Source organism: Mycobacterium sp. 852013-50091_SCH5140682, from assembly GCF_001665685.1.
Taxonomy (GTDB): Bacteria; Actinomycetota; Actinomycetes; order Mycobacteriales; family Mycobacteriaceae; genus Mycobacterium.
Genome location: NZ_LZTB01000118.1, coordinates 112,973 through 167,912 on the forward strand (window position 1 = coordinate 112,973; position 54,940 = coordinate 167,912).

Annotated in this window: 60 protein-coding genes and 2 pseudogenes (2 of these 62 cut by a window edge); 34 read left to right on the forward strand and 28 right to left on the reverse strand. The window is 65.1% G+C overall.

Annotation, left to right across the window (positions count from 1 at the left end; translation table 11 throughout):
* From A5784_RS30165 to A5784_RS30180, 4 genes are all read left to right on the forward strand, one after another.
* On the forward strand, window positions 1-1,172 hold the end of the coding sequence (locus tag A5784_RS30165; RefSeq protein WP_064948520.1) for a hypothetical protein. Its footprint begins 1,174 nt before the window's first position; the window shows 1,172 of its 2,346 coding nt (coding positions 1,175-2,346); its start codon lies beyond the left edge, outside the window; the stop codon is at window positions 1,170-1,172.
* Window positions 1,169-1,906 (forward strand): hypothetical protein, encoded by a 738-nt coding sequence (locus A5784_RS30170; RefSeq protein ID WP_064948521.1) that lies wholly within the window; start codon window positions 1,169-1,171, stop codon window positions 1,904-1,906. The genes A5784_RS30165 and A5784_RS30170 overlap by 4 nt, the downstream gene beginning before the upstream one ends.
* A 216-nt stretch (window positions 1,907-2,122) precedes the next feature.
* The gene (locus tag A5784_RS30175; protein ID WP_064948522.1) at window positions 2,123-3,808 is read left to right on the forward strand and encodes a GMC family oxidoreductase; all 1,686 of its coding nucleotides are present in this window, start codon (window positions 2,123-2,125) and stop codon (window positions 3,806-3,808) included.
* 3 nt (window positions 3,809-3,811) lie between these two features.
* A complete protein-coding gene (locus A5784_RS30180) occupies window positions 3,812-4,330 on the forward strand; it encodes a GNAT family N-acetyltransferase (protein ID WP_064948523.1) in 519 nt (172 codons plus the stop codon).
* Between the two features lie 36 nt (window positions 4,331-4,366).
* On the opposite strand, the gene A5784_RS40005 is transcribed toward A5784_RS30180, so the two are convergent.
* On the reverse strand, window positions 4,367-4,516 hold the full coding sequence (locus tag A5784_RS40005; protein ID WP_502687550.1) for a hypothetical protein: 150 nt from the start codon (window positions 4,514-4,516) through the stop codon (window positions 4,367-4,369).
* Window positions 4,501-4,629: pseudogene (locus A5784_RS40010) on the reverse strand (hypothetical protein); the annotation flags it as partial. The pseudogene A5784_RS40010 and the gene A5784_RS40005, both read right to left, overlap by 16 nt.
* Before the next feature lie 161 nt (window positions 4,630-4,790).
* Here A5784_RS40010 and A5784_RS30185 point away from each other — a divergent pair.
* The 5 genes from A5784_RS30185 to A5784_RS30205 all read left to right on the forward strand — a co-directional run bounded on the left by A5784_RS30185 (window position 4,791) and on the right by A5784_RS30205 (window position 8,972).
* Window positions 4,791-5,357 (forward strand): hemerythrin domain-containing protein, encoded by a 567-nt coding sequence (locus A5784_RS30185; RefSeq protein ID WP_064948524.1) that lies wholly within the window; start codon window positions 4,791-4,793, stop codon window positions 5,355-5,357.
* 91 nt (window positions 5,358-5,448) lie between these two features.
* A complete protein-coding gene (locus tag A5784_RS30190) occupies window positions 5,449-6,819 on the forward strand; it encodes an NAD(P)/FAD-dependent oxidoreductase (RefSeq protein WP_064948525.1) in 1,371 nt (456 codons plus the stop codon).
* A gap of 146 nt (window positions 6,820-6,965) precedes the next feature.
* Window positions 6,966-7,421: a hypothetical protein gene (locus A5784_RS30195; protein WP_064948526.1), complete on the forward strand. Its 456-nt coding sequence runs from the start codon at window positions 6,966-6,968 to the stop codon at window positions 7,419-7,421.
* 188 nt (window positions 7,422-7,609) lie between these two features.
* On the forward strand, window positions 7,610-7,879 hold the full coding sequence (locus A5784_RS30200) for a metallopeptidase family protein (protein WP_232006303.1): 270 nt from the start codon (window positions 7,610-7,612) through the stop codon (window positions 7,877-7,879).
* A gap of 184 nt (window positions 7,880-8,063) precedes the next feature.
* Window positions 8,064-8,972 carry an acyl-ACP desaturase gene (locus tag A5784_RS30205; RefSeq protein WP_064948527.1) on the forward strand — a complete coding sequence of 303 codons (909 nt, stop codon included), beginning with the start codon at window positions 8,064-8,066 and terminating at the stop codon, window positions 8,970-8,972.
* On the opposite strand, the gene A5784_RS30210 is transcribed toward A5784_RS30205, so the two are convergent.
* The 8 genes from A5784_RS30210 to A5784_RS30245 all read right to left on the reverse strand — a co-directional run bounded on the left by A5784_RS30210 (window position 8,969) and on the right by A5784_RS30245 (window position 18,082).
* Entirely contained in the window at window positions 8,969-10,069 is a 1,101-nt protein-coding gene (locus tag A5784_RS30210) for an enolase C-terminal domain-like protein (RefSeq protein ID WP_064948528.1), read from the reverse strand. The two genes, A5784_RS30205 and A5784_RS30210, sit on opposite strands and share 4 nt — an antisense overlap.
* A gap of 27 nt (window positions 10,070-10,096) precedes the next feature.
* The gene (locus A5784_RS30215; RefSeq protein ID WP_232006305.1) at window positions 10,097-11,647 is read right to left on the reverse strand and encodes a GMC family oxidoreductase; all 1,551 of its coding nucleotides are present in this window, start codon (window positions 11,645-11,647) and stop codon (window positions 10,097-10,099) included.
* Window positions 11,648-11,732: 85 nt separating this feature from the next.
* Window positions 11,733-12,443 (reverse strand): gluconate 2-dehydrogenase subunit 3 family protein, encoded by a 711-nt coding sequence (locus A5784_RS30220; RefSeq protein ID WP_064948530.1) that lies wholly within the window; start codon window positions 12,441-12,443, stop codon window positions 11,733-11,735.
* On the reverse strand, window positions 12,443-12,892 hold the full coding sequence (locus A5784_RS30225; protein WP_064948531.1) for a hypothetical protein: 450 nt from the start codon (window positions 12,890-12,892) through the stop codon (window positions 12,443-12,445). Before A5784_RS30225 ends, A5784_RS30220 begins: the two co-directional genes overlap by 1 nt.
* Complete coding sequence (locus tag A5784_RS30230; RefSeq protein ID WP_064948532.1) at window positions 12,889-14,688, reverse strand: thiamine pyrophosphate-requiring protein; 1,800 nt, start codon at window positions 14,686-14,688, stop codon at window positions 12,889-12,891. Before A5784_RS30230 ends, A5784_RS30225 begins: the two co-directional genes overlap by 4 nt.
* 51 nt (window positions 14,689-14,739) lie before the next feature.
* Window positions 14,740-15,759 carry an SDR family oxidoreductase gene (locus tag A5784_RS30235; RefSeq protein WP_064948533.1) on the reverse strand — a complete coding sequence of 340 codons (1,020 nt, stop codon included), beginning with the start codon at window positions 15,757-15,759 and terminating at the stop codon, window positions 14,740-14,742.
* On the reverse strand, window positions 15,756-17,549 hold the full coding sequence (locus A5784_RS30240) for a glycoside hydrolase family 15 protein (protein WP_064948534.1): 1,794 nt from the start codon (window positions 17,547-17,549) through the stop codon (window positions 15,756-15,758). Before A5784_RS30240 ends, A5784_RS30235 begins: the two co-directional genes overlap by 4 nt.
* The gene (locus A5784_RS30245; protein WP_064948535.1) at window positions 17,546-18,082 is read right to left on the reverse strand and encodes a hypothetical protein; all 537 of its coding nucleotides are present in this window, start codon (window positions 18,080-18,082) and stop codon (window positions 17,546-17,548) included. Before A5784_RS30245 ends, A5784_RS30240 begins: the two co-directional genes overlap by 4 nt.
* 154 nt (window positions 18,083-18,236) lie before the next feature.
* Between A5784_RS30245 and A5784_RS30250 the strand changes: the two genes are divergently transcribed.
* A complete protein-coding gene (locus A5784_RS30250; RefSeq protein WP_064948536.1) occupies window positions 18,237-18,734 on the forward strand; it encodes a MarR family winged helix-turn-helix transcriptional regulator in 498 nt (165 codons plus the stop codon).
* A 68-nt stretch (window positions 18,735-18,802) separates the two neighbouring features.
* On the forward strand, window positions 18,803-18,994 hold the full coding sequence (locus A5784_RS37925; protein WP_082945172.1) for a CsbD family protein: 192 nt from the start codon (window positions 18,803-18,805) through the stop codon (window positions 18,992-18,994).
* A 153-nt stretch (window positions 18,995-19,147) separates the two neighbouring features.
* On the opposite strand, the gene A5784_RS30255 is transcribed toward A5784_RS37925, so the two are convergent.
* Complete coding sequence (locus A5784_RS30255) at window positions 19,148-19,756, reverse strand: LGFP repeat-containing protein (protein WP_064948537.1); 609 nt, start codon at window positions 19,754-19,756, stop codon at window positions 19,148-19,150.
* Between the two features lie 340 nt (window positions 19,757-20,096).
* The gene (locus A5784_RS30260; protein ID WP_197514927.1) at window positions 20,097-20,894 is read right to left on the reverse strand and encodes a transporter substrate-binding domain-containing protein; all 798 of its coding nucleotides are present in this window, start codon (window positions 20,892-20,894) and stop codon (window positions 20,097-20,099) included.
* Between the two features lie 233 nt (window positions 20,895-21,127).
* Here A5784_RS30260 and A5784_RS30265 point away from each other — a divergent pair, with 233 nt between their 5' ends.
* Together A5784_RS30265 and A5784_RS30270 are read left to right on the forward strand one after the other, a co-directional pair.
* Window positions 21,128-21,316 carry a hypothetical protein gene (locus tag A5784_RS30265; RefSeq protein ID WP_064948539.1) on the forward strand — a complete coding sequence of 63 codons (189 nt, stop codon included), beginning with the start codon at window positions 21,128-21,130 and terminating at the stop codon, window positions 21,314-21,316.
* 28 nt (window positions 21,317-21,344) lie between these two features.
* The gene (locus A5784_RS30270; protein ID WP_064948540.1) at window positions 21,345-22,691 is read left to right on the forward strand and encodes a phenylacetate--CoA ligase family protein; all 1,347 of its coding nucleotides are present in this window, start codon (window positions 21,345-21,347) and stop codon (window positions 22,689-22,691) included.
* Window positions 22,692-22,705: 14 nt separating this feature from the next.
* Here A5784_RS30270 and A5784_RS30275 read toward each other — a convergent pair whose 3' ends face one another.
* Together A5784_RS30275 and A5784_RS30280 are read right to left on the reverse strand one after the other, a co-directional pair.
* On the reverse strand, window positions 22,706-23,362 hold the full coding sequence (locus A5784_RS30275; protein ID WP_064948541.1) for an AmiS/UreI family transporter: 657 nt from the start codon (window positions 23,360-23,362) through the stop codon (window positions 22,706-22,708).
* A 213-nt stretch (window positions 23,363-23,575) separates the two neighbouring features.
* A complete protein-coding gene (locus A5784_RS30280; protein ID WP_064948542.1) occupies window positions 23,576-24,571 on the reverse strand; it encodes a helix-turn-helix transcriptional regulator in 996 nt (331 codons plus the stop codon).
* Window positions 24,572-24,956: 385 nt separating this feature from the next.
* Between A5784_RS30280 and A5784_RS30285 the strand changes: the two genes are divergently transcribed.
* From A5784_RS30285 to A5784_RS30310, 6 genes are read left to right on the forward strand one after another with little or no spacing between them, the layout of a single operon-like run.
* Complete coding sequence (locus A5784_RS30285; protein ID WP_064948543.1) at window positions 24,957-25,658, forward strand: urease subunit beta; 702 nt, start codon at window positions 24,957-24,959, stop codon at window positions 25,656-25,658.
* Window position 25,659: 1 nt separating this feature from the next.
* Window positions 25,660-27,381, forward strand: a complete 1,722-nt coding sequence (gene ureC, locus A5784_RS30290; protein ID WP_064948544.1) for an urease subunit alpha — start codon at window positions 25,660-25,662, stop codon at window positions 27,379-27,381.
* Between the two features lie 13 nt (window positions 27,382-27,394).
* Entirely contained in the window at window positions 27,395-28,015 is a 621-nt protein-coding gene (gene ureG / locus A5784_RS30295; RefSeq protein WP_064948545.1) for an urease accessory protein UreG, read from the forward strand.
* Window positions 28,012-28,797 carry an urease accessory protein UreD gene (locus tag A5784_RS30300; RefSeq protein ID WP_064948546.1) on the forward strand — a complete coding sequence of 262 codons (786 nt, stop codon included), beginning with the start codon at window positions 28,012-28,014 and terminating at the stop codon, window positions 28,795-28,797. Before ureG ends, A5784_RS30300 begins: the two co-directional genes overlap by 4 nt.
* A gap of 11 nt (window positions 28,798-28,808) precedes the next feature.
* Window positions 28,809-29,291 carry an urease accessory protein UreE gene (locus A5784_RS30305; protein ID WP_064948547.1) on the forward strand — a complete coding sequence of 161 codons (483 nt, stop codon included), beginning with the start codon at window positions 28,809-28,811 and terminating at the stop codon, window positions 29,289-29,291.
* Window positions 29,272-29,970: an urease accessory protein UreF gene (locus A5784_RS30310; protein ID WP_064948548.1), complete on the forward strand. Its 699-nt coding sequence runs from the start codon at window positions 29,272-29,274 to the stop codon at window positions 29,968-29,970. Before A5784_RS30305 ends, A5784_RS30310 begins: the two co-directional genes overlap by 20 nt.
* Window positions 29,971-29,984: 14 nt before the next feature.
* Here A5784_RS30310 and A5784_RS30315 read toward each other — a convergent pair whose 3' ends face one another.
* Window positions 29,985-30,413 (reverse strand): cellulose-binding domain-containing protein, encoded by a 429-nt coding sequence (locus tag A5784_RS30315; RefSeq protein WP_232006306.1) that lies wholly within the window; start codon window positions 30,411-30,413, stop codon window positions 29,985-29,987.
* 283 nt (window positions 30,414-30,696) lie between these two features.
* Between A5784_RS30315 and A5784_RS38595 the strand changes: the two genes are divergently transcribed.
* The gene (locus tag A5784_RS38595; RefSeq protein ID WP_156750861.1) at window positions 30,697-30,855 is read left to right on the forward strand and encodes a hypothetical protein; all 159 of its coding nucleotides are present in this window, start codon (window positions 30,697-30,699) and stop codon (window positions 30,853-30,855) included.
* Between the two features lie 51 nt (window positions 30,856-30,906).
* On the opposite strand, the gene A5784_RS30320 is transcribed toward A5784_RS38595, so the two are convergent.
* Window positions 30,907-31,881 carry a hypothetical protein gene (locus A5784_RS30320; RefSeq protein WP_064948550.1) on the reverse strand — a complete coding sequence of 325 codons (975 nt, stop codon included), beginning with the start codon at window positions 31,879-31,881 and terminating at the stop codon, window positions 30,907-30,909.
* A gap of 49 nt (window positions 31,882-31,930) precedes the next feature.
* On the opposite strand from A5784_RS30320, the gene A5784_RS30325 reads away from it, so the two are divergent.
* Window positions 31,931-32,332, forward strand: coding sequence for a type II toxin-antitoxin system VapC family toxin (locus A5784_RS30325; protein ID WP_064948551.1), 402 nt, complete (start codon window positions 31,931-31,933; stop codon window positions 32,330-32,332).
* Window positions 32,333-32,397: 65 nt separating this feature from the next.
* On the opposite strand, the gene A5784_RS30330 is transcribed toward A5784_RS30325, so the two are convergent.
* Window positions 32,398-33,594, reverse strand: a complete 1,197-nt coding sequence (locus A5784_RS30330) for a DUF480 domain-containing protein (protein ID WP_064948552.1) — start codon at window positions 33,592-33,594, stop codon at window positions 32,398-32,400.
* Between the two features lie 239 nt (window positions 33,595-33,833).
* On the opposite strand from A5784_RS30330, the gene A5784_RS30335 reads away from it, so the two are divergent.
* Window positions 33,834-34,289: a DUF1942 domain-containing protein gene (locus A5784_RS30335; RefSeq protein ID WP_064948610.1), complete on the forward strand. Its 456-nt coding sequence runs from the start codon at window positions 33,834-33,836 to the stop codon at window positions 34,287-34,289.
* Window positions 34,290-34,309: 20 nt separating this feature from the next.
* Here the strand turns inward: A5784_RS30335 and A5784_RS30340 are convergent, their stop codons facing one another.
* The 4 genes from A5784_RS30340 to A5784_RS30355 form a co-directional block, all read right to left on the reverse strand.
* Entirely contained in the window at window positions 34,310-35,203 is an 894-nt protein-coding gene (locus A5784_RS30340) for a phenylalanine 4-monooxygenase (protein ID WP_064948553.1), read from the reverse strand.
* 197 nt (window positions 35,204-35,400) lie between these two features.
* On the reverse strand, window positions 35,401-36,768 hold the full coding sequence (locus tag A5784_RS30345) for a hypothetical protein (protein WP_156750868.1): 1,368 nt from the start codon (window positions 36,766-36,768) through the stop codon (window positions 35,401-35,403).
* Window positions 36,769-37,168: 400 nt separating this feature from the next.
* Entirely contained in the window at window positions 37,169-37,639 is a 471-nt protein-coding gene (locus tag A5784_RS30350; RefSeq protein WP_064948555.1) for a QcrA and Rieske domain-containing protein, read from the reverse strand.
* Between the two features lie 133 nt (window positions 37,640-37,772).
* Window positions 37,773-38,717 (reverse strand): helix-turn-helix transcriptional regulator, encoded by a 945-nt coding sequence (locus A5784_RS30355; protein ID WP_064948556.1) that lies wholly within the window; start codon window positions 38,715-38,717, stop codon window positions 37,773-37,775.
* Between the two features lie 102 nt (window positions 38,718-38,819).
* On the opposite strand from A5784_RS30355, the gene A5784_RS30360 reads away from it, so the two are divergent.
* The 5 genes and pseudogenes from A5784_RS30360 (at window position 38,820) to A5784_RS30380 (ending at window position 43,966) form a co-directional block, all read left to right on the forward strand.
* Window positions 38,820-40,214: an MFS transporter gene (locus tag A5784_RS30360; protein ID WP_232006304.1), complete on the forward strand. Its 1,395-nt coding sequence runs from the start codon at window positions 38,820-38,822 to the stop codon at window positions 40,212-40,214.
* 33 nt (window positions 40,215-40,247) lie between these two features.
* Window positions 40,248-40,583, forward strand: a complete 336-nt coding sequence (locus A5784_RS30365) for a carboxymuconolactone decarboxylase family protein (RefSeq protein ID WP_064948557.1) — start codon at window positions 40,248-40,250, stop codon at window positions 40,581-40,583.
* Between the two features lie 194 nt (window positions 40,584-40,777).
* Complete coding sequence (locus tag A5784_RS30370; protein ID WP_064948558.1) at window positions 40,778-41,539, forward strand: alpha/beta hydrolase family protein; 762 nt, start codon at window positions 40,778-40,780, stop codon at window positions 41,537-41,539.
* Between the two features lie 179 nt (window positions 41,540-41,718).
* Window positions 41,719-43,116, forward strand: a pseudogene (locus tag A5784_RS30375) (serine hydrolase domain-containing protein); the annotation flags it as partial.
* A gap of 109 nt (window positions 43,117-43,225) precedes the next feature.
* Window positions 43,226-43,966, forward strand: coding sequence for a cutinase family protein (locus A5784_RS30380; protein WP_082945173.1), 741 nt, complete (start codon window positions 43,226-43,228; stop codon window positions 43,964-43,966).
* A gap of 27 nt (window positions 43,967-43,993) precedes the next feature.
* Here the strand turns inward: A5784_RS30380 and A5784_RS30385 are convergent, their stop codons facing one another.
* The 3 genes from A5784_RS30385 to A5784_RS30395 all read right to left on the reverse strand — a co-directional run bounded on the left by A5784_RS30385 (window position 43,994) and on the right by A5784_RS30395 (window position 45,595).
* Window positions 43,994-44,311, reverse strand: a complete 318-nt coding sequence (locus A5784_RS30385; protein WP_156750863.1) for a hypothetical protein — start codon at window positions 44,309-44,311, stop codon at window positions 43,994-43,996.
* Window positions 44,312-44,318: 7 nt separating this feature from the next.
* Window positions 44,319-44,636 (reverse strand): hypothetical protein, encoded by a 318-nt coding sequence (locus A5784_RS30390; RefSeq protein ID WP_156750864.1) that lies wholly within the window; start codon window positions 44,634-44,636, stop codon window positions 44,319-44,321.
* Between the two features lie 473 nt (window positions 44,637-45,109).
* Window positions 45,110-45,595, reverse strand: coding sequence for a DinB family protein (locus A5784_RS30395; RefSeq protein WP_064948562.1), 486 nt, complete (start codon window positions 45,593-45,595; stop codon window positions 45,110-45,112).
* 254 nt (window positions 45,596-45,849) lie between these two features.
* Here A5784_RS30395 and A5784_RS30400 point away from each other — a divergent pair, with 254 nt between their 5' ends.
* Together A5784_RS30400 and A5784_RS30405 are read left to right on the forward strand one after the other, a co-directional pair.
* Window positions 45,850-46,188: a hypothetical protein gene (locus A5784_RS30400; RefSeq protein ID WP_156750865.1), complete on the forward strand. Its 339-nt coding sequence runs from the start codon at window positions 45,850-45,852 to the stop codon at window positions 46,186-46,188.
* A 100-nt stretch (window positions 46,189-46,288) separates the two neighbouring features.
* Window positions 46,289-47,203, forward strand: coding sequence for an MBL fold metallo-hydrolase (locus A5784_RS30405; protein ID WP_064948564.1), 915 nt, complete (start codon window positions 46,289-46,291; stop codon window positions 47,201-47,203).
* Window positions 47,204-47,338: 135 nt separating this feature from the next.
* On the opposite strand, the gene A5784_RS30410 is transcribed toward A5784_RS30405, so the two are convergent.
* Window positions 47,339-47,491 (reverse strand): hypothetical protein, encoded by a 153-nt coding sequence (locus A5784_RS30410; RefSeq protein ID WP_156750866.1) that lies wholly within the window; start codon window positions 47,489-47,491, stop codon window positions 47,339-47,341.
* 209 nt (window positions 47,492-47,700) lie between these two features.
* Here A5784_RS30410 and A5784_RS30415 point away from each other — a divergent pair, with 209 nt between their 5' ends.
* Window positions 47,701-48,180, forward strand: coding sequence for an SRPBCC family protein (locus A5784_RS30415; RefSeq protein WP_064948566.1), 480 nt, complete (start codon window positions 47,701-47,703; stop codon window positions 48,178-48,180).
* 27 nt (window positions 48,181-48,207) lie between these two features.
* Here A5784_RS30415 and A5784_RS30420 read toward each other — a convergent pair whose 3' ends face one another.
* Complete coding sequence (locus A5784_RS30420) at window positions 48,208-49,236, reverse strand: alpha/beta fold hydrolase (RefSeq protein WP_064948567.1); 1,029 nt, start codon at window positions 49,234-49,236, stop codon at window positions 48,208-48,210.
* Between the two features lie 329 nt (window positions 49,237-49,565).
* Here A5784_RS30420 and A5784_RS30425 point away from each other — a divergent pair, with 329 nt between their 5' ends.
* The 4 genes from A5784_RS30425 (at window position 49,566) to A5784_RS30440 (ending at window position 54,008) form a co-directional block, all read left to right on the forward strand.
* Window positions 49,566-50,183 (forward strand): hypothetical protein, encoded by a 618-nt coding sequence (locus tag A5784_RS30425; RefSeq protein WP_064948568.1) that lies wholly within the window; start codon window positions 49,566-49,568, stop codon window positions 50,181-50,183.
* Window positions 50,184-50,188: 5 nt separating this feature from the next.
* Complete coding sequence (locus A5784_RS30430; protein WP_064948613.1) at window positions 50,189-51,583, forward strand: MFS transporter; 1,395 nt, start codon at window positions 50,189-50,191, stop codon at window positions 51,581-51,583.
* Between the two features lie 71 nt (window positions 51,584-51,654).
* The gene (locus tag A5784_RS30435; protein ID WP_197514922.1) at window positions 51,655-53,343 is read left to right on the forward strand and encodes an ATP-binding protein; all 1,689 of its coding nucleotides are present in this window, start codon (window positions 51,655-51,657) and stop codon (window positions 53,341-53,343) included.
* Window positions 53,325-54,008, forward strand: a complete 684-nt coding sequence (locus tag A5784_RS30440; RefSeq protein ID WP_064948569.1) for a response regulator — start codon at window positions 53,325-53,327, stop codon at window positions 54,006-54,008. The genes A5784_RS30435 and A5784_RS30440 overlap by 19 nt, the downstream gene beginning before the upstream one ends.
* Window positions 54,009-54,028: 20 nt before the next feature.
* On the opposite strand, the gene A5784_RS30445 is transcribed toward A5784_RS30440, so the two are convergent.
* A complete protein-coding gene (locus tag A5784_RS30445; protein ID WP_064948570.1) occupies window positions 54,029-54,673 on the reverse strand; it encodes a maleylpyruvate isomerase family mycothiol-dependent enzyme in 645 nt (214 codons plus the stop codon).
* 15 nt (window positions 54,674-54,688) lie between these two features.
* Window positions 54,689-54,940, reverse strand: the 3' portion of a protein-coding gene (locus A5784_RS30450; RefSeq protein WP_064948571.1) for a VOC family protein. It continues 102 nt past the right edge of the window; only the last 252 of its 354 coding nucleotides appear in the window; its start codon lies beyond the right edge, outside the window; its stop codon occupies window positions 54,689-54,691.

Here is a 54,940-nt window from a genome sequence, read left to right on the forward strand (position 1 = left end):
CTTCAGGGCAGCAATGGTCCCGAGGAGTGTGGCTCCCGGTGCTGAATGACGAACGTCAGGTCAAGGAGGACGCCGAGGCCGCAATCAAGCTTGGTGTCGATCTCGCGCTGATGGTCGCAATTATGGCCGGGACGATCGGGACCCTCGGCGGAGCAGCGATAGCAATCGGGGTCGCCGGTGCGAGCGCATTGCGCGCCGACGTCAAGTCGGATCGCCTTGGGCAAGCAGCCGGCGCCACTGTTGCTGACGAGTCGTCGCTCGTCACGAAGGAAGCAGTGAGCGCCTCGGCGGCCGAAGCAGAATGGCAGAAGATCCAGCTCGGCTTCGTTGCGGTCACATCCGCGCTGGGAGCCGGTGTGGAGGCCGCGGCCAGCCAGATCGACGCCGCCGCATTGCGGGAAGCGCAGAACGCGACCGCCGCGGAGGACAGCGGCCTCGCCGGTGCGCGGCAGAAGCTCCGTGACACGGGCACCAAACCGGGTCAACCCGTAAAGCCACCGGCGACGCCCGCCGAACCCCCGACCACTCCGCAACCCGCACCAAAGGGCAGCGGTCTGCCAGCCCATCAGGTCCCGATCGCCGAAGTGACAACCGAGACGAAAGTGACTGACACAGGACTATCACTTGAGCTGACGTTTGATGATCCCTCCGCCGGCACCTGGAGGATCGGCGAAGTCGGTGTCTCCCTCGACGAACAGGGAGTCCCCAGGGCCACCATGTCACTGAATGCCAGGGCCACCATCAAAGGCGAGCAGGTTTCCGTCCGCTTGGTTGACGCCGCCGGTAATGAGGTCTCGCTGACGAAGCACGCGATCGACGAGGCTCGAGCGCAGTACCAGGCTGAATTCGGCAAAGATATTGGCGCCTTCGACGGCCAACTTGCCAAGGAGAACCTCCGGAACTTCCGGCTCGAGTACGGGCGCGCCCGCGCTCAACTGGGCGGGGACCCAAGCGCCGCGCCAAGTAGTCTCGACGACCAGGCTGCACAGATCGCCATTCGCCGGATCTCGTTCGGCAGACACCGGGCAACCGCCGGTTACGGCGACTTCGAGATATCTCTGGGCAACCATGTCGAAGTCAATTTCGGAGGGGCGGACGGCGTGATGAAAGTCCCGTCAACGGTAGACATCCGCGCACATTTGAAGCCACTCAGTGTCGCACCGGCCAAATGAACACGATCAGCGATGCGGATCGGCGCAAGATTGAAATCGCCCTCGGCCGCCCCCTAGACTCCTTCGCGGTTATCGATGACCTCCACGGCGACGTCCGTCAGGCGCTCAGCGCCGCCCGCTCCCTGCCCGCGGAGCTGGTTCAGCCATTCCTGAGCGCGATCACCGCCCCCACCCAGCAGCGCGCAATCCCGCGTTTCATCGAAGCTGTCGTCGAAGGGGATCAAGATGCCGCCACCTGGGACCGGTCAGGGGTGGTGCTTTTGCGGATCTCGGTCGCCGACCTGGTGCAGGCCCCTGTCGCCGTGCTGCTCGATCGCTTGCCCGTTGAAAGCGGGGAATGGGTGAGGATGCCGTTGGACCGGCTCAGCTGGGCCAGAGGGGACGACACGGTCGGCGCACCTGCAGTGTGGTGCGACGACCTCGACCACACAGAACCGAGTCGACCAGGTCAGGCCACCGTGATCATGGCCCGCGAACGGGTCACGCGCATCACAGACCCAGTTCTGACTGCTCGCCGCTGGATCGCTGCCAGGCTTGCGTACACCGCCAGCCGCGGGTACGACGTTGATACGCTGCCGTCGCTTAGCGAAGACGCCGCGATCGCCGTGCACGCACTGAATCGGGAACGGACGTTTGACGCCGCGGCTGGTGTGCCGGGCTTCCGCGGGCCCGACTATTGGTTCAGTCCGGACGACCTCGCGATGAATTCCCACGTCACTCCCCCTACGGAGTGATACGTATACCCTCGCTAGGCAACGTTTTCGCGTCGTGCGGCCAACAACGACAATCAGCCCAATGAGACGGGGCGGTATCCCACATCGACCCGCGCGCTACGCGTTTGAGTGTGCCGACGGAATCGCTGTGGGCGGCGCCCCGGCCACGCGCACGCATCGGGCGGTCATCACGCACACTAGGACTCGCATCCGACGCCGTGGAGGAACGATCCTGGAATGAGCTCCGTCGCCGACTTCGACTTCATCGTGGTGGGAGCAGGCAGTGCGGGCTGCTTGCTCGCCAATCGGCTCAGCGCCAACCCTGACCACCGTGTGCTCTTGATTGAGGCCGGCGGCAAAGACAACTGGTTCTGGATCAAGGTGCCGGTCGGCTACCTGTACACCATCGCCAACCCGCGCACCGACTGGTGCTTCACCACCGAGGCCGATCCAGGCCTGGCCGGCCGCAGCATCATCTACGCGCGGGGCCGTGTGATCGGCGGCTGCTCGTCGATCAACGCCATGATCCACATGCGCGGGCAGTCAAGCGATTACGACTTGTGGGCACAGACCACCGGAGACGACCGCTGGCGGTGGGGTGGCCCAGACAGTCCCGGCGAAACACTGGCGATCTACAAAGAGTTGGAAGACTACTTCGGCGGAGCCGACGAATGGCACGGCACCGGCGGTGAGATCCGCGTCGAGCGGCCACGGGTGCGCTGGAAGATCTTGGATGCATGGCAGGCCGCCGCTGCCCAGACGGGCATTGCCCCGATCGAAGAGTTCAACCGAGGCGACAACTCCGGCAGCGCCTACTTTCACGTCAACCAACGACGTGGCCGTCGCTGGTCGATGGCCGACGCTTTCCTGCATCCCATCGTCCACCGACCCAATCTCACCGTCTACACCCACACCCAGGCCTTGCGGCTGCTGATGGATGACCAGGTCCACGAGGATCAGCGTCGTGGTGCGTGGACCACCGCCCGGCACCGCGTCACCGGTGTGCGGCTGCTCAAGGACGGCCGAACGATCGATGTGCGCGCCCGCCGCGAGGTGATTCTGAGCGCTGGAGCGATCGGGTCTCCGCATCTCATGCAGCTCTCGGGTCTGGGCCCGGCAAGTCTGCTCGGTCAGCATCAAGTGCCGGTGGTCGTCGATCTGCCAGGAGTAGGCGAAAACCTCCAGGACCACCTGCAGCTGCGAACGGTCTACCGCGTACAGGGCGCCCGGACGGTCAACACCTTGTACCGCAATTGGATCACCCGCGGTGGCATGGGACTTCAGTACGTGACGCTGCGGTCAGGGCCGATGACCATGCCGCCCTCCACACTGGGGGCTTTCGCGAAAAGCGACCCGGCGCTGGCCAGTCCCGATTTGGAGTGGCATGTGCAGCCGTTGTCGTTGCCCAAGTTCGGCGAACCGCTTCATCGTTTCGGAGCGATCACACCCTCGGTATGCAATCTACGACCGAGCTCGCGCGGTCATGTGCGCATGGCCAGTGCAGATCCGCTGAGCCATCCCAAGATCTTGTGCAATTACCTGTCCACCGACGGTGATCGCCAACTCGCCGTACGCGGCCTCCGGATGACCCGCGAGATCATGGCGGCGCCGGCGCTGGCCCCCTATGAGCCGCAAGAGCTGCTGCCCGGCCCGCAACTGGTGAGCGACGAAGACCTGCAGCAGGCCGCCCGTGAACTGGGTACAACGATCTTCCACCCGGTGGGCACGTGCGCAATGGGAGCCTTTGACGCCCAAGGCCTTCCGCGGTCACCCGCCGCGGTGCTCGACACCGACTGCCGCGTGTATCGCGTTGCCGGCCTTCGAGTGGTCGATGCTTCTGCGATGCCCACCATCACGTCCGGCAACACCAACGCGCCGGTCATGCTGATCGCGGAGCGCGCAGCGAGAGCGATCCTGGGGTAAGCAATGCGCTATACCGCCATGCAAACCTCACTTTCGACCGCACGCCTCAACATGGAGCTTCGCGACGAGCGCGACGCCGAATGGAATTACCACCTACTCGGAGAGCATGAAGGCGGAGTAACCGAGCCACTAGAGAGTGTGCGCGACAGGATGGCCGCGCAACGGATTCTGGCCGAGCAGAACGGCATTGGGCTGCTGACGATTCGCCGGCGCGCAGACGACGAACCGCTGGGTTATTGCGGCCTCATTGTCGGCCGCTGCACACTCGATGAGCCTGAAATCGCCTACGAACTGTTCAAACGCTTCCACAATCAGGGCTACGGGACCGAAGCCGCCCGCGCGGTGATGGACGCCGCCTTCGCCACGGGTCGCCGCCGGATCTGGTCGACCGTCGGCGGGTGGAACACACCCTCGCTGCGCGTCTTGGAGAAGATTGGATTTGAACGCCACCACGAAACCATCGACGATCGCGGACGTCCGCTGATCTACCTCCTACGCCAGGCCCCGTCAGCCGATCGGTGAATAAGTAGGTACTCCGACAGCCGGATCTGCCTGAACTTAGAACTCCAGTGTGTAGGTGTTGGCCAGATCGTCCTGGATGACAGACGCGTCGCGGGTCGTGGTGTCCACGCTGAGCGGGTTGGCGAGGATGCGGGTCTCATAGCGCCACCCTTCCGGCAACGTCAGGCGCCGAGCGAGGTCGGGCAATCGTTGAGCGGAAAGCTGTTGTAAACAGTGGCCTGCAGCCCGGATTCGCCACTGCGTAGCAAAAGCACCTCGCCATAGCGCTGACCGAACACGTCCCCGGAACGTTCAGCCATGGCGTTCCTCCGCTTTCAGCTGCCCTCGCTGGCGCAGCCTACCGCGGGCCGCCCACGACGTTGAGGACGTTTGGCCCCGCGCTGGCTGGGTACAGAGGCGTGGTGGCGTGCACAGCCCGTAACGCGCACTCGAACTCCCCCACGACAGGAGGACTACCGCCGTGGCCGAAATGATCATACAAACTCCCGAGGAAGTGGTTGCGTTCCTCAAAGCCCAGCACGCCCTGATCGAGGACATGTTTGATCAGGTGCTGCTCGCCTCAGACCCGAAAGCTCGCGAGAAGCCCTTTGTCGCGCTACGCCAACTGCTCGCCGTGCACGAGACAGCCGAAGAGATGATTGTCCATCCTCGGGTACGCCGCGAGTTCGATGGCGGAGATTCCATCGTGGATGCGCGATTGAAGGAAGAGCACGACGCCAAGGAGCAGCTATCGCGGATCGAGTCTCTCGACATCACCTCCCAGCAGTTCATCGACGAGCTCACCAAGCTGCGGGACGCGGTGCTCGAGCACGCCGAGCACGAGGAAGACGAAGAATTTCCCAAGCTGCAGCAAGAACTCGACACCAATGACCTCAAGCAGATGGCGACAGCGGTGAAAGCGGCTGAGGCTATCGCGCCAACCCGCCCGCATCCGGGCGTGGAATCGGCGAAACTGAACTTCGCCGTGGGCCCGTTCGCGTCGATGCTTGACCGCGCCCGCGACGTGATCAAACAAGCGATCGGTTAGCGGCCCCGCTGCCGATCGGCTGGCTGGCCGATATTTAAACCGTTGTGGCACAGTTAGTTCGATGACGGTAACGGCTGGAGGCTGACTCGGTATGGGAACTACACGCCCCAAGGTGCTCATCATCGGCGGCGGGTTCGGCGGCTTGTTCTGCGCCCGCCGCCTGGGAGGCCTCGACGTCGACGTCACGCTGCTGGACCGGGCGGCGTGCCACGTGTTCCAGCCGCTGCTCTATCAATGTGCGACAGGCACTTTGAGCATCGGCCAGATCAGCCGGTCGCTGCGCGAAGAACTCGCACGTCACCGCAACGTCACCCCCCTGCTCGGCGAGGCCATTCGGCTCGACGCCGACGGGCGGCGCGTCACGGCTCGTCGACCCGACGAATCGACATTCGACCTCGACTACGACTATCTGGTCATTGCAGCCGGCATGCGTCAGTCGTACTTCGGCAAGGAAGAATTCGCCACCTGGGCACCTGGCATGAAGACTCTCGACGATGCACTGAGCATCCGCCGTCGAGTGTTCGCCGCCTTCGAGATCGCCGAGACATTGCCGGCCGGCCCGGAGCGGGACCAGTGGCTCACTTTCGTCGTCACCGGCGCCGGCCCCACCGGTGTCGAATTGGCCGGTCAGATCAGGGAACTGGCTACTCGTGCGCTGGCCAATGAGTTTCACAGCATCAATCCCGAAGATGCGCGTGTGTTGCTCGTCGACGGAGGTGACCGGGTGCTGAAGAGCTTCCCACCGGCACTCGCTGACAGAGCGTCGCGGACGCTTGACGAATTGGGCGTCGAACTGCACTTCGGCGTCCATGTCACCGACGTCCGACGCGACGGTGTCACCGTGAGCTCAAAGGGCGGTGGCCCGGACAAGGATTACGCCACCCGAACAGTGCTGTGGACGGCAGGCGTCGAAGGCGTTCCCTTCGCGCGGCACGCCGCCGAGGCGCTGGGCGCTCGCACCGACCGGTCAGGACGCATTTCGGTCAACGCCGATCTGTCGGTACCCGGACATCCTCAGGTGTTCGTCATCGGGGACCTGGCCGGCCGTGATGGTCTGCCCGGCGTCGCGGAGAACGCGATGCAGGGCGGGCTGCATGTCGCCGCCTGCGTCAAGCGTGACCTCGCCGGCCGCGGACGCAAAGACTTCCGTTACCGCGAGCTGGGATCCGCGGCCTACATCAGCCGTGGACAGGCCGTGCTGCAGGCCGGGCCGGTGAAGCTCTCGGGCGTCCTCGGGTGGCTCGGCTGGGGATTCATTCACATCGCCTTCCTCACCGGGGTGCGCAACCGCTTCAGCACGGTCGGAACATGGATGGTGTCCATCGCGCGGGCCAACCGCAGCGACCGTTCGTTCATCCTGGGCGGGTCCAGTCATCCCGACGAGCCCTACACCTGGGAGTCACCGGTGCACCAGGGTTACCACTCGCCGGGCAAGAATTCGGAGAGCAGTCAGCCGGCATAGCGAAGTGCTAGGGCGCGCTGCCGCCGAAATAACCCATTTCGTTATGAATGTTTATCTCAACTGTCACATGGGCAACTCTAGTAACGGCGGTTGGCGTCGCCGACCCCGTCCGAACAGCAGAGAATAGAGTCGAATGGAACATTGGAATGAACACCATCCTGTACGTGCGTCCCACCGGCGTCGCCCTTGAAACTCAGGCCTTCAGCCAAACCGACATCGCCGAGCTCATCAAGGACTATGCGCTCGAGAGTCTGACCAGCACTGACCGGCAGTTCGACTTTTGGTTCGCCCCGTCAACACAGTCATGCCAAAACCGACCCAACCGGCGCGCCACTGAATTGCTCCTAGCCACAACACTGTTCACGCCGAAGACTGTTCCGCTACTGCGCGGTGGCGTGGTCGTGGCGACCCATGACGCCGACGGCAACCTCGACGGGCTGAGCTGGCAGCAGCTGGACCTGCTCGCGCACAGGAGCCACGCACTGACCGAGCGCGACCGTCGCGTACTCACCCGCCGGATCGCGCGCCGGCTTCCCTCTCGCGACATCGCGCAGTCTTGGGGTCAGCGCGCAGCGACCCATCCCGTCCGCCACGGCCGCTGAGGACACACCGCGCCTTTTGCCGCGCGGACTCCAGGAAAATTGTGCGGCACGGAATCGAATACGGCCCCAGCTCCGGTTCTGGCACCATTGGCGAGGTGGATGCGCACTCGGATCCGGGTCGCACTGATCCGTTCGAAGATGCGATTGACAACGCGTTGAGTTCCTTGCCCGCCAATCTCCGTGCGTCGATGAGCAATGTCGAAATCGTCATCGAAGACGAGCCGCCCGACGGGCAGCGGCTGCTCGGCCTGTACCAGGGCATACCGCTGCCGCGAAGGAACAGCGCCTACGGCGGAGTGCTCCCCGACAAGATCAGCATCTTCCGCGGCCCGATCACGCGACTTGCTGCCGGCGATGCGGATCGTTTACGTGCAGAAATCAGGCACGTCGTGCTGCACGAGATTGCGCATCACTTCGGCATCAGCGACGCGCGGTTGATCGAGCTCGACCGCTACTGACGCGACCGACCGGCTACCAAGCCGTGCGCACGATGCGCCAGCGATGCTCAAACACCTGCGCGGGCCGCCCTGCGGCCTTCACTCAATGTCACCTTCACGCAATCAATCGCTAACCTACGCTACCGTAGGTTACGGTACCGTAGGTTCTAGACCGAGTACCGAGAGTGGATGAAGGGACTGACCGATGGATGCCCAAACAGCCGTGCTGTACGAATTGGAACCGGTTGTCGCACAGAACCTTGACCGCCACCTGGCGATGGCGCGGGAGTGGTTCCCGCACGACTACGTCCCCTGGAGCCGCGGAAGAGATTTCGCGTTCCTCGGCGGGGAAGACTGGCAGCCGGAAGACTCGCCGCTGGATCCCGTCGCGAAGGTGGCGATGACCGTCAACCTGCTCACCGAGGACAATCTGCCGTCGTATCACCGCGAGATCGCCACCCGGTTCTCCCGCGACGGTGCCTGGGGCACCTGGATCGGACAGTGGACGGCAGAGGAAGGCCGTCACAGCATCGTGCTGCGCGACTACCTGGTGGTCACTCGCGGCGTCGACCCTGTGGCCCTGGAACGCCAGCGGATGGAGCACACCGTTGCCGGCTACGACGCCGGCGACAGGACTCCCCTGGCTGTCTTGGCCTACGTGTCATTCCAAGAACTCGCCACCCGAGTCTCGCACCGCAACACCGGCCGCGCGTCAGGTTGCCCGGTGGCCGACCAGCTTCTTGCCCGCATTGCGGCCGACGAGAACCTGCACATGGTGTTCTACCGCAACCTGATGGCCGCGGCTCTGGACATCGCACCCGATGCGGCGATGGCCGCGATCCGCGACGAGGTCATCAACTTCGCGATGCCCGGCTTGGGCATGGCCGACTTCGCCCAGAACGCCATCACCATCGCGAAGGCCGGGATCTATGACCTGCGCGTCCACCACGACGACGTGCTGATTCCCGTGCTGCGGTTCTGGAATATCTTCGACCGCAACGACTTCGGCCCGCAGGGTGAGCAGGCTCGGGAGGAACTTGTCGGATTCCTCGGGCTACTCGACGAGCGCGCGCGGTATTACGAGGAAAAGCGGAAGCACCGCCGTACCGCTTAAAGGCAGGGCGGCTGCCGGTACCTCTCGGCCTCAGCGGCCAGACTCATGCCATGACCAGATTCCGTGGTGTTGACGGGCAGTTCGCCGCCGCTCGGGGCAGGGACGCCGTCGAACATCTCGGCCTCGAGTCGGGTGTGGTCGATGAAGTACTCAAGGTGCCGCAGACGTGGGACAGCCGCGGCGACGGGGACATGTAGCGCCGGTGCGCAGTGCCCCGACACGTCGAGGTTGTGTGCCGCCGCGACGTTCGCGGCCGCCAGCCAGCCGGTGTAGCCACCGCATCGAGTGACGTCGAGTTGCAGGCAGTCCACTACCGGCGCCAGTTGGCGCGCGTCGTAGCGGTTGGAGATGTACTCCCCTGCGGCGACGTCGCACCGCACAGCGCCGCGCACGGCAGCCAGCCCGTCGATGTCGTCACTGCTGACCGGCTCCTCGAACCAGGTGGCACCGAGATGGTCGAGTGCGGCGCCGATCCGGCGCGCCTGCCCCGGGCTGTATCCGCCGTTGGCGTCCACCATGAGTTCGACCGTGTCACCGGCCAACTCGCGTAACCGGTTGACCCTCTGCAGGTCTCGTTCGGTGTGAGTGCCCCAGCATTGGCCGATCTTGATCTTCATCGCGGCGCATCCCGCGTTCTGCCACACACCAACCTGTTCGGCGAGTTGGTCATCGTCGAGGTTGGTGAATCCGCCCGACCCGTAAATGGGTACGGAGCTACGACAGCGGCCCAGCACCGCCGAGAGCGGCAGCTCACGCAGGCGGGCGCGCAGATCCCACAGCGCGATGTCGACGGCGCTGATCGCCTGCGTGGCCAGCCCGCGCGTTCCGCAGTTGCGGCAGGCGCGGTGCATGGCGTCGAAGGCACCGGGTACGTCGGCGGCGTCGCGGCCGACAACCACGTCGCGCAGGTGATGGGTGATTACCGCCGCAGCGGCCGGGGAACTGTAGGTCCATCCGAGTCCGACGAAGCCCGCAGCGTGCGCGTGCACGACGACGGCCGTGGTGGCATCCCATTCCAAGGTGCCGTCGGCTTCCGGACCTTCGGTGGGCACGCGGTAGACGGCTACCTCGAGACGCTCGATCTGCGTCGAATACATGTGCTACACGGCCTTTCTCGACTGAAGTCAGGATGTGACGGCGTGGTGCTTCATCAGGTCGGCAGCCCGGGCCGCGAGCGCCATGATGGTCAACGCCGGGTTCGCTGCGCCCTGGGTGGGCATCACACTGCCGTCGACGGCGTAAAGCCGGTCCACGCCGAAGACACGGTGCTCGGGATCGATGACCCCGTCCTGCTGACGCCTGGCCATCCGGGCGCCGCCGACCAGGTGCGCGTAACGCTCGACGGTCATGACCTCTTCCGCACCGGCGGCCTTCAGGATGTCGGCCATGACCTTGCCCGCGGCCTCGATGAGCTGTTTGTCGTTGTCGCACTGACTGTAGGAGAAGTGCGCGACCGGCAGCCCGTGCCGGTCGGTCTCATCGGCCAGGGTGACTCGGTTGTTCGGTAGTGGCAGCAGCTCACACAACGCACCCAGCGTGGCCCAGTGCACGTAGTCTCGCATGTATTCGCGTAGCGTCTGGCCCCAATGCCCTTGAGCGGCAACGTGTTCAGACCAGGTTATCGGCAGCGGGCTGACGGTCTGGATCGAGAACCCGCGTCGGTAGGGCTTGCTGGGGTCGGTCTCGTAGAACTGCTCGCTGCTGACCTCAGGTGGCGGCGCCTTGTACATGCGGACCTCGTCGTCGAACCGACCGGCCACTTGTGGGGCGCCCTGAACCATCAAGTGGCGGCCCACGTGATCGTGACCGTTGCCCAGCCCGTCGGGATAGCGCGCCGAGGCCGACAGCAACAGCAGCCGTGGGGTCTCGATCGAGTAGCCGGCGATGACGACGGACTGCGCGAGCTGCCGGTGCAGCGTGCCACCGTGGAGATACACCACACCGGTGGCGCGCCCGATGTCGTCGTCCACCAGCACGCGGCTGACGTGGCAGTCCGGCCGAACCTCGGCGCCGTGCGCCAGCGCGTCGGGAATGTGGGTGATCAGCGGACTCGCCTTGGCATTGACCTTGCACCCCTGGATGCAGAACCCGCGGTAGATGCAGTGCGGCCGATTACCGAAGCGCCCGTTCGGGATGGCGACCGGTCCGACCCGCATGTCGACACCGAGTGCCTTCGCGCCGCGCAGCGCGATAAGCCCGTTGCCGCTGACCGGATGCGGGCTGTGCGGATAGCGGTGCGGGTCGCCCCACGGCCAATGCTGGCCTGCCACCGGCAGTTCGGCTTCGATCTGCTCGTAGTATGGACGCAGGTCGGAGTAGCCGATGGGCCAGTCGACACCTACACCGTCGGTGGTGCCGGTCTGGAAGTCCGAGGGATGAAACCGCGGGGTGTAGCCGGCGTAATGCACCATGGACCCCCCGACCCCGCGCCCGGAGTTGTTGGATCCCAAGGGAACCGGGTCCGATCCACCGATCTGGCGAGGATCGGTCCAGTACAGGCCGTGCGAGCCACGCTCGTCGCTGACCCAGTCGCGGTCAGGATCCCAGAACGGCCCGGCGTCGAGCAGCACCACACTCCATCCGGCGCGGGCCAGCCGTTGTCCGAGGGTCGCTCCCCCGGCGCCGGCCCCGACGATGACCACATCGACCTCGTCGTCGGGAAGGTACTTGCGCATATCGGCCCGCAACCGGTGATTGCTACGAACACCGTTGTTGGGCAGCAACCATGCCGATTCGTTGCGGCTTCGTACGGTACTGCCGTCACCCATCGGTCCGCCCTTCAGGCAGGTCGGAGTCGGCGCGTCGCGCCCGCTCCACCCGATCGACGAACGGAACGGGGTCGATATCGCAGTGGTCGGCGACCTCGTACCGTTCGAGCGCGTTGACACCGGGATTCAGGTAACCCCGTGGGTAGGCGGGGCCGGGGAACCCCATCTCGTTCCACGCCCACGGGTGCGAGTAGAACGCTGTGCAGGCATACCGCGTCCACAAGCTCCACACATGGCCGGCGGGCCGGCCGTGCCAGCGTTCGGCCGCATCCGCGAGGTCTCGGACGTCCTGCAGCAGCCGCGCCTGTTTGCTGATGCCTAGTTCGCCGTACCCGGCGCGGTAGCGATCGCGCGCGTCGCCGTCGAGCGCGGCCAGGGAGTCGCGCCAGGCCTGGCCGTCTTCGGGCATGTCGTCGTAATGCCATCCGTCGGTCTCCCCCGCCTCCAGCCGGGAGTCGATCAATTCCAGTACCGGGACTTTGGGGTCGGCGTCCTGCGCCAGGAGCAGGTCGAGCAATGGCTGCGCGATCGCCACCTCCTCTCCCGTGAAGAACGACAGGCTGGCCGGTAGTGCCAGCCGTCCGAGCACGACGCCTGCGGTGACCTGGTCCCATTTGTCGGCTTGGGCCAACACGTCGAAATCCGGGAAACGGCCTCTGCCTTGGGGCGTCACGGCGCGGTGGTGTGCTGGGCGAAACGGCATCAGCGACTCCCTTCCCCGGGCAGCGGCAGGTCCTCGCGGCGCAACAGCGCCGCGAGCAATCCCATGCCGCCGACCAGCGATGCCAGCAGTGGCGCGAATGCCGGTGGTCCCGATTCCAGGTTGTACCGGGTCAATCCGCCCGGCCGCTGGCAGATGCCACGCCAGTGCAAGTAGGCGCCCTGCACGCCGTTTACGACGATCAGCGCGCTGGCGACGGGCAGCACGGTGTGGGCCGCGCGGCGGGAGAAGAACCCCGCCAGTCCGGCGGGCACCGCGGTGGGAACGATGACGACCGGCCAGTACATCATGCGATTGCCGAAGCTCGCGCCGTCATGGGAAAGGTAGATCTCGGCGGTGGTGACCGCGGCTCCAGCGGCGGTCATTGCTGCCAACGTACGTTCGAAACGTCCGGTGCGGATGGCGTGCACCGCGGCGCGTAAGGGTTTCATGAGCGGTCCTTCTTCTCGCCTGGAAAATATTGCTGCACTTTCTGTTTGATTCCCTGCTTGATGAAGCCCGCGCTGTCGTCGTCGCCGCCGATCACCGCGTCGACGAGCGACTTCGCCTGCTCGAAGGTGGCGTGCGGCGGGATCGGCGGCACGTTCGGGTCACAGCGGACGTCGAGGACGGTGGGCCGATCGGCGGCCAGGGCCCGGTCCCACGCATCCCCCAGCGCCGCGGCGTCATCGATGTTGTCGCCGTGCAAGCCGAGGCTGCGCGCGAACGCCGCGAAGTTGACGTCCGGAAGGTTCTGGGACGCATCGAATTTCGGTGAGTTCTCCATCGCACGCATTTCCCACGTGACCTGGTTGAGGTCGTTGTTGTGCAGGATCGCGACGACGAGGCGTGGGTCGTCCCACTGCTTCCAGTACTTGCTGATCGTGATCAGTTCAGCCATGCCGTTCATCTGCATCGCCCCGTCGCCGACGAAGGCGATGCCGGGCCGGTCGGGGTGCGCCCACTTGGCGCCGATGACGTAGGGCACCCCGGGCCCCATCGTGGCCAGAGTGCCGGACAGGGAACCTCGGACGTCGCCGCGGAACTTCAGGTGACGGGCGTACCAGTTGGCCGCCGAGCCGGAATCTGCGGCAATGATGGCGTTTTCGGGCATCCGCTCCGAGAACTCCCAGAAGATCCTCATCGGGTTGAGTGGCTCGGCGTCGGTCATGGCCCTGCGCTGCACGGTGGTCCACCAACTGTCCACCCACTTCTCGATCTTTTCGCGCCAGGATCGGTCGGTCTTGCGCTCCAGCAACGGAATCAGCGCCCGCAACGTGCTCTTGGCGTCGCCGACGAGGTTGATCTCATAGGGATACCGCATACCGATCCACTTGCCGGAGCGGTCGATCTGCACGGCGCGGGCCTGGTCGAGCTCGGGCAGGAACTGCGTGTACGGAAAATTGGAGCCGATGGTGAGCAGGGTGTCGCATTCCATCATGAGATGCCAGCTGGCAGTGGTGCCGAGCAGTCCGATGGATCCGGTCACCCATGACAGGTCGTCGGGCAGCACGTCCTTACCCAGCAAGGCTTTTGCAGCGCCGGCGCCGAGTAGTTCGGCGACCTCGGTGAGTTCGGCGACGCATCCCCGAGCGCCCTGCCCAACGAGCACCGCGACTTTCTGACCGGAGTTGAGCAGGTCGGCGGTCCGGCGCAGTGCGTCGTCGTCGGGGACCACACGCGCCTCTGACATCCCGAGGCTCGAGGGCACCTGTTTGAACGCGTGCCCCGGTGGTTCGTACTGCAGCTCGAAGACATCCGAGGGCACGATAATGGCTGTCGGCGCGCCCTCGCTCAGCGCGATGCGGATAGCGCGGTCGATGAGATTCGGCAGCTGCTTGGGCACCGTGCACATCTGTACGTACTCGCTGCAGACGTCCTTGAACAAACTGATCAGGTCGATCTCCTGCTGGTAGGAGCCACCCATCGCGGAACGTTCGGTCTGGCCGACGATCGCCACCACCGGGACGTGGTCGAGTTTGGCGTCGTACAACCCGTTGAGCAGGTGCACTGCGCCGGGCCCGCTGGTGGCCACACAGACACCGACCTCACCGGAGAACTTGGCGAAGCCCACCGCCTCGAACGCGGCCATCTCTTCGTGCCGTGCCTGGACGAACTGTGGCTTGTCGTCAGCGCGTTGCCACGCGGCGAGCAGCCCGTTGATGCCGTCTCCGGGGAACCCGAAGACTTGATTCACGCCCCATTCCCGCAAGCGGCCGAGTAGCACGTCACCGACGGTGTCAGACATGTTTTCTCCTTCAAAAGTGTTGTCGTTTTTGGATTTCCGTCACCGCCGAGGTCAGTGACGGTGGCGGGTGAGCGCGGCCCCGCCCGCAGTGAGCGCCGCACCGGCGGCGGCAACTGACAGTGAGCGCGCGTGCCGCGAAACCCACAGCTGCGGCGACCGGATCATCGAACGGTCGTCGAAGGACCCGTGCGCACCGTGGTCGCTACCCGGGTGCTCATCGAGGGCCTGCCACAGGTTGTTCGGCCGGTCGGGATCGACCGGCTCGCTTGTCTGCTGCGAGGAGTAGCCGGTGCGCGCCAGATAGCGGTCGAGGACCGCCGGCATCAGCCGCTGTCCCAGGATGGTCAACGCCGTGCTGGCACCGACCCAATACTGCTTGCGCTCTGGATGGTCGGCGGCCCGCACGATCGCGCGGGCACCCACCTCGGGTTGGTAGATCGGTGGCACGGGCTGGGGGTGCCGCGGCAGCCGTGACAATACCCAGTCGAACTGCGGCGTGTTGAGCGCAGGCATCTGCACCACCGTGATGTGGATGTTGCTGCGGTCATGCAGAAGCTCGGTGCGCACGGACTCCGTGAAACCGTTGATGCCGTGTTTGGCACCGCAGTACGCCGACTGCAGTGGAATGGCGCGCGCACCCAGAGCGGAACCGACTTGCACGATCGCACCGGCGTTCCGCGGCTTCATCCGGGCCAGCGCCGCCATCGTTCCGTACACGAAGCCGAGGTAGCTGACCTCGGTCACGCGTCGGTACTCCGCCGCAGCGATCTCGGCGAATGGCGCGAACACCGACGTGAACGCAACGTTCACCCAGACGTCGATCGGTCCGAAGGCGTCCTCGACCTGGGTGGCGGCGGCATCGACCTGGTCAAAATCTGCCACGTCGGTGGGCACGGTCAGCGCTGTCCCGCCGGCAGCCTCGATGTCATCGGCGGCTCCGCGCAGCCCGTCGTGCCCGCGGGCCAGCAGTGCGACGCGATCACCACGCTGCCCGAAGGCCTGGGCAGCGGCACGTCCGACGCCGGCGCTGGCTCCGGTGACGACGACGGTGCGCGGCGAAGTGGTGGTCATGACGGTTCCTCTCTGTTTTCGGTCGGCGGGGAATCGGTGTGCGGCGGCTTGGCCACGCGCAGTGAGGATTCGATGAGCAGGGCGTGCACGAAGGCCTGCGGGATGTTGCCGCGGAGCTGACGTTGCTCGACGTCGTACTCCTCACAGAACAGGCCCGGCGGTCCACAGGCGGCCCGATTGCGTTCGAAAAAGCGTGTGGCGCTTACAATGTCGCCCTGTTGCTGACAGGCCAGCGCGGTCCAGAACCCGCACAGCACGAAGGCTCCTTCAGCGTGTGCCAACGGCTGGCCCTCGTGGTGAAACCGGTAAACGAACCCGTCCACTTCAAGTTCGTCGAGGACCGCGCGCAAGGTGGCGACGGTACGCGGGTCGTCGTGCGGGACGGCACCGCGCAGCGCCGGGACCAGTAATGCGGCGTCGACTCGTGAGTCGTCGGGAGCACGTTGCCACCGCCCGCTCGGGTGCACGCAGTCTGCACTCGCGGCGAGGATGGTGTCTGCTAACAGCTCGAATTCGGCGGCGTCGCGGGTCGGTGCGCGAGTGGCGATCGCGCGCAGACCGGCCACGCACGTCAGCCGGGAGTGCGCCCAGCGTCGCGGCTCGAGTTCCCACACACCGGCGTCGGGTTCCTGCCAGCGGTCCGCGAGCGCCGCTGCCGCCGCGGCGGCAGCCCGGTAGCCATCGCCGTCCAGGTGGTCATGACGTGCTGCCGCGGCGAACAACAGCAGCGCCTCGCCCAAGACGTCCAGTTGAAACTGACTGTGAGCGTGGTTGCCCAAAACGTCAGTGCCGCCTGGATACCCGGGGAGATCCAGCGAGCGTTCGTCGGGTACCGCCGTACCGTCGACGCAGTAGGCAGGTTTGAGGTCAGGGCCGTCGGCGAGTAGCCGATCGGTGACGAATGCGATCGCGTCGTCGAGCAAGCGGTGCGGTCCGTCGAGCGCCACAGCCTGGCCTGCGTAGCACTGGTCACGGATCCACACATAACGGTAGTCGTAGTTGCGGCCCTGCTCGGCGCGCTCGGGCAGGCTCATGGTCGCGGCGGCCACCATGCCACCGTCCGGTGCGGTCATGCCGCGCAGCACGGCGTACGAGTGGCGCGCGTCGCGGGCGGTGACGCTGGCGTCGAACGTGGGACAACCTGATGCCCAAGCTTTTTCGGTGCCCAGCCACAAAGCGTCCGCGTCGAGCAGGCGCCGTTCACCGGGTCGATCGGCGACCTCGACGACGACGTCATGGTGACTGCCCTCCTCGACCTTTAGGTCACAGCGCAGGCCTACGAGCCCCGCCTCGTCACAGGCGCGAGTGGCGTGTGCGGTGCCCTTCAGCGTGATATGCAGGGGCCCGCACTCGGCGTGCCAGACACCACCGTGATCCCGGATGAGCTCGGTCATGCCATACCGCCCGAATCCGGCCGCGGGTGCGAATGTCATTGTCGCGCAGGCATCGCCGTGCACCGCGATGAGCCTGCGCAGCAAGACCGCGCGGTGCGGATCGCCTGGGTACGCGAGCGCCTCGCGGCATTCGGTGATGCCGTCGGTGGTGACCCAGCGAGACCGCCAGATCAGGCTGCCGTCTTCATAGTGCCCGCCCCAGACGAACCGTCCCCTCGGCGTGATCGCGAAGGCGCCGTTGCCTCCGATCAGATCCGCGAACACCGCGTCGCTGTCCCACCGCGGGGCGCACATCCAGCTGATCTCGCCGCGCGGGCCGATCAGTGCGCCCCGGTGCCCGTCGGCGAGCAGTGCATACTCCCGCAACACATGTGGTTCGGCGATGCCGCCGCTCATGAGTCGCGCCGTCCACCAGCCGACATGGCCGAATCGGTGCGGTGTCGCCTACGCCGCCGCGGTACCCACGCCGGGCCCTGTATCTGGTCCGGAAGAATCCACATCGCGCAGGCGATGCTCCAGCAGAGAAGGATCATCCACAGCAGGATCGCCGGCGCGGTGAAACCCATTGGCCCGGGATCGTGGTGCACGGCGGCCACCGAACAGATGATCATCAGGGCCACGGCGGCGGCGCCCATTCCGAGAGTGAACACCTTCGCCGTCCGGCGATGCATGAACGACAACGCCGCCAGCGCCGCGATAACCAACATGACGACACTCAATGCCGGCGTGAGCGGCACACCGAGCACCGACCATCCGTCCTGCCGGGGACGAACGAGAACGCCGATCAGACCGACCACGCCGAGCGCTCCCGTCACAGCCGCTTCGCCTGCGAGTAGTAGGCGGCCCTCGCGCCAATGGGAAGGGTTGAGACTGACCCGGCGTAAGCCGGCCGTCTGCGGTGGCATCGGACCGCGGGTATCTCGCGCCATGCTGCCTCCTTGATCCACTGATCTCGACAAGTCGGTTACCCAACCCGCCGTCATTTACCCGGCCCATATGCGATGTATCCAGATTGGATGATTTGCAAACCGGACTATTTGCGCTAATGCACGACACTCGTCCCGGATGTATTCTGGCCACGCCATGAGTGCCAAGAGAACGCGCGCGACGGACCGGGCTGCCGTCCCGCGGCCTGACGCCGACTACGTCGCCGCGCTCGAACAGGCCACTCGCGGGCTGCTGGCACTGAACGTCTTGGTGCTCGAAGAGATCGAGAAGCGCGTAGGGCTGCCGACGCTGCGCGCGTTGCAGTCGCTGCAGCGACTCGGCCCGTGCCAAGTGACGGAATTGGGCGAAGACCTCGACATGGTGCCGTCGAGCGCCAGCCGTCTCAGCGATCGGCTCGCCGAGGCCGGGTTGATCACTCGCAGCGTGGCGCCGCACAACCGGCGCGCGACGATTCTGGAGCTGACCGACGTCGGGCGTGCTGTTCTCGACGAAGTCGTCGCCGCGCGTGCCGAACGCTTCGGCGGAATCACCGAGCACATGACCGAACTCGAGCGCGAGCAGCTTCTCGCTGGGGCAGCCGCGTTTACAGCCGCGTACAACCGGCTGGCCAAACGCTCCGGCACCGACGCTTGACGTCGACGAAAACGGGTATCCGCCCAGTAGTTGTTCCGTGGAAGCAGAGTTTGGCAGGAGTGGGTGCGATGAGCGGTGCCGACAAGGCCAGGAACAAATGGGAGCGGGCCAGGGGCAGGGTCAAAGAGACATTCGGGCGTGCTGTCAACGATTCCGAGATGGAAGCCCGGGGCAGGGCTGATCAGCGAATGTCACACCTGAAAGACGCGGGCGAAAAAGTCAAAGACGCATTCCGTCCGCGGCGCCGCAGACAGCCATAGCCGTAGCGGATTGCCAGGGCTTCGTCCCGATCACGAAGCAGCGTCGACTGGCACAGTCGACCACCTCTGCCGCGCGCAGCGCCGCCCTCGCGGACCTGTGACTGCGGAGTCGGCACATCCATCGCCAGGGTTGCCGGGGCTGCGCGACCGGCTCTACAGCCCGGACGGTACGACCTTGTCGTTCACTGTCACCGTGACCTGACCGGTCTTCGGGTCGTACGCGATCTTGCCGTGCTCGAACGTTTCCACCAGCAAGTCGTCCACTGCGTTCTCGTCACTGGTGGGTGCGCCCAAAGGACCCACCGAGCCGTTCTCCCCGGTGACCGCGGGCGCGCCAGCTGGGTCGCGTGGGACGTTCCACGCCTCCCGGATCTTGCCCCAGGTGATGTACGCGGGCGTGCCCGCGTCGGCGTTCTTGGCGGTGATCACGCCACCCTGGAACTGCTGGAACAACACGCCGCTCTCACGTGCTCCTGCATTGCGGTCACCCGTCAGTGGCTTACCGAGAGCATCTTTCTGATGCTGGGTTGCCGACTGGTACTTGGCAGCGATCGGGCCGGTCAGCGTCACCTCGACGTCTCTATCCCCGATGAGCTTCACCTCGGCGGGCGGCGCTGGTGCGGCAGCAGTGGTGGTGGCGATCAACCCGACCTGCGGTGACGCCGACTCGTCGACGCCGTTGCCAGTGCTGCAGCCGACAGTGATGAGCGCGGCGGCGGCTACGCCGGCGATGGCCGTATTGCGGGATGCGATCGTCCTCATGGTCTTCCTCTCGCGTCTTCCTGCGGTGTGGTCACGTTGCTGAACCGCTCGTCCGGCCCGGACTGCAACCGAACCACCTGGATGGCGGGCAATTGCGGTCCTCGTAGCTCCGAGCCGACCTACGACGCGGCCATAGACGGCGAGCCCGAGCACCTGTGTAGAAGATCACGAATGTTCGATGAAATCCACCACCAATTGCACCGCTCGCCCTTCGATCTGTGTCTGACATGCCGACGGCGGACACGAAACAGCCGCAGCGGCGGGTGAATAACTTTGGTCGGCTCGATCTTTGGCCACCTGCGCAGAGAGCGGCGACGACGCCCCGAAATCCCCTACGAACTCACGGTCCGGTCACCGCGCCAAAGTACTTCTGGCTCAGCGCAGCATACGTTCCGTCGTTCAGTGTGATGTTCAGCCACTGGTTGATCCACTGCTGCAGGTCTGTCGCGGGGTGAGTGATGAGATAGGCCTTTTGCGAGAACGTGAACGGGCGATCCAGACTCACGCCGCAGAGCTGAGGATTCTGCCTTGCCTGCCAACGGATCTCACTGGTGTCTGTGATCATGGCGTCGGCAACACCGCTGACGATTTGCGAGAAAATGGTGTTGTTGTCCGGATAGTTCACCACTAGAGCGTTGTGCAGATGATCTTTGGCGAATTCGGCATTGGTGCCTCCGGGGTTGACCACCACGCGAACACCCGGCCGGTCAATCTCGGACAGGGTCTGCAACTTCGAACTGTCAGCACATCGAACGATGGCCGCTTTCCCATCACGCAGGTACGGAGAGCTGTAGAGGGCTTGCTCAGCGCGCTTCAGCGTGATGCTGATTCCCCCCATGGCCACATCGCACTTGTTGTTCAGATCGTCGACCAGGTTTGCCCACGTGGTCGGCACCATGTCTACTCGGACTCCGAGTCGACCGGCCATATCGTTGGCCATATCGATGTCGAGGCCGCTCCAACTGCCTTGGGGATCACGGTAGGTGAATGGGCGGTAGTCACCCGTACTGCACACGCGAACCGTGCCGCGCTGCAGCACTTGGGACAAGCCGCCGGGCGCCGGCGTGGCTGTGGGCGACGTCGTCGTACTCGATGCACATCCCGCGGTCAGCACCAGCATGCCGACCAGTGCGACCATCTTGACCACCCGCATTACGGTGACCGGCCCTCTCACTCGGGACGCGAAGGCGCCTTTCATCGTTCGCTCACTCAAACTACAGGGCAACCAGCGACGCTGAGCACAATGCGCACAAGCAGAAGATCGCGCACTGTGCGGCTTGTGCACGCAAGCGAGCCGCGACCAGCGCACCGGGTGATAGTTGCTGCGCGCCGAAAGATTCGGTGCGCAACGACAAGTCAAGGAGCACAGACATGAACAAATACACGCTGGTCTCTCGGATCGCTGGGTTCTTCCGCACCGGATACCCGACGGACGCACCCCGGCTGGGTCATGTGGCATTGATTGCGATGTGCCCCGCGGCCGCCAGTGTCGTGCACTCCACCGAGACGAGCCGAAACAGGCTCGGGTGGGCCACTTTCGCGACCACCGTCTCCTCGTGACACACTCAATTCAGATATAGGAGCCGCCATGGACCGGGCAGGGTACGAACGCCTACGCTCCGCACATCTCAGCGCCGTTCAATCGGCACTCGACGATCACATCGGCCGCCTCGACTGGTCGGCTGATCGACTCCGTCGCCACCGCGACCAGGCCCTGCGATCGCTGCTCGGCTACGCACGGGAACGCTCGCCGTTCTACGCCGGGCGGCTACGCAGGCTCGACCTCGATACCGTGACCGCCGCCGATCTGGCATCGGTGCCGGCACTGACGAAGGCGGAGGCACAAGCCGAGTGGGACGCTATCGTCACCACGCCGCGTCTCAATCGTGCTCAAGCAGAACATGTTCTGAGTGACCAGGGCTGGTTCTCCTACACCTCTGGCGACCAGCAGGTGTTCAGTTCTGGCGGCTCAAGCGGGGTGCGCGGGGTGTACGTGTGGGACTGGCAGTTCTTCGTCACCACCGCATGCCTAGCCTGGCGCATTCAGGCCCGCGACGAGCGCCGACAAGGACCGGTGCCGAATGCGCGACTGGCTGTGCTCAGCGCAGGACTGCCACCTCATGCCAGCACGCCGCTGTTCGACGTGCCCACCGCCGCCAACATGCAGACTGTCGTCATCGAGGCCGGCGCACCGTTCGACGAGGTACTTTCCGCCGTCGAACGGTACGCGCCGACGCATCTGGTGGGGTACGCCAGCGTCATCGGCCGGTTGGCGCGCGCCTCGCTGGCGGGTGACCTGCACATCCGCCCTGTCCGGGTGAGCACCAATTCCGAACCACTGCCTGCGGCGGACCGCGACGCGATCGTCGCCGCCTGGCACGCTCCCCTTCACAACCTTTGGGGCTCAACGGAAATCGGTGTGCAGGCGGTCGGCTGCTCGCAGGGACCCGGACTGCACGTGTGCGAGGACGAGGTGATCCTCGAAAGGGTCGACGGACGGACACTTGCGACCTGCCTGTCCAACCGCACGTTCCCCTTCATCCGCTACGACCTCGGCGACGAGATCACGATGACGTCCGAGCCGTGCGCATGCGGCATGGCCTACACACGCGTCGCCGACATCAGCGGCCGCCGGGACGACGACTTCGCGTACGGCCCACATACGGTGCCTGCCAGCGCCTTTCGACATGTCCTCGGTACCGACCCCCGCATCGTCGAATACCAGGTGGTGCAGACCGAGAGCGGCGCCGACATCCTCGTGGTGGCCCGTGCCGGCGTGACGGACCTGTCCCCCGCGCTGGCCAAGGCGATGCAGCGTTTCGGCGTCACCATGCCGACGGTTCGGATCCGCGAGGTCGAGCGACTCGAGCGCAGCGAAGGCAGCGGCAAGCTCAGGCGCTTCGTGCCACTGCCAAGGCCGCAATCGCCGGTCTGACGGTCGTGGTCAGGTCAGACCCGAAGATCGGCCCCAACTTCATGGGCACCGACATCAGCAGGCACAGCACGGCGGGCACTGCGCTGGGCGAGCGCTACCGATAGCGCCGTCGCGAGTACCAACACCACGAGCGCCCCGAGACCCACCGGAACGGACGTCGTCCACACGCCGTTGAGCAGCAGAAGCGCCGGGATCGTGCACGTCGGGATACCCAGCAGAATCACGAACCATCCGGTGAAATGCCCCAGGTCAACCCGCCCCGCCCTGGTCACACCGAGCCCCAGCATCACGAAGAACAACGTCCATATGACGGCCCAGGTCGCCCAGATGACGGCGAACACCGGGTCTGTGCCGACGCTCTTGACCGCAAGGAAAGTCACCACCACCGCGACGAACGAGCAGTACCAACCGAATCCCCGCGCATCGATGTCGAAGAGCTGGATGAACCCGAACCACAGGTAGGTGAACCCGAACAGATAACTCGGCCAGGCCGCGTTGATGACGGCAAGATCGCCGCCCGACTGCGCCAGTACCAGCGTCGGCACCACGATCTGAGCGGATCCGACGAATATATTCAGCGGCGCGGCGCCGCGCCCGTCGACGGCTCCGATGGCCACCAACCCGTTGACGAGCAGCACTACCCCGACGAATAGCAGTCCGACATTTCCCATCAGCGGCCGTTCCGATCCACGGACGGACCGCACTGGCTGATGGATCCGAAAGCAGCTGGGCGCAAGTGGCTTTCATGCAGTGACGCGATCGCATTCGGGCGGTGCCGGGTGAAGTTCAACATGTGTCGTGACCCCTGTCGTGTGACGGCGAGTTCTCGACAGCGTAGAAACGGCCGCATTGTCGCGGCTATGGGAGGAATCTCCCATTTGATTTCACCCGGTCGCCACGCCATGGGTGTCGAGGTCGCGCAGCATTCTGCCGGATAGCAGCCCCCACGACATGGCCTGCGACACGCAGGACGCCCGGTTGCTGGCGCCGAGTTTGGCAGTCGCACTCTCCAGATGGTGTCCCGCCGTGCGGACGCTGATGAACAGCTGCGTCGCGATCTGATTGTTGGTCAGGCCCCGGGCGGCAAGGGTGAGGGCGTCGAGTTCGCGGGGGGTGATCCCAAACGGCAGTGCGGCACGGGTGATCAACATGACGGCGTGCAGGCTGTCCTGCCGGAACCGCGGCGCCGTTCCGATGTGCCGCACATGCAGCCAGCCCGTTCCGTCATGCCAACGCGTCGTGGTGCCCCCCACCGTGGCCGACGCCATCTCACCGACAAGCGCCTCATCGATGGGCGAATCCCACTGGCCGCCCAGCCGCAGCAGGTGCGCACGGCCCGTCCGGTCAACCGCCCAGGCCTGAGCTTCCGGCCCCATCAGTTCGGCCACCATGCGCGGCCTCACCGAGAGGTCGAGGTGTTCAGCCATCTGCAGGCGCAGCGTGTTGATCTCGTCCACGTCGTTATCGCTGGGATAACGCGGATCGTCGCAGTTGACGTGGATGGTGCCGGCGTAATTGCCGTCAGCGGTCACCAACCGTGCCGACAGCCCCTCGTCGAACCCAGCCGGCGCGAAGACTCCCGTCACCGAGTACGTAGTCCGGTAGGCCGGAAAATCGCGCCACCGGAGCGCCCCAAGACTGCGCCTGCGCATCGCGTCGAACAGCGGATCGTGGTCGACAAACCAGGTGTTGAAGTGATCCATCACCTCATTCGGATAGCCGTGGTTTGCGATGGAGAGATGCCGACGCTGAATCGGGTCCCACAGGCAGATCGCCGACGCCGACGATGCCACCCGCTTACCGAGGGCGTCCAGCACCTCGCTTGCCCGGTTCTCCATGTTGGTGTCACTGTCCAGCATCGCGGCGTAGGTGCTTGCCATCGCCAGAAGTCCCTTCCTGCAGTTCACCCGAACTGGTCCGCCCTACGTGTCACGGACCGCGGCTCCGCGGATTGTATTCGTCGAGCTGTGAATTTGTGCTGCATTCACGGAATTCGTTCGGTATTTGCCGGTTCTCCCGCCGCGGAACGCCGTCACCGTCGAAACCATAATTGGCAGCGCATGTTTGGTGCACCAAATGGGAGATTCCTCCCATAGCCGGGGTGCCGCGGCCGTTTCTACGCTGGCGAGAACTCACCGTCACACGACAGGGACCACGACACATGCCTAAGCTCACCCGACACCGCCGTAGCGCGCTGACCTTCGAGCCGCTCCCACCGGTACCTGCGCACCTATCGTCCAGCCACCGGATCGACGGGCTCACATCATGCATCTGACACCCAAGGACGAAGATCGGCTCCTGCTCTTTCTGGCCGCTGAACTGGCCCGTAAGCGGCGGGCGGCCGGCCTGGCGCTGACCTACGCCGAGGCGCGGGCACTGATCGCGGATGAGGTCGCCGAGTCGGCACGAGCCGGCGGCACCGTCGCCGAGGCCGCTGCCCACGGCGCCAGCCTACTGACCGACGACGACGTGCTGCCCGGCGTGCGCACGCTCCTTGGCTCGGTCCAGGTAGAGGCGTTCTTCGAAGACGGACAGAAGCTGGTCACCGTGCACGATGCGATCACGCCGGGCACCCGGAGCGCAGCCGAGCTCGCCGTCATTCCCGGTGAGATCCTCACCGCTGAAGGCGATCTGGAGCTCAACGCAGGCAGGCAGACCGCGACGGTGACGGTGGAGAACACCGGCGACCGGCCGATCCAGGTCGGCTCGCATTTCCACTTCTTCGAAGCCAACCGGGCACTGCGTTTCAACCGGAGCGCGGCCTTCGGGATGCGTCTCGACATCCCGTCGGGTACCGCGGTTCGATTCGAACCCGGTGAGGCTCAAGATGTTTCGTTGACAGCGTACGCCGGCGAACAAGTCGTCATCGGACAGAACGATATGACCAACGGCCCGACCAAATCCGAACCGAGTGGAGAGCTCATGAGCAACCTGCACCACCACGGCTTCCTCGATTCGGAGGCCTGAGATGACGCACCGAATCAGCCGACAGCGCTACGCCGAACTGTACGGACCCACGGTCGGCGATCGGGTCCGATTGGCCGACACCGAGTTGTTGGCCAAGGTCGAGGCCGACGCAACGGTATACGGCGACGAGGCGGTCTTCGGCGGCGGCAAGACGATGCGCGAAGGCATGGCCGTGCACGGTGATATGACCAACGACGAGGGCGCGCTGGATTTCGTCATCACCAACGCACTCATCATCGATGCCGTGCTGGGTATCCGCAAGGCCGACATCGGGATTCGTAACGGCCGCATCGCCGGGATCGGCAAGGCGGGCAACCCACGCACCATGGCAGGCGTCGACCCCGAACTGGTCATCGGCGCAGGCACCGACATCCGTTCCGGCGAGGGCATGATCGCCACTGCCGGCGCAATCGACGTTCACGTGCACTTCGACAGCGCCGGACTGGTCGAAGAAGCCATCTCCAGCGGTATCACCACGATGATCGGTGGCGGACTCGGGCCCGTGACGGTCGGTATCACCTCGTCAGGACCGACCAACCTGGCCCGGATGTTGAAAGCGGCCGAGGCCTTCCCGATGAATTTCGGATTCCTCGGAAACGGCAGCGCGTCGAGCACCGCACCCCTGATCGAACAGGGGCTCGCCGGCGCCATCGGCTACAAGATCCACGAGGACTGGGGCGCAACGCCCGCGGCGATCCGCGCTTCCTTGGACGCGGGCGACGAATTGGACCTGCAAGTGCAGATCCACTCCGACACCCTCAACGAGGCGGGGTTCTTCGAGGACACCATGGCCGCCATCGGCGGCAGGCCCATCCACACCTACCATGCCGAGGGTGCAGGCGGTGGGCACGCACCCGACATCATGCGTGTGGTCGGCGAATCATACTGCCTGCCGTCGTCGACCAATCCGACAAACCCCTACACCCTCAACACTTTCGACGAGCATTTGGACATGGTGATGGTGTGCCACCATCTCAACCCGCGCATCCGCGAGGATGTGGCATTCGCGGAGTCGCGGATCCGCCGCGAGACAATCGCGGCCGAGGACGTCCTGCACGATCTGGGCGCCATATCGGCTATGGGCTCGGATTCCCAGGGCATGGGGCGGATCGGTGAGAGCATCGCGCGGACATGGCAACTGGCATCGCACATGCGGGCCACCCGTGGGCCGCTCCCCGAGGATGTGACCAGCGGTACGCCTGCCGACAACGCCCGGATTCTCCGCTACATCGCGAAGCTGACCATCAACCCGGCCATTCTCTTCGGTATCGACCACGAGGTCGGCTCCCTGGAACCCGGCAAGCTTGCCGACATCGTGTTGTGGGAGCCGAAGTTCTTCGGTATCCGCCCCGAGGTCGTGTTCAAGGGTGGATTCCCTGCCTGGTCCGTGATGGGTGAAGCCAATGCTTCTTTGATGACCTGCGAACCACTGAAATACCGACCCCAGTGGGCGGCGTATGGTCGCACCCCCGCGGACGTGTCGGTGAACTTTGTCGCCGAGGGAGCCATCGCAGGCGGGCTGGCCGGAAAGCTGGACTTGCGGACTCCCCTGGTGGCCTGTCGCGGTGCGCGGTCTCTGACGAAGGCAGATCTGCTGCACAACAATTACCTGCCCGACATCTCGATCGAGCCTGATACCTACCGCGTGATCGTCGACGGCGAATTGTGCACCAGTACCCCGATGACAGCTGTCCCGCTGGGCCGGCGTTACACCTTGAAATAGGCTGGAAGACAACATGAGTGATGTGCTCAGGATCGGTATCGGCGGTCCAGTCGGGTCCGGGAAGACCCGACTGGTGGAGATGTTGGTTCCCGAACTCGTCCGAAAGGGTCTCAGCGTCGCGGTGATCACCAACGACCTGGTGACCGACGAAGACGCCCAGCGCGTCCGGCGCAGCGGTGTCATCGACCCGCGCCGGGTGCGGGCCGTGGAGACCGGGGCGTGCCCGCACACCGCGATCCGGGAGGATCCGTCGGCCAACTTGGCCGCCGCGCGGTCGCTGGCCGCCGAGTTCGAGGACCTCGACCTGATCCTCATCGAGTCGGGTGGCGACAATCTGGCCGCCACCTTCACCGCCGACCTGGTCGACTACTGGATCTTCGTGATCGACACGGCAGGCGGTGACGACATTCCGCGCAAGAAAGGCATCGGTCTGCTGCAGGCAGATCTGCTGGTGGTCAACAAGATCGACCTCGCCGACCTGGTGGGTTCCGATCTCGACGGGATGCGGCGCGACTGTAGTATCGCCCGGCCGACCAAGCCGACGGTGTTCACCGACCTGCGCTCCGGAAACGGGTTGGACAAGTTGACCGAGGTCCTGCTGCGTGACGCCATGCTCGTCCCGAGCCGCCCGTGATCGAGCCCGGCGAATTGTCCGTCCACGCCGTCACCGACGACACGGGGCGCACCCGCATCAGCAACCTCCGGCAACGGTTTCCGCAGCGGGTCACCACCGCCCTGCATTCCGATGAGCGGTTTCCGCACGCTGCGGTGCTGTGTGTACAGAGCCCCAGTGGTGGGACATTCTCCGACGACAACCTGCGCACCACCGCGGTGTGCGCATCGAGATCCCATCTCCTGCTCACCACCCAGGCCGCCACCCAGGTGTATGCCGGGGACGGCCCGGGTGCCAAGCATCGGCTGCAGTTCACCGTGGGTGACGACGCAACCCTCGAGTACCTGCCGAAAACGGTCATACCGCAATCAGATTCCGAGTTCGACCAGAATCTTGAGATCGATATCGCGCCGAGCGGGACGTATATCGGATGGGAAGCCGTGGCTGCGGGCCGGATCGCGCATGGTGAACGATTTCGATACGCGCGCAGCGACTTTGCCGTCACGGTGCGCAGCGAAGGAAAGGTGGTGGCACGGGACCGGCAGCGGTTCGCTCCGTCGGTCGCGCAGTTTCTCGACGGCGACTATGTCGCCACCATGATGGTGCTCACCCCGGGTCGGCGACCGGTCACCGATGTGGTTCGAAGGGCCCTGGCCGGCCTGCCCGATGTGCGTGGCGGCGTCGGTGAGTTGCCGGGCTCTGCAGGAACTTTTGCTCGCCTGACCACAGACCGCGCACCTGCGCTACGCCATGCCCAACAGACTGTCCACGCGGCCGTGCGCGACGCCGTCCTGCCCCACTGAAAGGTGCCACGATGCTGAATGCCGGAGCCATTCTCGGCAACGCGACCGACCCGCGGTTCGCCGGGCGCAAGGTGCATCACGTCGATATCGGTTGGGGGGACGCCAGTAAACATCGTCAGCGGGTCACCACCGATACGGGGTCGGAGGTGATGATCGTCCTTCCCCGCGGTACCTTCCTGCACGACGGCGCCGTGATCAGCGATGACGGGGCCGAGATGATAGTGGTGCGTCGTCCCCCCGAGCCCGCCATCCGAGTTCGATTCGCGGACAACACCGGCCGCGCCCTACTGATGTTCGGTCATATACTCGGCAATCAGCATGCGCCGGTCGACGTGGACGACGACGGGCTTACCGCGCCTCTGTTCACCAGCGCCCACGCGGCCCAGCACCTGCTCGCCGACCTCGGCCTCGTCGGCGAAGTGGGCGAGGTCGCGATGGCCCGCAACGGTTGGTCCCGTACTTCCGCGGATAACCATGCCGGTCATCACCACTGATCCCGACGTCGGAGCGGCACTCTGGATGCAACTGCACGACAGCGCTTTTCCGGCGGGGAGGTTGGTACACAGCCATGGTTTGGAAGAATGGCTGGCCGCACACCCCGACGCCGACGCCGCCGCCCTGGAGGCCACGGTGTTCGGCTACCTCATCCACGGCCACGCTCCGTTGGACGCCACGATCACCGCTCACGCCTGGCGTGTGGCCGACTCACCGGACCGTCTTGCCGAACTCGATGAACTCGCCGCCTCGTACAAGCTCTTCGGCAACGCGAGGACCGCGTCGACATCGATCGGCCGCCAACTCGCCGCCACCGCAACCGAAATCGGCATGGTGAAAGACGATGCCTACATCTCCGGCGTGATCAGTGGAACCTTTCCCGGCCACGCGGCGGTCGTCGACGGCGCGGTCCAAGCCCGGCTCGGGATCCCCCGGCACGTCGCCGTGCTCGGTTCGATGCAATCGATGATGGCCTCACTGCTCAGCGCCGCGGTGCGGCTGGGTCGATTGGGCCCACTGCAGAGTCAGCGCATCCAGTTGCGTGGTGCCGAGTTGGCTGTTCAGCTGTCAAAGGAGGCTTGCGAGCGCTCACTACACGAACTGTCCAGCACAACACCCGCCCTGGAGATCAGCGGCATGCGTCATGAAGAAAGGACGTCGAGGCTGTTCGCCACCTGAGCGGCGTCGCGTCGCTAGCTGCACCGGTATTGACCGTTGAGCACACAATTCGACGGTGGTGAGTAGAAGCCGCTCAGCACGCCTCTGATCCCACCCGTTGCGGTACCACCCGGGGCAATGATGCGGTTCCAGTTCGCGGGTCCGATCACATAGTGCGTGCCATATTGGGTGAAGGTGCTGCTCCACGTGTGAGAGATGGATTCGCCGGGCGGCAAGTCGAATTCGAGTTTCCAGTCGGTGAGCGGCACGGTGCTGGCGTTGGTGATGACAAAGCGGGCGATGAAACCGGTCTGCCATGTCGATGTCACCGACAGGGTCGCCGCGGCAGCGGCCGCGTGAGCTGCGGGCGGGATGGCAAGTCCGAGGGTGACCGCCACCATTGCCGACAAGATCAGGTGAAGCGCTGTACGCCAGCGCTTCACATAGTTGCCCACCTCGACCACAACGGCCAACACTAACGCCAACCCGACGGTACCGTCCCCCGTAGGACGGGTGGGCTGCAAGACCTTTGCTCAACTGAGACCGCCACGAGATTTTTGCCTCGTTCCGTCCTGAACCAGCAGACCAGCTTCTGCGGTGAGCACAATGCGCACAAGCGACAGATCGCGCTTTGCGCGGCTTGTCCGCACAAGGGAGCCCCGACTGACACACCTGGTTGATAGTTGCTGTGCACGCCGAAAGCTCGGCTCGCACCACGAAACCCCACCTGGTCAAAGGAGCATCACTATGAACGGATACACCTTCCTCTCGCGGATGATCAGCTTCTGCCGCGCCGGATACCCGGCCGACGCACCACGGCTGGGTCATGTCGCCTTGATGGCGATGTGCCCCGCGGCTCACAGCGCCGCTCGGTCGTCGGCGGTCAACCGAAATGGCGTTGCGTGAAGCAGTTCTCGCGGCAACCGCACCATCGCGTGCCAGCTGGGGACTCTGCGTTTATGTTGCCGAATCCCACCAGCTGAGCAACCGTGTCCCGTACAGCGTGATCCACTTCGAAGCCTGTCCGGCTGGAACATCGACTTCGAACCACACTCGTCCCGGTTGCCGACCGGTCTGCAACCACCTGCCATCAGGCTGCCTGGCCGCACGAACGATGCCGATCGCCTGGCTGATCCGAGGATCCGGCATGACGTCATCGTGCAGAGCGGCCAGACGGAAGTACTCACACGCGTTGAGGGCGCTGTAGGACCAACGAATGGGGTAGATGAAGTCGTTTACCCATTGCGCCACCGGCTGATTCGTCGTCAGCCGGTTAAGCAGCCGGCGCTCGAGCAGATACTCCTCGCCGCGGTGGCGCGCAGCGCGGGTGTCGGCTGTACCGCCAGTGGCCGCCTCGAAGGCAAGTAGCCCTTTCAGTGAATTCAGCGTCGAGTGAAACGAAGACCGGTGCGCCCCGTCAACCCACTCACAGTTCCACCCGCCATCCGGCAACTGATGCTCGAGAAACCAGTCAGCGATCCCATTGACGTCCGCACCCAGCCACACTCCGTTGGCCAGCGTCCACGCGTTGATGCAACAGTCCACCTCGCCTGACCAGTAGGGCGAGCCGTCGTAGTCCCACCGGCTGTGCTCAGCAAGCAACTCGGCGGTCCGACGTTGCCGCAATACCGATACGTCAAGACCCCACTCTCGCAACGTGTTCAACGTCCACGTGGTGGCGGTCCACGGCTGGCCGGCTTCGGGCGGCTCGGCGGCGGCGAAGTCGTAGTCCTTCGGAAAGAAGGAACCGCCGGCCCACTGGCCGTCGGCATCTTGCGCGGCGAGTAATTTTGCGCCGAAGCCCTCAGTTGCGATCCGTGTCCGCGTCGCCGCCCACACATCCGGCGCAGCGTCGAGTAGATCGCGCTCTACTTGCCAACGCAAAGCCGGGTCGGAGTCCAACAGCCAGTCGGTCACGGGGCCGCTTGTCATGAGGCCACGCTAATCAACAACGAACACCGGCGCGTGCGATGGTGCTCGTATGACAACGTTCGTCGTCGACGCACAGGTGGCCATCGACCTCGCCCGTGGCGGCGTGGCCATTCCGCCGCAGCACAGCCTTGCGGCTCCCACGTTGCTGCGCTCGCAGGCGCTGGCCCTGGTGTACGAATCGGTGCACCGCGGCCAGATCGACGAACGGACCGGCCGAACGATTCTCGACGGTATCCGGGGGCTGCGGATCCGACTCCTCGGCGATCGATCATTGCAAGACCACGCCTGGCGGATCGCCGCCGAGCTGAACTGGCCGGACACGTACCGCGCCGAGTACATCGCATTGACTCAGCTGCAGGCGGATGCGCTGGCCACCGCCGACGGTCAGCTCGCCGCCGCGGCGCGGGCATTCGTCGACACCGTCACCCCCGACCACATCCTGCGACCGTAGAACCGCGGATCGGCTCAGCCCTTGTCGGGCACGAGGATCGGACCGTCCGGGCGCCGATCACGCCGTCATGCCCGCCTTGCCACGACGTACAGCCGCTGCGTGGTCTCACCGCGCGATTCATGCGGTCCCCGTAGATACCACTCGATATCGGTGAGCCCCGCCGCCTGCACTGCCGCGAGAACCCCTGTCACGTCATGCAGCACGACATCCAGGGCAGGCACCTCGGTCTCGAACCAGTTGGTCACCTGGCGTATCTCGTCACCCACATGCACAGCGAGCACCAGCAGGCCATCAGATGCCAGTGGCCGGGCGAGTGCGGCGACTGCGCCGGGCAGTTCAGACGCGGCGAGGTGGATCAGGGAGTACCACCCGAGTACGGCACCCCACCCGGCAGCAGTCGCCGGCCGCATCAAACGGCGCAGATCCCCCACCTCGTAGTCGACGTCAGGATGCCGCTGCTGCGCCTCCGCGATCATCTCCGGGCTGAGGTCGAGACCGTGGGCGTCCACGCCGGCGGCTGCGAGGTACGCCGTCACGTGACCCGGACCGCAACCCGCATCCATGATCGGCAGATCACGGGCCGCCGCGGCCACACGGTCGAGGAGCCAGCGCTCGAAGGGCAGCCTTTCGAGTTCCTCGGACAGCTCACGCGCGTAAGCGGGAGCCACGGCACCATAGGTCGCCCGTACTCGGTCGTCGCGGGCCTCAGGCGAATCCGCGATAGGCGCCTCCCGGTCGACCGCCGGGCGCTGAGGTGTCTCCCCTGTGTCGACCGGGCCCAGCTCGTGCACCCATCGGTAGTCCTGCTGACCCGGTCGCCGGTCGAGCCGCCGTACCAGCGGTTGATCCCGTTTGCCCATCCGTTCCAGGCACGTCTCGACCGCGCCGCGGTCGGAGAACGCGAACAGCCGCTCGGTGCGGGTGCGCAACTCTCCGGGTGCCTGCGGTCCGCGCAGGAGTAGCACGGTGAGCACCGCACGCTCGTCGTCGCCCAGTTCGAGAATCTCCGACAATGTCTGGTGGTACTTCAGGGTGCGCCGTCCGGTATCGGACCACACGATGCGCAACAACCCACGATCCTTGAGCGCCCTGGCCGTCAGCTCTACCGTCCGTTCGTCAAGGTCCATGACCGGCTCGCGGCTGCTGGTCTGGTTGCAGGCGGTGCGCAGGGCAGAGAGCGTCAGAGGGTACGACGCGGGAACCGTGACCTGCTTCTCGAGAAGGCTTCCCAGGATCCGCTGCTCGACCGGCTCGAGGTCCATGCGCAGACCCTACTTCGGCACCGTCCGTGCGGTGATCCAACCGCCGTATTGTTCGACACTTCAATGGTTTTCAGTGGGTAGAGGCTGGCAATACCCAGCCTTGGAAACCGGTCTGGTGGTTCCCAAAGTGGGTGCACGGCCATGCCGAGCAGGTTTGAAACCCGCCAGTTTGGATAGACGGACCGTGGAACGGACGGTAAGTGCGCCTGGATATCAAGGCTTGGCGAAAGGAGCTTGACGTGGCGTTTTCACGGATCGCATGGAAAACGACAGCTGCTGCTACTGGGATCGCGACGGCAGGAGTGTTGGCGGCCGCACCGGCGCTGGCCGACCCCGAAGCGGTGCAGTTCGGCCAATCAGCAGAGATACCCAGTCCCGGTGGAGCCATCGAGTACACCGTGAGCAACTTGCAGCCCAGTGGCCACAATGACGGCATCTGGTACGCAGACGTCACCGCACAGGCGGTCAGCGGCTTCCCCACTCCCAACATTTCCGATTTCAACGCACGGGCCGTGAACAGCTCGACCTATGCGGACATGAAGGGTAACGAGATTGACGGTCTACCCAACCAACCGATCGCGCCGGGTAGCCAAACATCAGGCCGGGTCTACTTCGACGTACGCGGCGGGACTGCCCCCGACAGCGTGGTCTACCGCGACGCCGGCGGCACCGACAAGGTCGTCTGGAAGGGCTGACCGCCTCGGCCTGTCGATGCTCAGGTCGGCGCAGAAGCGTCATGTAGCAGGCGCTCGACCGTAGCGTCGTCAACATCGGTGAAGAACGCGCCGACTACATCTTCGATCTCATCGAATCCCTCGGCGCAGAAGAGCACCGGCTGGTAGTGCGTGATGTCGTACGTCTGAACGCCCATCCGGCCGACATCGAGCGGCCGGAGTTCGGCATGTTCGATCTGCTGAATTTCGCCGTATGAGGAAAGTAGCCCTGCGCCGTATGTGCGGACTTCCCCGTGCTCGCGCACTACACCGAACTCCAGGGAGAACCAGAACACCTTCGAGACGAACTCCAGCGCCTCAGCCGTTTCCACGCGCCGAGCCGCCCGTCCGGCCAGCCGGTACAGGGCCGCGAAACGATCGTGAGCCAGGCAATTGCCATGACCGACCACCTCGTGGATCAGGTCTGGCTCAGGGGTGTAAAGCGGCACGGAGTGGTGTCGGAGGTACTGGGTCGAGTGGAAAATGCCATCGGCGAGGAATCCGTAGAACTCGCGCAGTGGCACCAGGCCGGCTGCCGGCACGTACTGAAAGCCGGTGAGTGGTTTGAGCATCTTGTTGATGTCGATGAGTTGCGGAATGTGATCCTCGGGAAGTTGGAGCCGCTCACGGCCCTCCAGATAAGCCCCGCAGGCCAGGCGCCGGTGCAGTTTGTGGAGCTCAGCGCAGGCGATCCGCCAGACCTCCTGCTCCGCGTCGGTATATGTCGCGATCGGCGGTGGTGTGCCAGGCTGCCAATCCATGGCGAGTGCGGCTATCTCGTTGCGCCGCGCGCGGTATTCGGGGTCGACCGCGCCCGGGTGGTCGGCGGCCAGGTGAACGGTGACGTCATCCCCCGAGCGCGTCACCGGTGCATAAAGCTGAGCTTCCTCGAACATTGCTGCCTCCCGGAGATCCGGGCGTCGCATAGCGCGGCGTCGCTGGTGGCCGGGCGCCGCTACGGCGGACCGTCGCGGTAGCCAGCCGGGTTTTATCGTCCTGCAAACCAGGATATGCGCGCGACGGGCGCGTCGACGGATGCGCGCTGGTGCGCGTCAACCGATTTCACTCGCACATCAGTTGCAGCAGCCCGGGACTACCGCACCGAATCCATCGGGATCGGCGGACTGACCAGACGGAAATGCGACCTACTGCGTTCCATGAATCGCCGCTCGTACGTACCCTCGATCTGTTTGCCGTCCAACTCTCCCGTCAGCACCAACCGGTCCTTGTCCGGCTGGGTGGCGCGCAGCACCACCTGAGTCGAATCCGACTCCGGCTTGCGCAGCTCGAGGCGATCGCCGTCAATGTTGAGCAGCCACCTGGTGGTGTATCCCGCGGGCTCCTGGCTGACAAACCTGACCACACCGAGCTGGCGGACTTTGTTGCGGTCGGTGATCGCGACGTTGACCCACGGCTGCGGAGTCGCCTGGTTCAGCGTCGCTTCGCGCCCATCGATAGTGAATGATGTTGCGCGCCAGACACCGTCGAGCGTCGAGCTCGGCGTGTGATAGCCGATGTACGCCATGACGCCACCCACTCCGGTGATTGTCAGCAGCATGGCGGCGATGCCGAATTTGGCAATCACACCGGCTCGCCGCAGCCAGCGCTTGTCCGCCCAAAGGGGTGACCAGAGTTCCACCGGGCGGGTCCCACCGCGATTGAAGACGACCCGCACCAAGTTCGGCCAAAACGGGCATGTGATAGCGATTGCGACCAGGAACAATTGGGCCGCAACCAGCTTGACCGGCACGTCATAGGTCATGTTCAGCAGGAACACCTGTGCTGTGGAGATCACGGACCCGAGGGCCCCGAGCACCCAGGTACGGTTCCACAGCAGCAGTAGTCCCGACAGCAGTTCGATCAGTCCGATGGAGACCGAGTAAGCCTCGGATGCCCCGACGAAGCCCCACAGCGTGTTGAACAGGCTGGTGTCACCCGTCAACTGCAACTGATGCTCAGGCAGCGGCATATAGCCCATCTGGACGGGAATCACCTTGCCCCATCCGTAGAAGATCATCACCAGGGCCAGCCCAAAGCGCGCGAACACCAGCAGCGAAGCGGCCAAGCTCCGATAGTTGGGGCGACGCCGATCCATGACCGTCCACAACGCGGTGATCGGCAGTGCCACCGCAATCCACCCGAGCTGGAAACACCACATCCACAACATGTCTCCGCCGGCCGACCTGGTGATCTCGACGCTACGACCTCGAGTCAGGTAGCTACCGATCTGCGCGAGTATCCAGAGCAGACGCTCGCACGGATAGTGGCCCTCGTCAAAACCCACGACACTGCCGAATACCGTGACCAACAGAACCACACCACCGGTGACGGCAAGCATTCCACCACCGACGGTGAAAAGTAGTCGGAAACCCAGTTTCTGAAGCGATGTCCACTGCGGGACACTTTCGGCGATAACGGGTGTTTCCGTGGTGGGAATCGGCGAGTACGCGGCTCTCGTCACGGTAGCTAGGGTAAGGCCCATTTTGCTTTTTCGCGCGTTAATACACGAGAACCCGCCAGCCGGCGATACCCCAAACACCTTGGCATTAAGCCGATCTCGGTTGCCTATCGCCGCGCTCCGCGTGGATACAGATACGGAAGAATGCAGAAAGAGCAAATAATTGGGGTTGCCATCGACAATTTCCCCACAACCGGTTCACCTGCAATATCTTCTGTTCTGAATGTCGACGTCGCGTCACGCCAGTTCATCCCGATGAGTAAGCTGCCGGCACGCTGATCGGCGCGCGCAGCGTTGCCAGAATTGAGCTGTTCTGAAACATCAGGGGTCAACGCGACCATTGCGAGGCCGCGGATTCCGACCAGCTGGTCGCTGAAACCAATCGCGATTGGTCCGGAACAGGTCAGGTGATGGTCAGGGTGTCACCGGTCGTCGTCACCGTCTTCGGCGCCAGCGGCTGCTCGGCCGGCCCCTTGACGACAGTGCCGTCGACGTCGCTGAACCTGCTGCCATGGCATGGGCAGTCGATGGTTCCGTCGGCGACTTTCGCCACCAGGCACTGCTTGTGCGTGCAGACCGCTGTGAACGCCTTGAACTGACCGGGCTGCGGTTGAGTGACGACAACCTTGGGCTCCTTGAGCACGACGCCCCCGCCCACTGGCACGTCGGTCGTCTTCACCGATACGGGTGCCGCGGCAGCCGTCGAGCTCGGTTCACTGGTCGCGGACTGGCCGCCCGACGCTGACGGTTCTTTACCGCCGCACGCGGTGACGGCGATCCCGGCAGCGACCGCTCCGGCACCGATGAGAAGGCCGCGGCGGCTTGCCAGGCCCGGCTGCTCGTGTAGTTCGGGTGTGTGCCCGGTCTCTGTCATGTGCCCAGCCCTTCGTTGCGCCTAAGCCATGGTCGCAGACGAGCGCTCTTCAGACGGCAAATCTCGGCATAGTCGTGCAACCCCCGCGGCAACTTGGCAGGCGCCTACCGAGATGCCCTGCAGCCCAACGCAATCAGATGTCGGACCGCGCGTCGGTGCCTTCTGGTTCTGCGGGCACCGGACCGCCGATCGGGCGTCCGGTGCTCCGATCCGGTGCGTCGGTCGCCGCCCAGCTCGCGAGCATGCGCAGCTTCTCGTCGGAGGCGGACCCGGGGGCAGCGGTGTATCCGTTGAGCACCAGCCGGTCGTCGCCGGTGGAGCGAACGTCGAGCGAGTCGTAGGCGAGGTCGATCGGGCCGACGACCGGGTGATTGAAGTGTTTGAGTCCGGTGCTGTGGTTGCGCACATCGTGGGCGCCCCAACGGCTGCGAAAAGACTCGCTGCGGGTGGCGAGTTCACCGACGAGGTCGGTGAGCTCCTTGTTGTACGGGTCGCGGCCCGCCTCGGTGCGTAACAGCGCGACCGTGGTGTCCATCGAACCCGCGTAGTCCGGGAAGAAGTCGGCGGCACGCTCGTCGAGGAAGTTGAACCGGGCGATGTTGGCTTTCCACGCCGGTTCATCGAGCACCGGTGCGTACAGCGCCCGGCCGAGAGCGTTGGTCGCGATGATGTCGAGTCGCCCGTTGCGGATGAAGGCGGCCGCTCCGGTCATCGCGTCGAGCAAGTGCTGCAGGCTCTCGGGGAGCCTGGCAGGTGTTCGACGGCGCGGGCTTCGTGCAGGCTTGGCGGCGCGGGCCAGATGGAACAGGTGGGCAGTCTCGGCGTCGTCCAGCAACAGAGCGCGGGCGACGGCGGCGAGCACGTCGTCGGACACACCCCTGATGTGTCCCTTCTCCAGCCGGGTGTACCAGTCGGTGCTCACCCCGGCGAGCACGGCGACCTCTTCGCGGCGCAGTCCAGGAACGCGCCGTTGAGTTCCGCCCGCTGGGAGTCCGACCTGGTCAGGGGTGATCCGGGCACGGCGACTGGCCAGGAAGTCACGGATATCGGCGCGCTGCGGGGTGCCGCTGGTGTTCACACATCCGACGGTACGACGAGCCGTGGCCGCGATGGGGGTTGCACTTGTACCCCCTCTGGTTGGACCTGCCGCCCACGGTGGAATCGGAGTTCTCTGGTTGAGGTGATCACCCATGAGTCAGCTCTCGGAATCGATGCCGCAGGCCGGACCAGACCCGCGGTCCGGACCCTGGGTGCGGCGCTGCTGGGCTTCTTCACCATCACGCTGGATGCCGTCGTGATCAACGTGACTCTGCCGACCATCCGCCACGATCTCGGTGGTGGTGTGGCCGGGCTGCAGTGGGTGGTCGACGGGTACACCCTGATGTTCGCCGCTCTGCTGCTGACCGCTGGGTCGCTGTCGGACCGGTTGGGCGCCAAGCGGGCCTTTGGTGGCGGCATGGTGGCGTTCGTCCTCGCCTCGGGGGCATGCGGGCTGGCGCCTACGCTGGGCATGTTGGTTGCGGCCCGGTTTGTGCAGGGCGCAGCGGCGGCCGCGATGATGCCGGCGTCGATGGCCCTGATCCGTCAGGCCTACCAAGAGCCGCGGGCGCGCGCTCGTGCCGTCGGGATCTGGGCGATGGGCGGAGCGGTCGCATCGTCCTCCGGTCCGGTCTTGGGCGGGATGCTCACCCTGATCGACTGGCGACTCATCTTTTTCATCAATATCCCGGTCGGCGTTATCGCGCTTTGGCTGCTGACCCACACCGATGCCTCTGCGACCCGACGCACGCCGCTCGATCCGATCGGCCAGCTGACCGGCGTTCTGGCGATGGGCGGATTGACCTACGGCGCCATCGAGGCGGGCTCCCGCGGGTTCGCCGACTGGGCGGTCATTGCTGCTTTCGTCATGGCTGTGGTGTCGCTGATCGCGTTCACTTGTTCTCAGCACGTGGTGGCGCATCCGATGCTGCCGCTGGAACTCTTCCGGTCCCGCACCGTAACCATTGTCACAGCAACAGGTTTCGCGTTCATGGTGGGCTATTTCGGCCTGCCGTTCGTTGTGAGCCTGTTCTTGCAACAGCACCGCGGCCTGGACGCCGTGCACACCGGCATCGTGTTCCTGCCGATGATGCTCGTCGGTCTGATACTGACACCGTTCTCCGCATGGATCAGCGAGCGGTTCGGCCGCCGCACCGTGATCGCCACGGGTCTGGCTCTGATGACCGCCGGGCTCGCCGCGGTGGGCCTGCTGGGTGCCACCGCTCCCCTGTGGCTGCTCGCGGTGCTCATGCTGCTGGTCGGACTCGGCGGTCCGACGGTCTCCCCGCCGGCCACCGCGGTGCTGCTCGACACCGTTGCGCACCATCAGGCCGGCGTCGCATCTGGCGTGTTCAACACCAGCCGCCAGGTCGGCGGCGCCCTCGCAGTCGCGGTGTTCGGCGCTCTACTCGCCAACCCCGACACCTTCGTCCGCGGGGTGCACGTGAGCATGCTGATCGCCGCCGTCGTTACCGCGGTGACCGCCGTTCTCACGCTGTCCTTGCCCCGCACCACCCAACACCACGTGGAGGCCTGATGACCGCTACCACCCCGAAGAGAGGAACCAACGATGAGCGATGAACAGAACACCGGCTGGACCGGCGGCCAGCGCGCTTTCGGCGACTTCGCCCCCGGCATGGTGCATTACACCGACCGCGTGCTGTTCGACGAAGTGTGGGAACGGCCCGATCTGTCCAAACGAGACCGGAGCCTGATCACGATCGCGGCACTGACCGCGATGGGCAAGATGGACCAGCTGCACTTCCATCTCGGGTTCGCCCGCCAGAACGGGGTCACCGACGACGAGCTGAAGGAAGCCCTGCTGCATCTCGCGTTCTATTCCGGTTGGCCCAACGCCATGGGCGCGACCACGGTGTTGAAAAACATCGTCGAGAAGAACGGGTGAGGTCCCGACAGGAAAATGGTTGGACGCCACCACGTTCGCGTTGCTAGGGTGCGATAGACCGTGACGGTGACGCGAGGAGGTGAGACCCATGTATGCAGTGACCAATGGGTGTTCTCACTCGTGTTCGCGGTTGGGCGATTGAGCTAGGTGTCGCCGGGAGCGCCCGAACACGGCAATCCCGAAAGGCAACCGCTATGCACATCACTTCTGAGACATCGTCCAACGGTGTCATCGAACGCTCCTTCACCCTGGATGACGTCACCGGTGTCCTCTGGTCACCAGAATCTGTTCCCGCCGACGCCCCCGTGGTCTTGGCCGGTCACCCGGGCGGCCTTCACAAGAGGGCCCCGGGACACGTCGCCCGGGCCCATTCCTTGGTGATCGTTGAGGGTTTCCATGTCGTCTCCATCGACGCACCTGGCCACGGTGACCGACCACGAAATGCCCAGGACGAGAGCTGGATCGCGGAATTTCGTCGGGCCCGGGCCGAGGACAGTCCCTCGTTCGGCCGTATCCTTGCCGAGTACAGCGCCTCTGTCGCCGAGCGTGCCGTTCCCGAATGGCGGGCAACCATCGACGCCGTGCTGGCTCTACCCGAGATCGGCGCACATGTTCCCCTCGGCTACTCGGGCGTGTCTCTGGCCGGCGCGATCGGGATACAGCTCGCAGCGGTCGAGCCTCGGATCACCGCTGCGATCTTCGGATGGCTGTCCGGGCATGACGCGCTGCTTGCGGCGGCAAGACAGATCAGCATCCCGATCGAATATCTGTTGCCGTTGGATGACAACGAAATTCCACGCGAATTCGGTCTCGAATTGTTCGACGCCTTCGCCTCGACCGACAAGGTGTTGCACGCCTTCCCGGGCGGGCACGACCGGGTACCGACAGATGGCCGGATCGACACTCGGTTCTTCGCGCGGCACCTCGGGCGGGCCGCAGGCCGGCCTGCGGCGTGACGTGAAACAGGGGTCTGCGGCCGGGCCACACCCGGTCGCAGACCACCTTGGCCGAGATGCGTAACACCCTGCATATCGACCGATCGAATATGTACTCTCAGACTGCGGCACCGACTTGGAGCAGCGCACGTGAAGCGTTGGGCAACATGATGAGCGTATCTACCGAGACGGCTCTGCCTGCGGCTTTTGCCGAGCTCGACACCAAGATCACCGCGGGCATGACGGCCTACCGCATACCGGGTGCTGCCGTTGCCGTCTGGGCAGGCCGCCACGAACATGTCAAAGGCTTCGGTGTCACCAACGTCGACCATCCGCTACCTGTCGACGGTGACACGGTGTTCCGGATCGGCTCGACCACAAAGACGTTCACGGGCACCACCGTGATGCGCTTGGTCGATCGGGGCGACGTGGACCTGGATGCGCCCGTGCGGCGTTACCTGCCCGACTTCGCCGTGGCCGATCCGGCTGCCAGCGCCTCGGTAACCGTGCGTCAGCTGCTCAATCACACGTCGGGCTTTCTGGGTGACGACATTCAAGCGTTCGGGCGCGGCGACGACGCAGTGGCCCGCTACGTCGCGGCGATGACGCGCCTACCGCAGCTGACACCTCCGGGCACCGTGTTCGCCTACAACAACGCCGGTTTGGTGGCAGCCGGACGGATCATCGAGGTCGTCGCTGACTCGACCTACGAGTCGGTGGTGCAGAGCCTGCTGCTCGAGCCGCTGCAGATGGCCCACTCCCACTACTTCTCCGACGAGATCATCGGCTTGAATGTGGCTGCCTCGCACACCGTTGTCGATGGCAAACCGGCTGTCGACACCAGTTTTTGGACGTTCCCACGCAGCTGCCACCCAACCGGCGGACTGATGTCGACCGCACGAGATCAGTTGCGGTACGCGAAGTTTCACCTTGGCGACGGCACGGCACCCGACGGCACCCGACTGCTGAGCCCGCAAGCGCTCGCGGCAATGCGGTCCAATCCGGGCGCCGGCGGCACACTACAGGTCGATCTCACCGGCATGGGTGTCACGTGGATGCTGCGCCCGTCGGCGGAGAACGTCACGATCGTTCAGCACGGCGGCACCTGGAACGGCCAGCATTCGGGGTTCTTCATGGTGCCCGACCGCGATTTCGCCATGACCGTGCTCACCAACTCCGAGGGCGGAGCACAGCTGATCAACGACCTTTTCGGCGACGACTGGGCGCTGCGCCGGTTCGCGGGGATCAGCAACCTGCCTGCCACAGCCGAGGATCTCGGCGCCACCGACCTGGAGCCCTTCCGGGGGCGCTATATCGCCCAGCATGTCGCCGAATCGGGCGATCCGGGGCAGACGGTCATCGACTTCGAGGTGGGAAGCGGTCGACTCGACGGCACGATGACCGCCGACGACATCACGGGAAGCAATCCGAATTCGGAGACCAGCCACCGATTGGGCTTTGCCTTCTATCGACCGGACTACGGACTCGACCTGGGAGCTGACGACAAACCGATCGGCACCCGCTCCGATTTCGTACGCGGTGCCGACGGACGCATCACCTGGTTCCGCAGCCACGGGCGCCTGTTTCGACGCCAATAGCGCACCTGCGCCGTGAGCGCACGCCCCAGATATGCGCTGCGCGTCGGCGGGCCCGTTACGTAACATCGATTCAGGCAATCGGCATTCCTACGCAACGCAAAGGTTCTCCATGTACACAATCGATTGCACTGAAGCCCCCGTGGCGCCGCCCCGAACGGGGCCGCGCAGGTTCGCGGGCATCCTCACGATCGCCTTCACCGTGCTGGCCCTGGCAAGTGCTCCAGTACCTGTTGCCAACGCCGATCCGTGCCCGGACGCGGACGTGGTGTTTGCCCGCGGCACAGGCGAGCCTGCGGGCGTCGGCGGTATCGGACAGGACTTCGTCGATGCTCTGCGCGCCAAGGCCGGCCCCAAATCGGTCAACGTCTACCCGATCAACTACCAGGCCAGTGCCGATTTCGGCGACGGCTTCCAGTTCGCACTCACTGTCATCGACGGTATCCGGGACGCTACCAATCACATTCAGACCGTCGCTGCCACCTGCCCCGCCACCAAGATGGTGCTCGGCGGATTTTCCCAGGGTGCTGCCGTGGCCGCGTTCACCACGTCGGCCGAGATCCCGGAAGGCGTCCCCGCAGCTTTCGTGCCGCCGCCGATGCCGCCCGAGATCGCCGACCACGTCGCCGCCGTGGCGTTGTTCGGCAAACCCTCGAACCAGTTCCTCAGCGACGCAGGCGCACCGCTGATCACGATCGGCCCGCTGTACGTGCCCAAGACCATCGACCTGTGCGCCAGCGGTGACAGCGTCTGCGACGGAGCCCCACCCGGGCCGCCTAGCGGAGCGCACAACTCCTACATCGCCAACGGCATGGTCGACCAGGCCGCCCAGTTCGCCGCCGGCCGACTCTGACGGCGAACTGGGATACGCCGGCGGGTACTAACTCTTCGCGCCTCGCAGGCCCGTTCGCGACGGCAGCGCCTCTTTCCTCAGAGTGCGCTTCGCCGGGTCAACTGAATAGTGCGCGCGCTCTGAGAATTCATTCGGCCCTACATGCAGGACCTGCAGTCTCGAGGTGTCGAGCCCCAAGTTCTGCGCAACCCTGAGCGTCTGCGCTTCCAGCTCAGCCTGCGAGGTGGCGGGCGCCCCTTCCATCGTCACAACGCGATGGACGTGATGTATTGCGCCCTGCGGATCGAACAGCAGGCAGCAATTGATCGATTGCACGTTCTGCGAACCAGTGGACGAGAAGTTCACGGCGCACCTATCCCCAGTAGTCCATACGCGCGACAAGATAAGCCTCTTGATCTTCGCCGGTTGCGGTGGCGAAGGTGATGGAACTGATGTGGTCGAAAATGACCGGAGGCCAATTCGTCCAGGCGCCGAAGTCGATGTCCTTGTCGGATCCGTCCTTGAGCCGTCGCCGGTAGTGCATGATGCCGGTGTAATTCGCTCCCCCACCGACCTGGCCTTGCAGGGCTGTTTGAGCACCCAACGTCGCCGGAGGCAGATTCACCTGGACGGTGTTGTAGCCGGGTGGCCAGCCATCCATCCAGTGCCAATCGATTCTTGTTACGGTCATGCCAATCACCCTCCCTGGCTTGTCATCTAGGTCTTCGCCTGCGGATCATCACCGCCTGCGCAACACCTAGGATCGGGCTCGGCAGTCACCGGCGACTAGCGTAGGGCAGTACTCACTTTTCGGCTTTTCCCTTTCGATACGTCGTAGCCTCGACACTTCTTGCATGCCAGACACATCGGGCGACACCACAAAATGCCTCTGACATTCGCCATTGCACCGAATCGACCGGAGTGACGAGGCGACATCTGATTCGTCGATTCGTCGTCAGATCTGAAGTCGCCCAAGGCGTTATCGCAGCACGACCTGCGTCGCACAGATCAGGGACACGTCGTCCCTTCGACATCCGGTTGATACGCAGCTATCCCTCCGGACGGCTCTCCTAGTATGGTAGCGTGCCGCTGATTTCGATCGTCGTTTGCGCTATACGGGCACTACACATCGACATTACGACCACAGACGACGTGCAGCGCGAACTAGCGGGTTGACACGATCTGTTCACGCAGGATATCGCCGTGACCTGCGTGCCTGGCGAATTCTTCGATCATGGCGAGCAGCGTCCACCGCATGCTGACCGTGCCTTCCCGGGGATTGTCCTTGGTGTCGTCGAGGGCGAAGCGCGACGCGATCTCTCGCGAACGCCGGCTCGCCCGCTCGAACTCCGCGATGACGTCCGTGATCGACTCATCGTCACCGACAAAGAATGTGCCCTCGTCGCGGTTTGAGTATCCGTCGCACTCGGATTCGTCGAGTCCCGCCCAAAACCGTTGAAACCAAATCCGTTCCGCGGCGGCGGCATGCTTGATCAACGATATCGGCGTGGTCAGCGATGTGACGAGCCGGCTGCGGGCATCCGCGTCCGACAGGCCGCGTACGGTCTCGATGAGCGCTTCACGGTTACGGTCGAGCATGTTCTCGATGATCGTTCGCTCGTCACCAGTGGTAATGCGGTTGGTAATCATCAGGTTTCGCTCCTTCTATCGTTGGTCGGATCGGTTGGACCCGAACGTTTCAGCAGTGGCACCCAGTGCATCTCGGGACGGCACCGCGACGAGTGAAGAGATTGACTCCGGCGTCAAAAATCAAGCGTCAGTGGGCTTGTCGCGAGCAAAGCCGTCGTTTCGGCACCTTTTCTGTGCGGAGCTGCGAGCATGATCGCGGAGGTATCCGCAGGCGGCAAACACCCGAGTGATTTTCTGGATCCGAGGAGCAGCAGATGAGATGGTTGACGCGTTCCGGCGTGCGCAGAATGGTCTTCGCGACAGGAATCGCCGGGGCGGCCGTGATGGCGGCGGCCCTTCCCGCGAATGCAACGCCCACTGTAGCCGGTCAAGCGGGCGTACCGATGCCCCTGGGTCCGTTCTCGGTGAAGAACGATCCGGGGTGCGACGTATTCGGGTGGCAGCATCCGATGTGTGCCGGCGGCGCCTTCGACACACCTGCGGACGACGGAATCCCCGGCGACAATGCGGCATTCGGCGGCATACCGGCGCCTGCGAGCGTACCCAATGTCGACGGCTCGCTCAGTCCTCCCGGCATGCCCGGGGATGTCTGACCCGACCGGTCCCCATGGATAACTCATAGCGCCGGAGGGCGTTCTACGCGACGACAGGTCAATTCCAGTCCCCGGGTAGAGCGCTCAGAAGGAGAATCGCATGAGCTTGGACAACATTTCGCACCTCGGCGCGCAGGGCGCCGACGAACTGGTCCCGTCGCGCTACGCAGTCCAGGTCGGTGACATCGAAGTGCTGGTGATCAGCGACGGGGTGCTGCCGATAACCGCCTCGACGTTGGCCACCAACGTCGAGTCGACCGAGCTGGCGCACTGGCTGGACGACAATTTCCTGCCACCGGAGGTGGTCGACTGGCCGCTCAACGTGGTGGTGGTACGCAGCGGCGACCGAACCATCCTCGTCGATGCGGGGCTGGGCTTGGAGTTCCCGGACTTCCCGCGGGCCGGGCAGACGGTCCAGCGGCTCGAGGCGGCCGGGGTCGATCTCGCATTGGTGACCGACGTGGTGCTCACCCACATGCATATGGACCATGTCGGCGGGTTGCTCACCCAGGGGCTGAAAGACCGGCTGCGCCCCGACCTGCGGGTCCACGCCTCCACGGCCGAGGCCGAGTTCTGGGAAGCACCCGACTTTTCGCGCACCACCATGCCGGGGCCGATACCGGACGTGCTGCGCAGGGTCGCTTCGCAGTTCCTGGACGAGTACCGCGGCCAGTTGCGGACATTCGAGACCGAATACGAGGTGGCGCCGGGCGTGCTGATTACCCGCACCGGTGGCCATACCCCCGGGCACAGCGTGGTCCGCCTGGCCTCCGGTGGTGACAAGCTGACGTTCGCGGGTGACGCCGTCTTTGCGCCCGGATTCGACAATCCAGAGTGGCACAACGGATTCGAACATGACCCCGATGAAGCGGCCCGGGTTCGCATCCGTCTGCTCAGTGAGCTCGCGGCGACCGGTGAGTCGCTGGTGGCCACTCACCTACCGTTCCCGTCCGTGTGCCGGGTCGCCGCGGCCGGCGACGTCTTCCGGTGCGTACCGGCCGTCTGGGACTACTGACCGCTGCCGGCTGTTCTGATTTCTTCGGCGTAGTGCCGAGGCGGTCGCCCCGACACGTTCGGCGATGGGGCGACCGCCTCGCGATGCAGGCTACGTCGGCGTGACGTCACGGCATCGACCAAAACGCTTTTGGGGTCACTGTGCGGACACCGCGCACGTTGTCACCGGGGCGCTGACCGGGGCACCACTGGCATGCGCAGCCGCCGACAAACCCATCGCACCGCCGATGACGACAGCGACGGCGGCGGGCACAACAGCGTGGCGCCCCAAGCTCTTGACGAAGTTCATGGCAATCCTCCTGTGTGGGTGAACGTTGTAGCCGGACATTACGAAGCGGGCCATGCCACGCGCGCTGTTGTGCGCACAACCTGAACAAACGCGCAATCAGCGGGCTTTTCTGCGTTCTGCTCACTGCTCCGACCACGCACATCGGACGGGCGAACTGGTGGCCGGCGAAGGCTCGATGAGTTTCTGGGCCGCCGCCGGTCTGTACCGGCATGACTGACGACACCATGACCGCCGCGTGCACCATCAACGCGCCGGCGCAGACCGTGTTCGCCGTGCTGGCGGACCCGACCACCCATCAGGCGATCGACGGCACCGGCTGGGTGCGGGAGTCGCTGGACGGCAAACCGCTCACCGCAGTGGGTCAGGTCTTCCGGATGGCGATGTACCACTCCAATTACGGAGGTATGCACTACGAGATGGCCAACCGCGTCGAGGTCTTCGAGCCGCCGCATGCGATTGCGTGGCTGCCGGGCCAAGGTGCCGACGACGACAACCTCGAATTCGGTGGTTGGATCTGGCGATACGACCTCAAGCAGGTCGCGGGTGACCAGACGGAGGTTACGCTGACCTATGACTGGTCGGCGGTGCCGCAGGCCATTCGCGAGAACATCGGGTTCCCGCCCTTCGACCGGCAGCACCTCGACAACTCGCTCAAACACCTCGCCGAGCTGGCGCAGCGTCGAACCTAGTACGCGCGCTGTCGTTCCGCGCATCGCTCACGACACCACGACGGCGAGTTGCGCTGCAGCAGAGCGGTTCCCGGACCCGCGCACACGTGCGGGACGCCGGGAACCGCGACGCATGCCCATCGCCCGCCCGATTGCATCGGTGACACATTCGGCGGCATCCTGCAGCAGCATGTGGCCGGCAGTCGGATGGTGGAGATGGAGAGCGCCGGGAATGGCCGCGGCAAGGTCACGCGAATGCGAGGGTGGCGTAAGGACATCGGTGCCCCCACTGACGACGAAAGTCTTGGCAGCAATGGATTTCAGGGCGTGGTACACGTCGTAGCGCTTGAGGCTCGGCAGAAAGCCCGCAGCTGTCGTCAGCGACGCTGTCCGCAGGGCTGCAACCCCCACAGCGGCAGCGACCACTCCGGCCATGGTGCCCTCACCCGAGAATCTGCTCAGCGCCTCACCCAACGGACGGATGAGCGCCTGGACGGCCTTGTCCGTTGCCCTTTGCGGCATGCGGTGAACCAGGCCGAACAGCGCGCCGGTAGCGGGCGTTGCCAGCAGGCGACCGATCCCCCGCTCGGCGATGCTGCCCGCCGCAGTTCCCACCAGGACCAAGCCTGCAGGCTCGACAGGACGTTGCGACGCCGCGCGACCGAAGTATGCGAGCGCCGTCATACCGCCCATGGAATGGCCCGCCAGAGTCAGCGGGCCGGTGATGTGCACCGCGGCCAAGACCTCTGCGAGATCGGCAGCGAGTTGGGTGATTTCGTAGGTGGGCATGGGCGCATCGGCCGACCTCCCGTGGCCGCGGTGGTCGTAGGTGATGACGCGAATCCTGCCGCCGTAACGGCGGCGCAGTTCACCCACCTGCAGCCCCCAGCTCTCTTGCGAGAGCAGAAGACCGTGCAGCAAAACGATTGTCGGCGCATCGGCGCGTTCCGCAGGGTAGTCCGATACTGCGAGGCGGACGCCGTCTTTCGTCGTGACCGTCCGCTCGACACAGCCGTCATCGCGTGCAGCCGCCGGCCCGAACACGGTGGGCACCAATGGCTCAGGGGCAACCGACATGATGGACTCCTCGGGACGTGTGAACGCCGGTAGGGTTCGGCATTTCGCTGCGCAGAACCTAAGGCGGTGATGCACGTGGCGGCTCGCTTCTGCGCGCAACCTACGCAACTGGCCGATTTGGAGTTTTTGCGCATTGACCGCGTCGCGTGGCTCTCGAATATTCCTGCGGCGATTGGAGATTCGAGCAGACCACCGCCATCTGAGCACAATGCGCAAAAGTCGCATAACGCGTACTTGTGCGGCTTGTGCGCACAAGCGGGCCATCGCGCGGGCGGTTCCCTAGCGTCGTGAGCACAGACGACCAAGGCCCACACCACAAGGAGCGACAGATGACGACGCGGCCTCCGAACCAGACCTACGACCCAGGGTCCGCCGCGACCATGGCCGCCGGCGTTCCCCAGACGGTGACGATGCGCGCCGCGGCGGCAGAGTCGGCCGCCACCCATTACGCGTGGTCGGCCGAGCCGCCGGAGCCCGCCGCGCCACCGCAGGCCCAACAACCGCACCACCGGCCCATGCGCCGGCGGGCCCTGCCCCTGATCGCGGGGGGCCTGGCGGTCGCAGCGTCAGTCGGTTTCTTCGGCGCCCTGCACGCAGGCCCGAGCACGGCCGTCGACACCACCCACACCACCACCCACACCGCTGCGGCGCCCGCGGCGGCGCCGGTCGCGACGCCCGCACCGCAGGCGCCGCCAACGCCGGCGGTAGCGGCGCCCACGCCCGTCACGCACACAAAGCGCACCACCACGCGTCACCCGATGCCCGCAGGCCACACATCATCATCAAATGCCGTCAGCCGGCCGTCGCCGTCTCCGCAACCCCAACCCCAACCGAACCACGACAGCGTGTCGACGCCCGGAAGCTGGAATCGGAACTTCCTCTCCTGGTTCACTCATCGTCACGACCATGACGGCCGCTGGATGCACAACTTCGGACACGCGAAATGACCACGATGACACCTACAGCACAACCCGACCGGGACAGCGATCAGCGGCAGATCGGGCGCCTGCTCGACAACCTTCCCGTCGGCCCCGTCCACCGCAGGGCGGTCATTGCCATCGGGCTCGGCCTCTTCTTCGAGGTCTACGAGATCTTCCTGTCCAGCACGATCGCCGCCACGCTGAAGACGCACTACGGACTTGGCGGCACCGCGCTGCAGCTGCTGCTCGCGTCGTCGTTCCTCGGAATGTTCGTCGGTGCAATCGCCTTCGGCCGGATCGCTGATCGCATCGGGCGCCGGCGAGCCTTCCTGCTCACCCTGGTGTGGTTCTCGGTGTGGAGTGTCATCGCCGCCTTCGCACCGAACGCGTGGCTGCTGGTGGCGGCACGCTTCATGGCCGGCATAGGTGTGGGGGCCGAATATCCCATCGCCGACTCGTATCTCGCCGACGTACTACCGAAGGCTCATCGAGGGCGCATGGCCGCATGGGCCTACACCTGCTCCTTCCTCGCGGTCCCGGTGCTGGGTTTCCTGTCGCTCTGGTTCGCGGGGCGCAGCCTCTTCGGCGTCGACGGTTGGCGCGTCCTGTTGGTGATCGGCGCCATCGGCGCGCTGTTCATCATCGTGCTGCGCCGCAGCCTGCCGGAGTCACCGAGATGGCTGGCCGGTGCCGGTCGCATGGATGAAGCACGGGCCGCACTGCGGGCGTTCGCCGGCGGTACCGATCCGGCGCCGCAAAGCCCGGCGGACCGCGATGAAACCGATGACGTCGTCACGGCGCCCTCTGCACCGGCTGCGTCGGCTTTCGAGCGACTGCGGCAGTCGCCCTACCGCCAGCGGCTGATCATGCTCGGCGTCTTTCACCTGTTCCAGCCCTTCGGCTATTACGGGTTCGGCACGCTGGCGGTGCTGGTACTGGTCAGCCGTGGCTACGACGTCACGTCGTCGCTGCTGTTCACGGCCGTGTCGTTCATCGGCTATCCACTCGGTTCGCTCATGTCCATTCCGCTGCTCAAGCGGTTCGAGCGCAAATACCTGATCATGGTGACGGTCGTCGTGATGGCGATCTGCGGTGTCCTGTTCGCAACCGCGACCGTTCACGCGCTCATCGTCGTATACGGATTGCTGATCACCGCATCGAGCAACGTCTTCTCGAACATCTACCACGTGTATCAGGCGGAGATCTTCCCCAGCGATGTGCGCGCAACCGCAGTCGGATGGACATATTCGGTGTCGCGGCTGTCCAGTGCGGCGCTTCCGTTCATTCTCGTCCCGGTTCTCGACCACTACGGGGCCACTGCGATGTTCGCTGTCGTGCTGGTGGCACTCGCCGCCACGATCGCCGTGATCGCGCCGATCGGACCGCGTACCACGGGCAAGAGTCTCGACGACATCAACCCGACATGACCGGTCTACAGACACGTGACCGGAATGCGGGTTTTGCTCATTGTGCTCAGGGCGGCGCGTACGCTCAGCCCATGGTCAGAAGGCTGCACATGGATGTGCGGCTTGCCACCCAGGTGCTGCTGCTACAAGTCGCTGTAGTGACGCTCACGCTGGGCATCGCGGGCGGCCTGCTGGCCTTCATGAGTCACGAGCGTCTCGCCGCCCAGTACGAGGACCGGTCGCTGGATATGGCACGCGCCATCGCGTTCGCTCCCGCGGTCCGCGCCGACGTCGCGCGCTACGACGCTGCCCCGCTGGTCCCGAGCCCGACGCTCACAAACGAGCTGGCGAACGGTCCGCTGCAGCAGCTGGCCACCGAGATCCAACAGCGCACCGGCGTGTTGTTCGTGGTGATCACCAACAACCAGGGCATCCGACTCTCGCATCCCAACCGCGACGAGCTCGGCAAGCACGTCAGCACCGATCCTACCGAGGCACTGGCAGGCCACGAGGTCGTGACCCGTGAGTCGGGCACCCTCGGACCGTCGGTGCGGGCGAAAGTACCTGTGCTGGCACCGGATTCGGATCGCGTCATCGGCGAGGTCAGCATCGGGATCTCGACGTCCGCGGTGCACCACCAGCTGTGGACAGATGTGCGGACCGCAGCGTTCCTGGTCGGCCTGGCCCTGCTCATCGGCGTGGTCGGCTCGTATCTTCTCGCCCGGCGCTGGCGTGGACTCACCATGGGTTTGCAGCCTTCGGAAATGGCAGAGTTGATCCGCAGCCAGGCCGCGGTGCTGCACGGTATCGACGAGGGCGTGCTCGCCGTCGACACCGCCTGGAAGACAACGTTCGTCAACGACGAAGCCTCCCGACTGCTCGAGGTCGGACGCGAAGCGGGCAGGCCGGCGGACGAAATCGGCCTGACCCCACGGGTGCTCGAGGTGTTTCGCGCGGCGGACGCGACCCCGAGTATCGCGACCGTCGGCGACCGGATCGTCGTGGTGTCGTCACGACCCGTCACCCGCGACGGCCGCGAACTGGGCACCGTGCTGGTCGTACGGGATCGCACCGACGTCGAATCGTTGACCCGCGAACTCGACGCCGTACAGCTGATGAGCACGGTGCTGCGTGCCCAGCGTCACGAGTTCGCCAACCGGCTGCACCTGCTCAACGGTCTGCTGCACAGCGGCCATGTCGAGGAGGCAGCGCAGTACGTGGAGGAACTTCTCGGCTCCGGCCCGATGGGCTCGGCGCTGCCGGGCATCGAGGCTGTCCGGGATGCGTTCCTGCAGGCATTCCTGGCCGCGAAGGCGGCGGTCGCCCGGGAAGCCGGCGTCACCCTGACGATCGGTGAGAACACCTGGGCGCCAGGCCGACTCGCCCTGCCGGTGGATGTGACGTCAGTCCTCGGCAATCTGCTGGACAACGCCATCTACGCAGCACGCACCGGCAAGAAAGCCGACAAAGTCGTGGAAGTCGAACTCCTGCAGGATGGTTCGACCCTGCACATCACCGTCGCCGACACCGGAAACGGCGTTGCCCCTGATTTCGTCGAGCACGTGTTCACCGAGGGCAAGTCGACCAAGCCGGACTCCGGTATACCGGGCGGACGCGGCATCGGAATGGCCCTGTCCCGGCAGATCAGTCGTGCGCTGGGCGGCGACATCCGGCTGTCGAGCCCAGGTAACGCCGATGCGGAGTTGTGCGGCGCAGAGTTCATCGCCCGGCTACCGGGTGTGATGGTGGAGGAGGAAGCCCAATGGGTGGCACAGAACTGACGGTGCTGGTGGTCGACGACGACTTCCGGGTGGCGAACATGCACGCGGGTATCGTCAACGCCTTGCCGGGGTTCTCGGTGTCGACGACGGTGACGACGCTGGCCGCCGCCCACAAGGCCGCACCGGTTGACCTCGCCCTGGTGGACGTCTACCTTCCAGACGGCTCAGGAATCGACTTCGTCCGCGGATTACAGTGCGACAGCATGGTTCTGAGCGCGGCGACCGATGCCAGGACGATCCGCGCAGCGATGGCGGCCGGCGCGTTGAGCTATCTGGTCAAGCCGTTCGCGCCTGCGGACCTCGCCGCCCGGCTGTCGGGGTACGCACGGTATCGACGAATCCTCTCCGGGACCAACCTAGGCGGCAGCGAAGTCGACTCGGCACTGGATGCCCTGCGACCCCGCATCGCCCCTGTGCAATCCCCCACTGCCGTTGCCTCGCCGACCAAACAGCTTGTGCTCCAAGCACTTCGTACCTCGGGTCGGGCGATGTCGTCAGCTGAGGTGTCCACGGAGATCGGGGTATCCCGCGCAACGGCACAGCGGTATCTCTCGACGTTGGCCAACGCGGGCGAAGTCAAGATTCAGCTGCGCTACGGCACGACAGGTCGGCCGGAGCAGGAGTTCGTGGCCGTCGACAAACCGCCGAGTCGCCCTGTGCGGTAAGGCGAACGGTCCCCCGACCACTAGATCCGACGGCCGAGTTCGGCGACTCCGGGCCCGGACAGCTCGGAGAGTGCAACCCGGCGACCGCACGCCGCAAGCAGTACCGACACCGCAGGCCCTTCAACCGCAGGCCCTTCAACCGCAGGCCCGTCACCGACGACGAACGCGGCATCGGTCCCGATCAAGCGCAGCCCCGTCAGCCGCTTGCTGCCGCCCGACAGTCGATCGTGGGCGACGTATGCCACGGCCGCGCCGATGTGGTCGGTGGAGTACGTGTGGTGCAACCCGAGCGGGCGACGGATGTCCTCGCCGTGCACGACGATCTCGACGATGCGCGATATCGTGGGAAGGGGCGGGGACGCGGTCGACCTCACCGATGCGCGTAATGCCGCCAGCAGTGCGGACGGATCGCGATCGCGGCCGGCCGTCACCTGCCGTTGCACGATCCGGTCCGCACTGAAGCCCGCGCGGATGAACTCCCCGATAAAGCCCCGCTTCGTCAGAACCGCCGTTGCCGCCAGATGCGCCACGACGTCGCGAACCGTCCAACCGGCGCACAGCGACGCGACGCCCCACTGCTGTGGCGTGAGCCCGTTCAAGTCTTCGACGAGTGCACCCCGCTCGAGATGCACGTCGGCCCACACCCCGCCCGTGTCGCCGGCCATGGTGGCCTACCGTACTCAGTACTTCACCCGGAAGCCGCCGATGAGCCGGATCGTGTTGCCGTCGGGATCGGTGATCGCCGACAAGCGAACGCCCTTGGCCGCGTCGGTGATATCACCAGGCTGCAGGCCACGTCGTCGCAATTCGTCGAGATGACTCTCAAGATCATCGACCGCGAAGTTGACCAACGTCGCGCCGGCACGCTGGCCGTCGATGAAAACCTGCACCCAGCCGCCGGGCACCACCTGCCACTCGAACAGACTCGGCAT

What these genes read in the sequence shown, in the direction of transcription:
- A5784_RS30280 (WP_064948542.1), bottom strand. Translation starts at nt 24,571, where the DNA reads ATGGCAAGCACCTACGCCGCGATGCTGGACAGTGACACCAACATGGAG.
- A5784_RS30305 (WP_064948547.1), top strand. Translation starts at nt 28,809, where the DNA reads ATGCTGAATGCCGGAGCCATTCTCGGCAACGCGACCGACCCGCGGTTC.
- ureC (WP_064948544.1), top strand. Translation starts at nt 25,660, where the DNA reads ATGACGCACCGAATCAGCCGACAGCGCTACGCCGAACTGTACGGACCC.
- A5784_RS30220 (WP_064948530.1), bottom strand. Translation starts at nt 12,443, where the DNA reads ATGCCGTTTCGCCCAGCACACCACCGCGCCGTGACGCCCCAAGGCAGA.
- A5784_RS30350 (WP_064948555.1), bottom strand. Translation starts at nt 37,639, where the DNA reads ATGACAGAGACCGGGCACACACCCGAACTACACGAGCAGCCGGGCCTG.
- A5784_RS30245 (WP_064948535.1), bottom strand. Translation starts at nt 18,082, where the DNA reads ATGGCGCGAGATACCCGCGGTCCGATGCCACCGCAGACGGCCGGCTTA.
- A5784_RS30395 (WP_064948562.1), bottom strand. Translation starts at nt 45,595, where the DNA reads ATGATTACCAACCGCATTACCACTGGTGACGAGCGAACGATCATCGAG.
- A5784_RS30225 (WP_064948531.1), bottom strand. Translation starts at nt 12,892, where the DNA reads ATGAAACCCTTACGCGCCGCGGTGCACGCCATCCGCACCGGACGTTTC.
- A5784_RS30215 (WP_232006305.1), bottom strand. Translation starts at nt 11,647, where the DNA reads ATGCGCAAGTACCTTCCCGACGACGAGGTCGATGTGGTCATCGTCGGG.
- A5784_RS30410 (WP_156750866.1), bottom strand. Translation starts at nt 47,491, where the DNA reads ATGAACTTCGTCAAGAGCTTGGGGCGCCACGCTGTTGTGCCCGCCGCC.
- A5784_RS30260 (WP_197514927.1), bottom strand. Translation starts at nt 20,894, where the DNA reads ATGGTCGCACTGGTCGGCATGCTGGTGCTGACCGCGGGATGTGCATCG.
- A5784_RS30390 (WP_156750864.1), bottom strand. Translation starts at nt 44,636, where the DNA reads ATGACCGTAACAAGAATCGATTGGCACTGGATGGATGGCTGGCCACCC.
- A5784_RS30210 (WP_064948528.1), bottom strand. Translation starts at nt 10,069, where the DNA reads ATGTATTCGACGCAGATCGAGCGTCTCGAGGTAGCCGTCTACCGCGTG.
- A5784_RS30205 (WP_064948527.1), top strand. Translation starts at nt 8,064, where the DNA reads ATGGATGCCCAAACAGCCGTGCTGTACGAATTGGAACCGGTTGTCGCA.
- A5784_RS30430 (WP_064948613.1), top strand. Translation starts at nt 50,189, where the DNA reads ATGACACCTACAGCACAACCCGACCGGGACAGCGATCAGCGGCAGATC.
- A5784_RS30330 (WP_064948552.1), bottom strand. Translation starts at nt 33,594, where the DNA reads ATGGACCTCGAGCCGGTCGAGCAGCGGATCCTGGGAAGCCTTCTCGAG.
- A5784_RS30380 (WP_082945173.1), top strand. Translation starts at nt 43,226, where the DNA reads ATGTACACAATCGATTGCACTGAAGCCCCCGTGGCGCCGCCCCGAACG.
- A5784_RS30400 (WP_156750865.1), top strand. Translation starts at nt 45,850, where the DNA reads ATGAGATGGTTGACGCGTTCCGGCGTGCGCAGAATGGTCTTCGCGACA.
- A5784_RS37925 (WP_082945172.1), top strand. Translation starts at nt 18,803, where the DNA reads ATGAGCGGTGCCGACAAGGCCAGGAACAAATGGGAGCGGGCCAGGGGC.
- A5784_RS30310 (WP_064948548.1), top strand. Translation starts at nt 29,272, where the DNA reads ATGCCGGTCATCACCACTGATCCCGACGTCGGAGCGGCACTCTGGATG.
- A5784_RS30325 (WP_064948551.1), top strand. Translation starts at nt 31,931, where the DNA reads ATGACAACGTTCGTCGTCGACGCACAGGTGGCCATCGACCTCGCCCGT.
- A5784_RS30405 (WP_064948564.1), top strand. Translation starts at nt 46,289, where the DNA reads ATGAGCTTGGACAACATTTCGCACCTCGGCGCGCAGGGCGCCGACGAA.
- A5784_RS30320 (WP_064948550.1), bottom strand. Translation starts at nt 31,881, where the DNA reads ATGACAAGCGGCCCCGTGACCGACTGGCTGTTGGACTCCGACCCGGCT.
- A5784_RS30175 (WP_064948522.1), top strand. Translation starts at nt 2,123, where the DNA reads ATGAGCTCCGTCGCCGACTTCGACTTCATCGTGGTGGGAGCAGGCAGT.
- A5784_RS30200 (WP_232006303.1), top strand. Translation starts at nt 7,610, where the DNA reads ATGAGCAATGTCGAAATCGTCATCGAAGACGAGCCGCCCGACGGGCAG.
- A5784_RS30425 (WP_064948568.1), top strand. Translation starts at nt 49,566, where the DNA reads ATGACGACGCGGCCTCCGAACCAGACCTACGACCCAGGGTCCGCCGCG.
- A5784_RS30415 (WP_064948566.1), top strand. Translation starts at nt 47,701, where the DNA reads ATGACTGACGACACCATGACCGCCGCGTGCACCATCAACGCGCCGGCG.
- A5784_RS30365 (WP_064948557.1), top strand. Translation starts at nt 40,248, where the DNA reads ATGAGCGATGAACAGAACACCGGCTGGACCGGCGGCCAGCGCGCTTTC.
- A5784_RS30265 (WP_064948539.1), top strand. Translation starts at nt 21,128, where the DNA reads ATGAACAAATACACGCTGGTCTCTCGGATCGCTGGGTTCTTCCGCACC.
- A5784_RS38595 (WP_156750861.1), top strand. Translation starts at nt 30,697, where the DNA reads ATGAACGGATACACCTTCCTCTCGCGGATGATCAGCTTCTGCCGCGCC.
- A5784_RS30170 (WP_064948521.1), top strand. Translation starts at nt 1,169, where the DNA reads ATGAACACGATCAGCGATGCGGATCGGCGCAAGATTGAAATCGCCCTC.
- A5784_RS30435 (WP_197514922.1), top strand. Translation starts at nt 51,655, where the DNA reads ATGGTCAGAAGGCTGCACATGGATGTGCGGCTTGCCACCCAGGTGCTG.
- A5784_RS30230 (WP_064948532.1), bottom strand. Translation starts at nt 14,688, where the DNA reads ATGTCTGACACCGTCGGTGACGTGCTACTCGGCCGCTTGCGGGAATGG.
- A5784_RS30285 (WP_064948543.1), top strand. Translation starts at nt 24,957, where the DNA reads ATGCATCTGACACCCAAGGACGAAGATCGGCTCCTGCTCTTTCTGGCC.
- A5784_RS30340 (WP_064948553.1), bottom strand. Translation starts at nt 35,203, where the DNA reads ATGTTCGAGGAAGCTCAGCTTTATGCACCGGTGACGCGCTCGGGGGAT.
- A5784_RS30275 (WP_064948541.1), bottom strand. Translation starts at nt 23,362, where the DNA reads ATGGGAAATGTCGGACTGCTATTCGTCGGGGTAGTGCTGCTCGTCAAC.
- A5784_RS30440 (WP_064948569.1), top strand. Translation starts at nt 53,325, where the DNA reads ATGGGTGGCACAGAACTGACGGTGCTGGTGGTCGACGACGACTTCCGG.
- A5784_RS30195 (WP_064948526.1), top strand. Translation starts at nt 6,966, where the DNA reads ATGAACACCATCCTGTACGTGCGTCCCACCGGCGTCGCCCTTGAAACT.
- A5784_RS30240 (WP_064948534.1), bottom strand. Translation starts at nt 17,549, where the DNA reads ATGAGCGGCGGCATCGCCGAACCACATGTGTTGCGGGAGTATGCACTG.
- A5784_RS30370 (WP_064948558.1), top strand. Translation starts at nt 40,778, where the DNA reads ATGCACATCACTTCTGAGACATCGTCCAACGGTGTCATCGAACGCTCC.
- ureG (WP_064948545.1), top strand. Translation starts at nt 27,395, where the DNA reads ATGAGTGATGTGCTCAGGATCGGTATCGGCGGTCCAGTCGGGTCCGGG.
- A5784_RS30255 (WP_064948537.1), bottom strand. Translation starts at nt 19,756, where the DNA reads ATGAGGACGATCGCATCCCGCAATACGGCCATCGCCGGCGTAGCCGCC.
- A5784_RS30270 (WP_064948540.1), top strand. Translation starts at nt 21,345, where the DNA reads ATGGACCGGGCAGGGTACGAACGCCTACGCTCCGCACATCTCAGCGCC.
- A5784_RS30235 (WP_064948533.1), bottom strand. Translation starts at nt 15,759, where the DNA reads ATGACCACCACTTCGCCGCGCACCGTCGTCGTCACCGGAGCCAGCGCC.
- A5784_RS30420 (WP_064948567.1), bottom strand. Translation starts at nt 49,236, where the DNA reads ATGTCGGTTGCCCCTGAGCCATTGGTGCCCACCGTGTTCGGGCCGGCG.
- A5784_RS30190 (WP_064948525.1), top strand. Translation starts at nt 5,449, where the DNA reads ATGGGAACTACACGCCCCAAGGTGCTCATCATCGGCGGCGGGTTCGGC.
- A5784_RS30445 (WP_064948570.1), bottom strand. Translation starts at nt 54,673, where the DNA reads ATGGCCGGCGACACGGGCGGGGTGTGGGCCGACGTGCATCTCGAGCGG.
- A5784_RS30180 (WP_064948523.1), top strand. Translation starts at nt 3,812, where the DNA reads ATGCGCTATACCGCCATGCAAACCTCACTTTCGACCGCACGCCTCAAC.
- A5784_RS30250 (WP_064948536.1), top strand. Translation starts at nt 18,237, where the DNA reads ATGAGTGCCAAGAGAACGCGCGCGACGGACCGGGCTGCCGTCCCGCGG.